Here is a 56,812-nt window from a genome sequence, read left to right on the forward strand (position 1 = left end):
AGACGCCTCAATCGCATAATGCATTGTAAAAGCCGCTGAAAAGCGGCTTTTTTGTACCTGTCGATTATTTTCGTGTCGGCTTCTCATATTCCCATTCTATTTTCTGTCTTAAATACACGGATACTCCGATATACTTTTGTTTAATTTTTAATACCTATTGACCCCGACTCAAATAGGGTTATATATTATTCAAATAATAATAAACGGTATACATAGAAGTAATGTCAGCCGGCGATGAACAAGCAATAATAAAACAGTACCAGCCGCTCATTCGCGCGTTAATCCCGTACGAACAACAGAATAGGTTGTTGGAAGGGATTAATAAGTTTTCGAAGCGTTTGCCTAGTAGTGTTCGCAAGGTCGTGAAAGAAGAGGTTGTTCGGTTAACGTCGTTGACTGATGCACCTGCCGACAATTCTGCTTTTGCCCAGTTCCCAGTCATGAAATTTAAGCACTTCGGTGTGCAAATGCGCCTTGATAAGGTGGGGGCGCAAATTCTCAAAAACGAAACTTCACTCTATCAAGATAGATATACCGTTGGTGTGTTTGAGTCGGTAATGAACTCAGACTTCTACCAAAACCAGATAAAAAAAGAGCAGTTTAAAAAGATCGTTGATGCGTTCAACGTTGAGAGCCAGTCGTTCACCGATATCGACTTTGGCGATGACATTGCCATTCGCCCAAACTTTACTTTATCTTCCCCAGAGTTTGAAAAAGGTCGGCATTGCTCTATAAGTTCTATGTCGCATAGAGGCATTGCACTAGAGACCAAAAGACCCCCCAATGCTTCTACTGGCGATATGATTACTTTCACTATCCCAGAAGTTAAAGGCCTGACCAAAGAGCCCACTGAAATTACACTCGAATTAGAGTCTGTGAAATACAATAAGCATTTGGGAAAGTACGAAACGACCTTTAACTTTCAAAGCAACGTGGATAATAGCTTTCTTGCAACACTACAACGCTATGTAGCAGTAACTTCATACAAGCAACCACTGCAACGGGATTTAGAGATAGAGCGCGCCATGCAAGAACTTGAGCGCGACCGCATTTTAGAAAATAGCCCATGGCTTCCTGTTTATCTGGCACCTGACAAGCAATCACTCAAACCGATTATTGCACTTTTTACTAAGGCGAATGTTGAACATAATAATGCAGAAAAACTACTAGCTAGCTTACAAGACAAGCCTATATTCGCCGCGTTAGTTGATGAATTGCGAAAGTACAACGAAGCCTATGTTTTCCACGGCAACATTAAAACTAAAAATGGTGACGTACAAATAACCGCTACGCATAGGCAGCTTCTCGGGCTCAAGCAACTAAATGCGCTCGTATATTTGCTCGCTAAAAGTGGCGATTTTATATGTACACACTGCCGCCTTGATAGTGTGACTCGTGAAGATAAGCAAAAGGCATTCGCTATTCATGATATTTCGAGTAAGGAGTTCGAGCAGCTTGGCCAGATATCTCACGTTTTATACTGCAAAGATGTTTCTTCCTACCTTACGAACTTAACGCTTTCTGCAAAATGTGACTTCAAGCCATTGTCGAAAACGTTGAAAGCCAGCGGTAATAATTGGCGCATAGATTATGTCATGGAAGAAGACTTAGATAGGCGGAGTGAAACCCGCTATGTTATCGATAAACCTGCTTCCATTAAAGTCGGCTTACTCACCTCCCTCAATGCTCGAGTCGCTGATTTAAGTTGTAGTGGTATGAAGTTAAGAGTTGAGCCGCACAGCGATCTGCAAAAAGAAATACGTGTTTCCGTGCCGGAACTGAAAATTAAGGGCGAAAAATATAAGGTTGTACATTACCAGGTCGAAACTGGTGTGGTTAGGCTGTGCCTTGTGGAAGATACGCGCAAAGCTAAAGTGAGCTCTAATGTTGATCATATGGTTGAAGAAAATACGGCTTATTTTAAAGTGAGAGATATTGCTCGTATTCAGCGCTCCACACACCGTTATATTTGGGAACTCGCCGTTAGGCACATGCCGTCGTTATCGGTGCTTTGCGTAATGAATCGTTTTACCCTCGACCGATTAAAAACCGTTTATCAAAGCGATGCATCTGACGACCTTTACCCGTTCTCACGTACACAAAATATCATTCCGCTTCATGGCTTCTTCGCAGATAAAGGGCAGGCTAAACCCAAATCCAAAATATTAGAAGCTATGTTCAAAGAAACCTCTGAGCAAGCCTTAGTGGTTCATTGCGTGAGAAAAAGCGATAACCGTTTAGTATATATTAAAGAACGTGACTTCTTGTTCTCTAAACTTCGTACGCAAATTAAAACTCAGTTAGATGAAGAAAAAATTCAGCTCAGCGCAACAGACGTGACAGCCGTACGCTGCTATGGCGCGATTACGCCGTTGACCAAAAAGCGTCTGGCACAGCTTTCAAAACTCGATAAAGCCATGTATGACAAGCTTGAAACCATGCAGGCCGGTTACACACACTGCATTTTTATAACGAATATGTCGGCATTGCATCATGACTTAGTGGTGGAAAACCTCATAGCTAAACCTCAGCGTCATGAGCTTGAAAGTGAGGGCGCTGCCTAAAATCCAACATTCTTTTAGTGTTATCTCTTTTAGCATTTTGCTATTCTTGCAAATAAATCAATAAAAAAGGGTTGAGTGTTGAAAGGGATCCTAGCGTTTCTCATTATTTTGGTGCTTCTTGCCATTGCGTTTGTTATTGGCTCTCAAAATGAATCGCAAGTTACAGTTAATTATTTAATTGCTCAGGCGAATCTGCGTTTATCAACATTAATAGCGATAACGCTCTCGATAGGCGTGGGTATCGGTATTCTAGTAATGCTTATGAGCTGGTTAAAATTACGCGTTCAGTTAATGTCTGCTAAATCTAAAATACAGAGTTTGGAACAAGACCACTAATGCTCGAACTGCTGTTTCTCCTTTTACCTGTTGCGGCAGGGTATGGTTGGATAATGGGGCGCAATAGTGTCCGGCAAGCGCAGCGAAAACAATCAAGTATCCTATCTAAGCATTATTATAAAGGCCTTAACTTTCTTCTATCTGACCAGCCTGATAAGGCCGTTGATACGTTAATCAAAATGATCAACGTGAATAGCGACACGGTTGAAACCCATATTGCAATGGGTAGCTTTTTCCGCCATCGCGGCGAAATAGATCGCGCCATTAAAGTACACCAAAATTTAGTGAGTCGCGATGAACTGCAACCAGCACAACGAGAAAACGCGCTAAGGGAGCTTGGTCACGACTATACGCAAGCCGGTTTTTTAGAGCGCGCGGAAAATGCGTTTCTTCAGCTTTTAAACAGTGAAAAACATTACCTAATTGCTCAGCAGCAGCTATTTAGTATCTATCAAACCACAAAAGAATGGGAGAGAGCGATAGAGTTAGCGGAGCGCATGGTGCAATGTCATGGTGATAATGACGACCTGTGCGAACGTCTTGCTCACTTTTATTGTGAACAAGCATCTGTTGAATTAAAGAATGAAAGTCAGGGCGCCGCACTAACGCTGTTACAGAAGGCGGTTAACGCAGATGAACATGCCGTAAGACCCTGGCTAATGTTGGGGGATATTGCGCTTAATCAAAAACGATTCACTGACGCGAATGCCTATTTTACTCAAGTTGCAGAACGCGATATTAATTGGTTCAGCGAAGCGGTGCCGAGCCTTGAAAAAATTGCAGAAGAAACCGATGACTGGGACAGCTTCCAGAAAAATTTAGAAGCACATTGGCAAGAGTGCGCCACATCTTACTTGGCCATGGTTGATGTTTTACTGAAGCGCGGTGAGACGACCCAAGCCGCAGAATATCTTCTAGAACAGCTTCGTAAACGTCCGACTATGCGTGGTTTCAAAACCCTAATGGGGCTTTATATTGACCAGCTTTCGGATAAAACCACGGCTGATAGCTTACGTTTACTTAAAGAGTTAGTGGAAAAGCAAATGTTGCAGCGCCCGAAATATCGTTGTGGTAGCTGTGGCTTTTCAGGTCGAAAATTATATTGGCTGTGCCCAAGCTGTAAAAAGTGGGGCGTAGTAAAACCTATCAAAGGGCTAGACGGAGAATAAAAGAACATGCATGACCCACGCGTTATTGTTGCATTAGACTATGACAATAAAGACACTGCATTGGCGTTTGTTGATAAATTAGATTCAAGCTTATGCAAGCTAAAAGTGGGCAAGGAGATGTTCACCTTATTTGGACCGGAATTCGTAAAAGCGCTGATAGCTAAAGGCTTTGACGTTTTCTTGGATTTAAAATTCCATGACATTCCAAATACGGTTGCAAAAGCTTGCAAAGCAGCGGCGGAACTGGGTGTTTGGATGGTAAACGTACATGCTTCGGGCGGCCTACCTATGATGCAAGCGGCTAAAGATGCGATTGCTTCAAGTACAAACCCTCAAACTAAGCTTATTGCGGTTACCGTGCTTACCAGTATGGACGAAGCGCAGCTTGCTGATGTGGTAAGCGGTGTAACGCCTGAACAACAAGTATTGCGTTTAGCCGCGTTAACGGAAAAAGCAGGGCTAGACGGCATAGTTTGTTCAGCGCAGGAGGCCAGCGCGTTACGCGAAAAACATAGCGATGATTTTTTATTAGTTACGCCGGGTATTCGCCCTGTAGGTGCAGACGCCGGTGATCAAAAACGTGTTATGACTCCCCCTGATGCTATAAAAGCGGGAGTGAGCTATTTAGTGATGGGGCGACCTATCACAAAAGCAGAGGACCCAATTGCCGTACTGAAAGCAGTAAACGCATCAATAAACGGTTAGACTTATTTCGAATACAAAAAAGCTCGGATGTGATGTTCACATACCGAGCTTTTTTATTCCGATTTTCTTATTCAAGGGCATGGCCACAGGCCCACCCGAGACTAATCTTTAGAAGTTATTCGCCTTTAAGCGCTACTTCAGCTGGCGTATAAGTTAAGCCAAGTTCTTCACCTAGTGCATCAACTACCGCTTTATAGGTTACTTTACCTTCGTGAACGTTCAAGCCGTTTAGCAAGTGCTTGTCTTCTAACATTGCTTTGGCTGGGCCTTTGTTTGCCAAAGCCAAACCGAATGGCAAGGTCGCATTGTTAAGCGCCATAGTAGAAGTACGCGCAACACCGCCTGGCATGTTTGCCACACAGTAGTGAACCACGTCATCAACAACGTAAACTGGGTCTTGGTGCGTAGTGGCTTTAGATGTTTCAAAACAGCCACCTTGGTCAATAGCAACATCTACAAGCACAGAGCCAGGCTTCATCGCTTTAATTTGCTCACGAGTAAGTAGTTTAGGTGCTGCTGCGCCAGGAATAAGTACTGCGCCAACAACAAGGTCCGCTTTAGAAGAGTAATGCTCGATAGCATCGACCGTAGAGTAAACCGTTTTAACTTGACCGTTAAAGATATCATCTAGCTGGCGAAGGCGTGGAAGCGAACGGTCTAGAATGGTGACATCAGCGCCAAGACCTAGTGCCATTTTCGCAGCGTTAGTGCCTACGACACCACCACCAATAACTAATACTTTGCCTGGCGCTACGCCTGGTACGCCACCAAGAAGTGTTCCGCTGCCGCCGTGTGCTTTTTCCAAATAATGCGCACCAGCTTGTACCGACATACGGCCTGCCACTTCACTCATTGGTGCCAGCAACGGAAGACCACCGCGGTCGTCAGTGACTGTTTCATAAGCAATACAGGTAGCGCCTGACTCTACAAGTAGCTTAGTTTGTGTAGGATCGGGGGCCAAGTGCAGGTAAGTGTAAAGTGTTTGCCCTTTACGAAGCATTTTACATTCGTTTGGTTGGGGCTCTTTTACTTTTACAATCATTTCTGCTTCAGCAAACACTTGCTCAGCAGTTGAAGCGATAGCAGCACCGGCATCTACATACATTTCGTCAGTGAAACCTATAGCATCACCGGCATTAGTTTCAACAAGAACACTGTGACCGTGAGTAACAAATTCTTTTACTGCTGCTGGCGTCAAGCCAACACGATATTCGTGGTTTTTAATTTCTTTTGGTACACCAACTAACATGTATCGTCCTCAATTTTACAATGAGCTTCTATGTGGCTCTGGTTGAACTTCGTTTGGCAGCTATCAGTATCGAAAGCCTGTAATAATATTTTGCGAGTATACGTCATAAAAAAACGAACTATCTGCTGAAGAATCCGCATTTGTGGCATATAATTCTTCTAAAAGTAGACTGTGAGGTATTTTATATGTTGGTAAAGACGCCAAAACACCTAGACCGAATAGACAGGAATATACTGGTGCAGCTGCAGAAAAACGGGCGTATATCTAATGTTGAACTCGCTAAAGAGGTTGGCTTAAGCCCAAGCCCTTGCTTGGAAAGAGTTAAGAGGCTAGAGGCTCAGGGCTATATAAAAGGCTATCATGCTGTCGTTGATCCGGAAAAACTAGGCGCAGCTATGCTCGTATTCGTTGAGATTACACTAACCAAAACATCGGTGGATATCTTTGCAGAATTTTCTGCTGCGGTAAAACTGCACGACGATATACAAGAGTGTCACTTAGTATCGGGAGATTTCGACTTCTTACTAAAAGCGCGAGTTGCAGATATGGGCAGCTATAGAAAATTATTGGGAGATACATTATTGCGTTTGCCGGGTGTAAGTGAGTCTCGCACCTATGTAGTGATGGAAGAAGTAAAAAGCACATCGTCATTGCGCATTAATTTGAAGTAATGAAAGCATGGCTCAATTGTGTGTTTTTATGGTAGGCTGTGCAAAAATACAGTATTTGTGTGAAACCAAGGGATTGTTGCGGTTCACATACAAAAGGGTAGGGGAGCATTTTAATAGTTTTTTATTAGGTTCAGCTACTTACCAAAATTACTCAAATAATAATTATGTAGGGATTGCAAAGAGTTCGCTAAGCTCTTTGTAGCGTTTAGCGCAAAGATAGTTCGTATGGACTAAGACCATTAGTCGATATAAAACTACATGCGATAGAAATTGAAGGTTCTTTAGGGTTATGGCGCGATTAACAGGGGTTCAGCGAGTGTGGGAAGCAGGCATGATTATAGCCTGTGTTTTCGCCTTTTTCTTATTGCTGGCACTAGTATCTTTTCATCCGGGCGACCCAGGTTGGAGTCAGGCTGGATTACAATTAGACATTCACAACTGGGTTGGCGCAACTGGGGCATGGGTTGCAGATTTATTACTATTTTCGTTTGGTTTTCTTGCTTATTTGCTCCCATTTGGATCTGCATTCTTAGGTTGGTTTCTTTTCCAGCATATTAAAGAACTGGACGAATTCGACTACCTTACCATTGGGTTGAGAATTATCGGTGGGTTATTAATGGCCCTCGGCGCAACGGGCATCGCCAGTATCAATTTTGATGATATTTACAACTTTTCAGCCGGCGGCTTTGTTGGAGATGTGATTAGTTCAGCGCTTATACCGTATTTTAATACCGCCGGTACTATCTTATTGCTACTTTGCTTTTTTTGTACGGGCTTCACGCTTTTAACGGGTATAAGCTGGCTTACTATTATCGACAGATTGGGGGAAGGTACGCTGTGGTTGGGGCGCAAAACCCTGTCTGCACCACAACGACTATTGACACTTGAAATGCCACGTTTGGCGCTGGCCAACAAATCTTCAAACCAAGAAAGCACCGACACAGCAGAGCTGGATATTACCAGTATGCGAGCAGAGCCCTTAGCTGCTTCCGCACAAGCTCAGGAACAGCCACAGCAAACGCCTACGCAGAGAGTTACACCGACTCGCAATGAACCATCTTTCAGTATTGATGAACTTGACAATGAACCACCGCTTTATACTTATGATGGCGGCGAGAGCGCGCAAACTGAAGGTAAGTCGACGCAAGATAGCGAAAACTTGCAAAGCGATGAAGCGCTTTCAAACGCGGGCGAAAGAGAACCTGAGACCAAGAAGTCAGCATTTTCACTATCAGGTATGCGCAATGCGGTAACGGGTAGCTTTAAAGATAAATCAGGGTTAGGTAAATCTAACCAAGATGAGCCAGTGTCGTCAGAAAGTGAAGATACCCGAAGTGAGCCTCAGGCTCAGCAAAGCCCCCATATTAACTTTGACGAGCTAGAAGAATTTGACGAAGACTTGCCTTATGAAACGGGAAGTAAGCCTGCGCCTTCGGTAAGTGTTAGCGACTCATCAGTGCCTGCAGCACAGGCACAAACGGCGCACTCACAAACAGAACAGGCACAAACAGCGAGCCAAGAAAGCACCCAAGCATTCGCGCCTGCAGCACTAGGTGCTAAACCGGTTAAACCGAAATCGGGTGAGGTTGACCCTGATTTGCCACCTATGCCGTCATTTGATTTGCTTGAACGTGCTGACAAACATGAAAACCCATTAACACCAGAAGAAATTGAAGGTATTTCTCGCTTGGTTGAAGAGAAGTTGGCGGACTTTAATATTGAAGCCACTGTAGTGGGTGTGTACCCGGGGCCAGTAATTACGCGCTTTGAGCTTGATCTTGCGCCTGGCGTTAAAGTGAGCAAAATTACAGGGTTGTCAAAAGACTTAGCCCGTGCCATGTCAGCTATTTCAGTTCGGGTGGTAGAAGTTATCCCAGGTAAGTCGGTGATTGGGCTAGAACTCCCTAACAAAAAACGTGAAATGGTGCGTTTAAGCGAAGTAATTAGTTGCGATACGTTCCAGGCTAATAAATCGCCTTTAACCATGGTGTTAGGTGCAGATATTTCTGGACAGCCAGTAGTGGTTGATTTAGCTAAAATGCCTCACCTTCTAGTTGCTGGTACTACAGGTTCAGGTAAATCTGTGGGTGTGAACGTAATGATCTTGAGTTTACTTTATAAGAGCACGCCAGAAGACGTTCGCATGATCATGATAGACCCTAAAATGCTTGAGCTTTCGGTGTATGAAGGTATACCCCACTTGCTTTCTGAGGTTGTAACCGACATGAAAGAGGCTGCCAATGCACTTCGCTGGTGTGTTGGTGAAATGGAACGTCGTTATCGCTTAATGAGTGCCCTTGGTGTGCGTAACCTCAAAGGTTATAACGCTAAGGTAGAAGAAGCCATTGCTAACGGCACGCCAATTAAAGATCCGCTTTGGAAGAATGAAGAGAGTATGGATGCCGAAGCGCCAGACTTAGAAAAACTTCCAGCTATTGTTGTGGTAGTGGATGAATTTGCCGACATGATGATGATTGTGGGCAAGAAAGTGGAAGAACTTATTGCGCGTATTGCTCAAAAAGCCCGTGCGGCAGGCATACACCTTATTCTAGCTACCCAGCGTCCGTCTGTAGATGTTATTACTGGTTTGATCAAAGCGAATATTCCAACCCGATGTGCATTCCAGGTTTCAAGCAAAATAGACTCAAGAACTATTCTCGACCAACAGGGCGCTGAAACTTTGTTAGGTATGGGGGATATGCTTTATCTACCACCTGGAAGCCCAGTACCCACCCGTGTTCACGGCGCGTTTGTAGACGATCACGAAGTACATGCGGTAGTGGCCGACTGGCAGAAGCGCGGTGAGCCAGAGTACATTGACGAAATTCTTAACGGAGAAGCTACCGCAGAAGTATTATTGCCAGGTGAGCAGCCCGAGGGCGAGGACCAAGAATTCGATGCATTCTACGATGAAGCCGTTGCATTTGTTACCGAAACGCGTCGTGCGAGTGTTTCAAGCGTGCAGCGTAAATTTAGAATTGGTTACAACCGTGCAGCACGCTTAGTTGAACAAATGGAAATGAGTGGTGTCGTAAGTGCACAGGGGCATAACGGAAACCGTGAGGTGCTTGCACCGCCGCCCCACAAAGAATAACGAATGGATTGAATAAATGAATAAAGCAGTTTCGGTTTATTTTATTAACACATTTTTTGTAGGTGCACTATCGGCAGCGAGTGTAGCAATTACTTCTGCCAATGCGTCTGTAGAGCTTAACGCAGCAAACATAGCAATAGCAGATAGTGCTAGTGAAGACTCCGTTAGTGCTGACGCTACAGGCAGCAAGAATGACGATATCAGTTCGTCGCTGCAAGCTTTGTTAAGCGGTATGAAACAGTTTCGTGCTGGCTTCAACCAAACAGTGGTAGACGCCCAGCAGAACCTAGTGCACGAGGCCCAGGGTACGTTAACCATGACTCGCCCTAGTAAATTGCGCTGGGAAACCACGTTTCCTGATGAAACCCTGTTGGTGGCAGATGGCGAATCAGTGTGGAATGTAGATACTTTCGTAGAACAAGTAACCGTGCTATCACAAGCCAACGCGATTAAAGACAACCCTATCGTTTTGCTTACCTCTACGGATGAAGCAACGTGGTCTAAATTTTCTATCAGCCAGATGAGTAGTGGCATAACTACCGACAATTCGGCCACTGACATCAACAATGATAATGCCTTGCAAAGTTTTCAGATAACACCAAAAGAAGAAGGCGGTCAGATCGTTACGCTTACTTTAACCTTCAATCAAGATAATGAACTCGCTTCTCTTAATATGCTTGATGCACAACAGCAAATCAGCACGTTAGTGTTCAATAATATTGAAACTCGCTTTCCCGTGCCAGCCGACACCTTTTCAGTTGATATTCCTGATAGCTTCATAGTTGATGACCAGCGTTAATCAAGATTTCGCGCCGCTGGCGGCGCGCATGCGTCCAGTTACCATAGACGAGTACAGCGGTCAGGAACATTTACTTGGTGAGGGCAAACCGCTTCGTAAAATGTTAGAGGCGGGGCACTGCCATTCTATGATCTTATGGGGGCCGCCAGGTACAGGAAAAACAACCCTCGCTGAACTTATCGCACAGTACACTAATGCGTCTGTATTGCGTATTTCTGCGGTTACCTCTGGGGTAAAAGACATCAGAGCCGCTATGGACACGGCTGAAGATAACGCCCGTTATAATCAGCGAACGCTACTCTTTGTAGACGAAGTGCATAGGTTCAATAAAAGCCAGCAAGATGCGTTTTTACCATTTGTTGAGTCTGGCGTGGTTACCTTTATTGGCGCAACGACAGAGAACCCGTCGTTTGAATTAAACAAAGCCCTGTTATCTCGTGTACGGGTTTATGTGCTAAAGACACTTGAACACGAAGCTCTATCTGAATTGATTGATAGAGCGCTGGGCGATTTTGAAAAAGGTCTGGGGGACAGGGCCCTTGGTATTGACGAAACAGCCAGAAACGCGCTCATCGATTTAAGTGGCGGCGACGCACGCCGTCTTCTCACGTATTTGGAACTAGCTGCGGACTTTACCGGAGAAAACGATATTACCGTTAGCGATGTTGAGCATGCGGTAGGCGAGAAAGTTGCGAGCTACGACAATAAAGGCGATACCTTCTACGATCTGATATCAGCCTTTCATAAATCTGTTAGAGGCTCAGATCCAGACGCAGCCCTTTACTGGTACGCAAGGATCCTTGATGGAGGCGGAGACGCTCTATACGTGGGAAGACGGCTTCTTGCCATCGCATCAGAAGACATTGGCAACGCCGATCCAAGAGCTATGCAGCTATGTATAAACGCATGGGATACCTTTCATCGCGTAGGACCAGCAGAGGGTGAGCGGGCTATTGCGCAAGCTGCCGTATACTGTGCGTTGGCTGCAAAAAGTAATGCGGTCTATATGGCATTTAACGAAGCAAAAGCATTGGCGCGAAAAACCTCTGATGCACCGGTTCCTATGCATTTACGCAATGCGCCTACGTCGCTCATGAAAGAGCTCGGTCATGGCGACGGCTATCGCTATGCCCACAACGAGCCGAATGCATTTGCCGCAGGAGAGTCATACTTGCCAGAAAGTCTTACCGGAACTCGCTTGTATAACCCTAATGAGCGCGGTTTAGAAAAAGCGCTTAAAGCCAAGCGTGATTTTCTCGATTCACTTAATGCGAGAAGCAACAATAAAAGGTAGAGTTGTACACATGCACCTCAACTAATCCAAACACTTTGGATTAGTTCATAATAAGAACGCGCTAGGGAGTTTTTCGTGCCTCAAGGGTTAGCTTTGTACTGTTTCATTGCCGCTGGCGGGGCGACCGGCGCCTGTTTACGCTATTTTGTTACCACAAGTGTTGATTCCTTATTTGGAAAACACATGCCGTTTGGTACACTAACGGTGAATGTGGTCGGGTCGTTTGCACTCGCGTTGCTATACGGCATTATCGAACGTCACGATTTAAGCGATTCTCCTTACCGTGCGCTCATCGGTGTAGGCTTATTAGGTGCCTTTACTACATTCTCAACATTTTCTGTTGAAACCTTAACTTTATTAGAAAACGGGTTGTGGCTTAAAGCCGCAGCAAATGTATTTCTTAACGTTGGCGCTTGCCTAATAGCAGGTTGGCTAGCCATTCAATTAATGAAAGGATAATTAGAAACACATGTTAGATCCAAAGTGTTTGCGAAGCGATATAGAACAAACAGCTAAGCGATTAGCTGCCCGTGGTTTTGACCTCGATGTAGCAGCTTTCAGTTCGCTTGAAGAAAAAAGAAAAACACTTCAGTCCAGAACACAGGATCTGCAAAACGAGCGTAACGTACGAAGTAAGTCCATTGGTAAAGCAAAAGCACAGGGCGAAGATATTGCACCGCTATTGGCTGAAGTGGGAAAACTGGGTGACGAGCTTGATGCCGCTAAAGCGGAACTTAGCGAACTGCTGGAAGAAATAAATACCCTTACGCAAGGCATTCCTAATTTGCCTCATGAATCTGTTCCTGAGGGTGAGAACGAAAACGATAACGTGGAAATTTCCCGTTGGGGTGAGCCTCGTACGTTTGATTTTGAAGTAAAAGATCACGTTGATGTTGCAGAAGGCTTAAACAATGGCCTTGATTTCGCAACGGCAAGTAAGCTTACTGGAAGCCGTTTCGTAGTGATGCGCGGCGATATTGCTCGCCTAAACCGTGCCATAGCTCAGTTCATGCTAGATACCCATACCCAAGAGCATGGTTATCAAGAAATGTATGTGCCTTATTTAGTTAACGCTGATAGCTTATACGGCACCGGCCAGTTGCCTAAATTTGGCGAGGACCTATTTCACACTAAGCCAGCCACTGAAGAAGGGCAGGGACTAAGCCTAATTCCAACGGCGGAAGTTCCGCTAACAAATATTGCACGCGATGAAATATTAGATGCGAAAACGCTGCCTGTGAAAATGACAGCGCATACGCCTTGCTTCCGCTCAGAAGCCGGTTCGTACGGTCGTGATACTCGCGGCCTTATTCGTCAGCATCAGTTCGACAAAGTTGAACTTGTACAGTTAGTTAAGCCGGAAGAGAGCTTTGACGCGCTAGAAGCACTGACAGGGCATGCTGAAGTTATTCTTCAAAAGCTAGAATTGCCGTATCGTAAAGTGCTGCTATGTACCGGTGACATGGGCTTTGGTGCATGTAAAACCTACGATCTTGAAGTATGGCTACCTGCACAGAATACTTATCGTGAAATTTCATCATGCTCTAACATGTTGGACTTCCAAGCGCGACGCATGCAGGCTCGGTTCCGTAACCCTGAAACGAATAAAACTGAACTGCTTCACACATTGAACGGTTCTGGTTTGGCGGTAGGGCGCACGCTTGTTGCTATTTTAGAGAACAATCAGCAAGCAGACGGAAGCGTTACTATTCCTAAAGCGCTTGTGCCTTATATGGCTGGCCAGGAAATTATTAAAGCAAGCAAGTAACCCACTTTGAAGTGGCGAATCATTTCCGCCAGTAATAATATGAAATCCGATATGAGTATTCGTATCGGATTTTTTGTATATTACTGATGGATATTCTTTATGTGCGGATTTATACAACGTATTACTGACTCACCAGACGTTATAGCGCTACTTGAAGAAGTCGGGCTTACACAAACTATTCCGCTTTTTGTCAACGAATCTTCCTCAAGCAATGTCATTAACTTTTATCCAGCATTTGGAAAAGCGCCTGAACGCCAAATTACCAATTTAATTGTGTCTGATGATAGCACCATAGGTGCGACATGGTGGTTTGATGCTAAGCCCGTTGGCAACACGCTAGAGGTTGGGAACAGAACAACATTTAACGCGCGAAACTTAGATAGCCCTTATTGGGGAAAGTTTATTCGTGAACGGCGGGCTATAGTTGTAGCAACGGCAGTAGGCGAGTCTAACCCGGTTGGAAAAGGCAAATCACATTATTTAATGAAGCCCACAAGCGGCGCCTTACTTATTGGCGCGGTATACCGGCGGTTTAGTAATGGGTTGTTTTCCTGTGCGGTGGTGACACGTCCGCCCATAGATGGTTTTAGTCAGTATCATGAAAAATCTATTCCATGCTTTCTTCCTCACGATAGTCACGCTATTAATGCATGGCTAACCGCTGACAAACATGGCTCGTTAAATGATGAGGTAGAGTATATTTTGAATAACCCTCGCATTTATACCGACCTTGAAGTAACGCGAGTAAAAACGTTTAAAAGCGCTCAGGCAATGGGGGAAGTCAATATATTAATGGCTGACGAAAACTATTGATTTAAACTAGCAAGGGAACAAATAAAGGCGGCTATAACAACAGCCGCCTTTGACAACCTCTGTGCTAAAAAACATTTTATTTAAGGTAGGAAAGCAAGGTTTCCTCGTCCGCGCTTAAAACATTCTTTTTCACTTCTTTATCGACCACGTCTGAACATTGAGATGACATTCCGTTTCTCAATTTTCCAAGAAACCCTGGCCCGCTAATAATATCTATTGAGCCTAGCGCACCTCGTTTACGCTCGCCATCCAGCCAGTCAGCAATGTCACTAGCAAATCGTTCATCTTCGAGTTCAGCGGCATCTTTTCGGTTCATGCTATCAACGCCCGGTACCTGCGAAGCGGGAGCCGATTGCCTGCCGGGTTTATCTGTATAAATGTCTTGGTCACTCGCGCCACTAAACTCATTGTGCCATTTCTTTACTTCAACAAGCGCACTTCCGTGGTTGGTATAGGTGTAAGCTGTGGCGTTGTCGTGGTTGGCCACAATTACGTAGTGTTTCTGAACTGTCATACAGCCTCCTATGTCCATTTATGTAAAACATTCACGTTTATGGTGTTCGGTGAAAGGCAAGTATGAAAAATGTGCCTAAAACCTCAGTTAAAACGCTAATGTAAAAGAGGTGTTGCAATATCAACACCAAAGCCAAGAAAGATAACAATAGGGTGGCGCTTCTTATAGCTATCTCGAATTAAGCTTCAACCCGAGCAGCAACTTAACGAGTGCTTTTAGTAGAAGGCTAGTAGGTGAGGTTAAGCCCGTCGATACACAACAATCGATACTGCGATATGACGAGTAAATAATCTCGAGGAATATGCGAAAGGGAAAAAGGCTAGCAGAGGGGCGCTAGCGCTTTATATAAAATGCGTAATCGCCTTTACAAGCACTTCGCAGGTTTTGGTAATCCAGCTAGTTTGGTGGCTTGCTTAGCCGGGCCTTTTTTAAAGAGTCGCTGCAGGTAGCGGCTATTACCTTTTTCTGGCCCAAACTTATTGGCCATAGCTTTCACCAAAGCACGAATCGCTGGGCTGGTTTCGTACTCTTCATAGAATGCGCGTACGAAGCGCACCACTTCCCAGTGGGCTTCGGTTAATTTAATGTTCTCTTCTTGCGCCAGCAACTCAACCATACCTTCTTCCCAAAGGGTATAGTCGAGTAAATACCCGGCTTTGTCTGTAGGGATCGCTTGCCCTTTATAATTGAAGCTATAGGTTTCTTGTGTCATGAAAGGGGTATCCAGTGCTGATTTTTTGCTGATATTGCAGCAAATTCTTTGTGGGAAATTGGATTAATATGTTCGGGCAGATTTGCGCCCCTAGCAGCCGCATCTGTACTCAAGAACGACAGGCTAAGCGTTGGTTTGTCTTTTGCCGTGCTTTCTACCGTACTTTTTTCCGTATTTCCTACCATATTGGCCAGCTGCTCAAAAAATGCGGTGTTTAATGCAGGGGCATAAACGCCATCACCGACAAATACAATATGAGTAGAAGTCGATTGCTCAAAAGTGGCTTCAATAAGCTGTTTGTATTCAGTGCTCAAATTTGGCGTTGAAATAGTAATAAGCATTAGAAGGTCACCACTTGATCTACGCTTTTGATAAGCGCGACTTTTTCTTTTGGGGTTATCCACTCACAGTCTAACCCATCAACTAAACTGTTATTAGCAAGAACCTGTTCAATGTCGTAGGTATCTGCACTTGCTTTACACACAAAGCATTCTTCGATATCGAAAAACGGCATGCTAGCCAAACGCTTAGTGTGATTTTTTAGCCCTTTGGTAGATGCTGCTTTAACAAGCTGCAGCACACCTTGGTTTTCAAAAAGCACTTTAACATCGTGCCCATAGTTTGTTGCAGCAAGCGCAAAATCTAAACCGTCTTGGCTTTTAGCATTGGAAAATGGGCTTTGTGTAAACCTTATAAGTAAGCTTGCCATTAGAACTGCACCAGCCTGTTGCACTCGTGGAGCGCAGTGAAGAATTCGCCCAAGCCTGCTTGCTCGAAAGGCGCGGTTAAATTGGCCTGAGACAGCCCATTTTCTTTCGCCTCTAACTCACTCACAATACCTCGTTTAACGGCGGCGGTAATGCATACAAGTAATTTCACGTTGTTTTCAGACGCTAGAGTCTTCCAGCTATCAAGTACGAACAGATCGTCACCCGTGTTTAGCATTAAGTTATTAGTGTGGTGTACACCTTCGCTATAAAAGAAAACATTGTTTATTACATCACCATTATCAATAACACCTTGCGCAAATGCGAGGGCGCGTAACGCGGTATCGCCTTGAAACGGTGATGATGTGATAAGTATTGAATATTCTGCCATACAAATAAAAACACCCCGGTTAAGGGGTGTTTCTCTTTTCAACCTTTAACGCTAAATTAATCGTCGCCGCCAAATGCACCTAGAAGGTGAAGGATAGACGTGAACAAGTTGTATATGTTCAAGTATAGCGAAACTGTCGCGCGAATGTAGTTTGTTTCGCCACCGTGGATGATACGGCTTGTATCAAACAAGATGAAACCTGACATAATAAATACAATCGCTGCGCTAATTGCTAAGCTTACCGCTGGAACTGCGAAAAAGATGTTCGCAATCGCAGCTACAAGCACTACAACTAGACCTACTACCAAGAATCCGCCCATAAACGAGAAGTCTTTCTTAGTGGTAAGTGCGTAGCCAGAAAGCGCGAAGAACACTAGTGCTGTCGCACCCAATGCTTCCATGATTAGACCAGGACCGGCTACACCTAAATAGAAATTAAGCGTGTAACCAAGTGATGCACCCATTAAACCTGTGAATGCAAACACCCAGTAGATACCAGATGCCGAGTCAGCTTTTTTCTGAACTACAAAAAGAGTAATAAAAGCGCCGATAGTCATAACAAGAGACATCATAGGAGAAATGCCTACTGCCATTGCTATACCAGCACAAACCGCACTAAACGCCAGTGTCATCGCAAGCAGCATATAGGTGTTGCGTAGAACCTTGTTCGTCTGCAATACCGATGGTTGAGATGCACTTGAATACATCGAACGTTGATCCATTGTTTCCTCCAAAAGGACTTATGATATGACCAAAATGGTACACAATTGTTTAGTGTATGTTGTATGGGTTTTAGTTCCCATTTTCAAGTAGTTTCAGATGAAAATGGTGTCAGGTGAATATAAAAACATCTCTTATACGTGCTAAACAGTCTATTTGATTGAAATCTCGACACTTAGACAACTTTTTTAATTTTTCGCTTTACAGCCATAAAAATATCATTAAGATACGCAGCACTTCAGGAGAGTTGGCAGAGCCCGGTTTAATGCACCTGACTTGAAATCAGACGTGGGGTCAAACCCACCGGGGGTTCGAATCCCTCACTCTCCGCCAAATACAAGAAACCCGCACATGTTGCGGGTTTTTTTATGCCCGTCTACCACGTTAGACTTTCGTATAAGACCACAGTCGCATTGTTACATCTTGTTCACATGTTTAGGCTTGCGCTTTTCTTCGCGCAATCTAAAGGTGTTATGTGTCACAAGAAAGGTCTTCTTATCAAAATCTTCACAAACCAAGTAGTAGCTTTGAATCACGAGACGATTATTTAAACCACGAATTACAAATACTTTCTCCTAAACGTTGGCGGTTAAATCTACCCGGTAAAGACTACCGCGTTGAGTGGGAAGACTTTGTGCCAGGCATGGCGGCGACGATAGGAAAAATCGTTATGGTTGCAGCCGTAGTAGGTGCATTCGCGGCGCCACTCGGTCTATCTCCTGAGTTCGTTATTGAAAACGTGCGATTCGAGCTGCTTATTGCCGCCGTATTGTTCGTTATTTTGATTTCTGGTTTTCTCAACCCATCTGCCAATTTAGCTGGTACACACGGGCCACTTTTGCCACTAGTGCCTCTAATAGTCGCATCTGGTGGTCACCCCATGGCGCTTGGCCTGCTTATCGGTTTGTTTGGTTTCATATTAGGCATCACAAAGGGCGGTAGCATACTGGCAAAACTCACCAGTAACGGTGTGTGCGGTGGACTATTATTATACTTGGGCTTTATAGGCATTACAGGTCAGGTTAAAAAGCTATTTGCGTGGGCAGAGAGCTTTGATATGGCCTATTTAGCATTTGTAGTGCTGATTGCCACTATTCTTATGTACGCATGGCTAGAGCATATTAAAAAACGCTGGTTAGCCATTCCGCTCGGTGCGGTGATGGCAGCAGCAATAGCTTTTGCTTTCGGCGCGCCGTTCGAGTTCACTACCTCGCCGGGTGTGCCTAATCTAAACCCCGCGTACTGGTGGGGAGAAGACACAGGTTGGAAGCTAGGGTTACCAGATTGGTCGCATTTCATTGCTGTGTTGCCTTTTGCTGTGCTTGCGGTATCTATGTGGTCGCCAGACTTTTTAGGGCACCAGGTCTTCCAAAAGCTTAGCTACCCGAAGAAGAGTGCAAGAGCACACATGAACATCGATGATACTATGATCGCTGCTTCTAGCCGTCAGGCGGTAGGAAGCTTATTAGGCGGGGGCAATATCTCGTCATCGTGGGGAACCTATATTATCCCTGCGTCTATTGCGCGTAGACCTATTCCCGGAGGAGCATTAGTTACAGGCCTATTGTGCATTGTCGCTGCGCTATGGGGATACCCTATGGACTTAGCCATTTGGCCTCCGGTGCTATGCGTGGCTTTAATAGTTGGCGTGTTTCTTCCGTTAATGGAAGCGGGTATGCAAATGACACGAGAAGGTAAGACAACTCAATCTGCGGCATTGGTCGTCATTTCATCTGTACTGGTTAATCCAGTATTTGGATGGTCTTTTACCATGCTGTTAGATAATTTGGGTGTAGTTGGATGCAAAGACAGGGCAGGTGACTTAGGCAAAGCAGGGCGCTGGGTTATTCCTGGCATCACTTTCTTAGTATTGTGCACGGTTATGGCGTTAATCGGTATGTTTCCCGGTGTGCCGGCAATTATGGAAAGCTTCAGAATGTAGTGTTGTAAATATACGGCGTGGTTTTTTTACACGCCGTTTTAGCTCCTTGAATTTGTCGCTTGGCTTATTTGCTTGGTGTTTCTCTTATCTCTTCTTTTGTTTTGGTCCTTCGCGCGGGCTAGATAACTTAACCTCACGGGGGGGGGGGTAAGGTTACGCGTAACTGTTTTTCGCTTGCTGCCTTACTCGTCCCAATGCGGGATATCGCCAAAGTAGTCTGACAGGAAGTCTATGAAAACCCGTAGCTTATTGGATATAAGCTTTCTGTGTGGGTAAACGGCGTACAACGAAATTGCTTGCGGTATGAATTCGTTAAGTATGGCTACCAATTCACCGTTTTTAAGCGCTTCACCTACGATAAAAGTAGGCTGAAGTACGTATCCTTCCCCCTGTTTCGCAACATTGGAAAGAACCTCGCCGTTGTTTGCTGTTAGTTTAGGCGTTACCTTCTGAGTATTCGATTTTAGCGCTGAAAAAAGTGCCGACTCATCGTTATCGTAGCTCACATAAGAATATTCAAGATAGTGCTCAGGCCTTAAATCTTTGGGGTGTAATGGGATACCGTATTTTTCCAGATATGCGGGAGAAGCGCACAAAGCAAGCTTAATAGTTGTTATCTTTTTAGCCACCAGCGTTGAGTTGGCAAGGTGACCTGCACGTATTGCGACATCAAACCCTTCTTCTACAACATCAATTTTTCGATCATTAAGCTGCAAGTTTATCGATACGTTAGGGTGTGCTTGTTGAAAGGCGCTGAGAGCGTCGGCTAAGTGAAGTGTCGAAAACGTCACAGGAGCACTTACGTATAAAACTCCCTTTGCTTGTGTACTTAGCAATCCTAGCTGACTTTCCATGTCGCTTACACTTTCAAGAATATGATTTGCATGTTGCAAACACTGTTGACCGGCTTCGGTTAAATGGATCTTTCTTGTAGTGCGGTTAAACAAGCGTGTATCAAGTTGCTTTTCTAGCTCTGCAATGTATTTACTCACCAGTTGGTTTGACGTGTCGAGCCTTTCGGCAGCTTTGGTGAAACTGCCCTCATTTGCAACAACGCTGAATGTTTTCAATAGCGATAATTTATCCATTCTTAATCCGAGTTGATTGACAATATCATGTTGGTAATCATTCAATATTTTTCGTCTTTATTCAATGGGTGTTGATAACTATTCTATGCTCATACGGTTAACGCAGTCGCTACTCAGAAAATGTAAGCAGCGCGCTTTAACGTTTTAAGTTACGACACTTTTAAATTTGACACTTTCTATCACAAAATATGTTGAGGATAAGGCAATGAATAAACAATTTTTGAAAAGCATTTTTACATCTAACAATAGTTTCTCTGGCTTGGTTTTGCGCGTTCCAGTTGGCATCATCTTGAGTGCCCACGGTGCCCAGAAACTTTTTGCGTGGTTTGGCGGTTATGGCTTAGAAGGTACGGGGCAATGGATGGAGAGCATAGGCTTAGCACCCGGTTTCTTAATGGCACTGCTAGCTGGAAGCGCTGAATTTTTTGGTGGCCTAGCACTTATCTTGGGTTTACTTACACGTCCAGCTGCTTTGGTAAGCGCCTTCACTATGGTCATTGCTATTTTTAGCGTACATGCTGCGAACGGGTTATTTATGAGCAACAACGGCTATGAATTTGCGCTCGCGCTCCTAGCTGCGACAAGTGCACTGACTATTCAAGGTGGTGGAAAACTCTCTATCGACGCTCTTATTAGCAATAAGCTAAATAAGTAGAGTGGCGGGAGTAGGTTATCGGAGCCAGCTAGGGTTAGCTGGCTGTCCTTGAAACCAAACCCTTAATTGCAGCTAATAATGAGTGATGCTATGCAACAGCAAATCCAGTCGAATATTTACCAACTAGCTCGGATCACGACAGCCTATATTTCCCATGGCGGAGGCCCGCTTCCACTTCTTGAAATGCGAGCAACAAATGATGTGCCGACTAAAGCTTATCACACGGAAATGATTAGTGTGCTGAAAGACCTATCACTAGATCTTCCAAAGCCAGATTTAATCATTGTAATAAGTGCGCACTGGGAAGAAGTAGAAGTGTGTGTGACCACACATCCGCGCCCTTCATTGATTTACGATTATTACGGCTTCCCACAACTGGCGTACTCAATTAAATATCCTGCAGAAGGGAGCAAAGCGTTCGCAACTTCATTAGTTAAAGGTTTGAAAGAGCGGGGCATAACGGCGCACGAAGATAGTGAACGCGGCTTTGATCACGGTATGTTTATCCCGCTAAGTATAATGTATCCCAAGGCTGATGTGCCTTGTATTCAAATGTCGATAACATCTGATTTAAGTGCAGATAAGCATATTAAATTGGGAAAAGCGTTAAGAAAAGCGGTCGAAACTGCTACCAAGGCTAATTCACCGCAAAAACAAATACTAATTTTGGGCTCGGGGTCTTCTTTTCATAACATGCAGGGCTTTTTCGATAACACCAGCGATACAATGCGAAAAGCCACCCGATTTAATAATTGGCTACAAACGACGATGCAAAGCAAGGCATACAGCGAAAATGAGCGCAGCGCTAGATTGGTCGATTGGTTCGAAGCCCCGGACGCACGCTATGCCCATCCCAGAGAAGAACATCTTTTACCACTGCAGGTGTGTTACGGCGCAAACGGTAAAGCAGCTGACAAAGCCATTTCGTTAACACTGCTCAATAAACCCGCAAGTATGTTTGTGTGGCACGATTAATTTTATATCTGCACCTATTTTGGCTGGGGCTTGCACTTCCAAGTGCCGCATAAAAAGAAGATATATTGTGTGTGCTGTTGCCAATTATTGAGCACTTTGATTATCAATTGTTCGCTTAGGCTCAAATGTTACAATTAGTACTTTACAGGCCCACAGAAATCATTAGGATACGCAGCACTTCAGGAGAGTTGGCAGAGCCCGGTTTAATGCACCTGACTTGAAATCAGACGTGGGGTCAAACCCACCGGGGGTTCGAATCCCTCACTCTCCGCCAAATTTGAGAAACCCGCACACAGTTGCGGGTTTTTTTATGGCTGTAATAAATGTTCTGTTGAGTGAGAGGCGACGCAGCGCAGTTCGAGCAGTGTTCGGGAAATATTAGTGCCTTTAAAAGGGCTTTTATATAACTACCGTTGTATTAGCCAGTAAAAATCAGCGCATTAGCAATGAAAATTGATTGTGTTTTAATCTAAGTTGATTAAGCTTCTTGCAAAAAGATGAATATTTCACCAGTTGTTTGATTTAATTGAAATTAGTGCTTTACAGCGTCATGTAAATCATTAAGATAAGCGTCACTTCAGGAGAGTTGGCAGAGCCCGGTTTAATGCACCTGACTTGAAATCAGACGTGGGGTCAAACCCACCGGGGGTTCGAATCCCTCACTCTCCGCCATATTATGAAAACCCGCACATTGTTGCGGGTTTTTTTATGGGTGAAATATTTTCTGATCTCATCCTGTCTGTATCTTGTAACTACAAAACACTTCATAAAAACCAAGTTATGTCGCGCTTTATTCACAAAAGCTTGATATATATAAAAAGGTTTACAATCAACTGAAATCATTACGGCATACAAAAGCGGTACACGTGTATCGCTGGTCCTACGCAGTTGGTAGTAATAACAAGAATTCAAGAGGACATTATGCAGGCAATGCCCACACTTAATCTTCGGGAAGGCACGGTTGAACAAAAAAGACGGGAAATAAAGGCGTATTTCCTCGATTCTTTTGATACCTACGAATCACTTTTCTCTTGCCTAGCGAATGACGAGGTCTTTTACGAGCGACCTGAAAAGCTGCGTCATCCGTTAATTTTTTATTTCGGGCACACCGCTACGTTTTTTATTAACAAGCTAGTGCTTTCAAAGGCTATCAATGAGCGTATCAACCCAAAATTCGAATCGCTCTTTGCTATTGGCGTGGATGAAATGAGTTGGGATGATCTCAACGATGAAAACTACGATTGGCCGCAGGTTGAAGAGGTGCGTCAATATCGTAATCAAGTTCGCACCTTAGTATGCGACCTTATAGATACCATGTCTTTTAGTATGCCTATCGATTGGAACAGCCCAATGTGGCCTGTAGTAATGGGAATAGAGCATGAACGCATTCATTTAGAAACCTCTTCTGTCCTTATTAGGCAATTACCCATTTCGTCTGTACGAACCAGCACAGAATGGCCTGTTTGCCCTACGGTGCTTACACAGTGCGAAAAACTTGCCGCCAACGCTTTAATTACGGTGCCAGAGCAAACGGTAATAAATAATAAAACTTGGGATAGTGCTTATTACGGCTGGGACAACGAATATGGAACTCAACAAGAATCTGTAAGCGAGTTTAGTGCTTCTAAGTTTCTTGTTAGTAATGGCGAGTATTTAGCCTTCGTTAAAGAAGGCGGCTATCACAATGCGAAGTACTGGGAAGCTGAAGGTAATAAGTGGCGAGAATATACCCGAGCCCAGCACCCTGTGTTTTGGGTAAAAAAGGGCGAAGACTATGCCTATCGCAGCATGCTTGAAGAACATCCACTTCCTTTAGATTGGCCAGTAGACGTGAATTATCACGAAGCAAAAGCCTTTTGTAATTACCTAAGTGAGAAGATGGATTCGCTTATTCGCCTGCCCACTGAAAATGAATGGCAAGCGCTACGTAAGCATAGCGGTGTAACGCAACCCATTTATGCCGATGGTTTCAATATTGCGCTGCAAAAATATGCATCGAGTGAACCTGTTAATGTAAATCAGTCAGGCGAGTTTTTTGATGTAGTAGGGAATGTATGGCAGTGGACTGAAACACCAATTTATCCATTTGAAGGTTTTAAAGTTCATCCTCTGTACGACGACTTTACTACGCCAACGTATGATAACAAGCATAACCTCATTAAAGGTGGTAGCTGGGTATCTACTGGCAACGAGGCTATGAAAGACAGCCGTTACGCATTTAGGCGCCATTTCTTTCAGCATGCCGGGTTCAGATATGTTCAAGGAAAGCGAGTTATAGCAGTGAACGATTTTGATTATGAAAGCGATACGCAAGTGTCACAATATAGCGAGTTTCACTATGGTGACGAATATTATGGTGTGCCCAACTTCGCTAAAGCGAGCGCACAATTTTGTATAGACAATATGCAGGGGCGTCAACATAGCAAAGCATTAGATTTAGGCTGTGCTGTGGGCCGTTCAACCTTCGAACTTGCTAAGCACTTCGAACACGTTGATGGTATTGATTTTTCTGCGCGCTTTATAAAAACTGCATTTGATATGCAAGAGCGTGGTGAGATCCGTTATAACCTGATAGAAGAAGGCGAGCTAACCTCATTCAAGGCAAGAAAGCTTTCTGCTTTGGGTTTAGAAAAAAGTGCGGAAAAAGTCGCCTTTGCTCAGGGCGATGCGTGTAACTTAAAACCTCAGTATACGGGCTACGATCTTATCTTTATGGGCAATTTAATCGATAGAGTCTACAGCCCTAGAAAAGTGCTCGCCGATATGGCGAAACGTTTGAACACTGGCGGTTTGCTGATTGTTGCAAGCCCATTTACATGGCTTGAAGAATACACAGAGAGAAGCGAGTGGTTAGGGGGTTATAAAGATGAGAATGGTGAAACACTGAGCTCTACGCAAGCGCTAGAGGATGCGCTAGGCAGCAGCTTTAAGCGCGTTGGCGAGCCCACAGAGCTGCCGTTTGTTATTCGAGAAACCAAACGTAAATATCAGCACACGCTTTCCGAGTTCAACGTGTTTGAAAAGGTAAGCGAGTAAAAGCTAAATGGAAGGGGTAGTGCCACGCTTTAAAATTCAATACGTGGCATTGCGTAGCCTGATATTTATACCTCAATTTATACGGTGTAAACGGTGCTTAAGCCATGCGTTGTGCTTGTTACCTTATGAATAAAACCAGTGATACAAATTAACAGAGAGAGTAAAAGGTAAAAAACATTGTTTGAAAGGGGATGTCGAGGGTGAGCGAAGCGCAAAGTTCACTTCCAGTGTTAAATGCATTTCAACACGAGTTTATGCCTCACAAAGATGTGTGGCAGGCGCCGGCTCATCTTAAACTTGATCAAACTCGGCTTAAGTATTCAGCAATGTTTAGCCGCTTCTATGGCGCAGGAACTTACCAAAAATCGGCCATAGCCTCACAACAAGAGCCTATCGCTATGTGGATAGCCGACATGGATGTACCCCCTTGCGATGAGATAATTAGTGCAGTTACAAAAAATCTTCGTTCAACATACGGTTATCAGTCGCTTGATATTGGTGAAGCGGTGGCTAAACGATTTGAACGCAGTGCACCGAAATACAGCTGGTTCGAGGTTAGCAGCAGTGATGTGGTTGATGTAGCCAGCGTAATAGGCGCAATCGATGTTGCGCTACGTACATTCTGTAAATCTGGACAGAAGGTGATGGTTTTAACACCTACCTATTCGCCCATAACCGAAACAGTGAAGAACAACGATCTAGAACCTGTATATATACCGATAGGGCAGCCACATTGCACGGATGAAGAAAAATATAGTGAAGTAGCGTCGTTACACACCGGTAAATATCAAGGTATTAACGATTCGTCTATCGGCATAGACCTCAACGCATTAGACAAATCAGCAGCGGCATTTGTTATCTGCCACCCAAACAATCCTACTGGCACCGTATTATGCGCAAAAGCACAGCGCGAGATTGTGGGTTTTTGTACGGATCACAATATCTTATTGATTACTGATGAAGTACACAGTGAATTTGCCTTTAACTCACATAACGAGCCGACTCTTATTCCTATCTTTGGATCTGAAATTGACAACGATGGTCTAAATAAAGCTGAGATAAAACAGCATGGAAAACCAGAGGGTACGAGCAATGGGATTACGCCACAGATAATACACGTCAACAGTGCTTCCAAAGCGTTTAACCTAGCCAGTATCCCCGGTGCGTCGTATGCAATTATAAAAGACAAAAAGACGAGAGAAAGGTTTGTCCAAGCCATTAACGAGCGGCACCTTAATGCAAGCAACTTAGGAAAAGTTGCCCTTATTGCTGCCTACGAGAATGGCAGCAACTGGCTTGACAAGGTAAAAAGTGCGTTATCTTTCAATAGAAAGCTTGTTGTGCGCTTTTTTAAGCACTACGGCATTAATGCAAGGTACACAATGGGAAGCGCTGGCTACTTCCTCTGGCTAGATCTCGCCTCATTTCCCTTAAGTATATCTCAACCGATTGTTTCGGATGTTGCCGAAAAAAAGTCGTTAGGCAATGAACCTGATCAAGTTCTCCATTATTCACCTGCTACAAGTGTAGAACAGTGTATAGAGCGGGGAGTCGTTGGTAACGACGGCGCATCCTTTGGCTCTCCGAACTATATTAGACTTAATCTGGCCTGCCATCCTGCTGCTATTGAGGCTGCACTGCTACGCTTGTGCTTTATATCTTAGCTGGTCGCATACGCCCACTCTGACTCACACGCCCATTGGTTTGTTATCGAACCCTCATTGTCATTCTAAATAACAGAATGAAAGGCTCGGTATTCTCGCATTTTATTTCTATTAAAAAGAATTAAACTAGCTTTATTACATGTTGGCTCATACAACATCACGGTGCCAGTCTTCGTTGCGCGGCCCGTTAAGAGGTGTTGTATGAGATTTAAGTTTTAAGGATTTAGGATGATGTATTTAAGAAAATCAAACGAAAGAGGAAAAGTTAATTTTGGCTGGCTAGAAAGCCGACACAGTTTTTCATTTGGGCACTACTATGATGCGAAGCACATGGGCTTTTCAGCGTTAAGGGTAATCAATGATGATATTGTTCAGGCAGGTAGAGGCTTTGAGACTCACGGTCATAGAGATATGGAAATCATTTCATATGTAGTGAGCGGTGCATTGAAGCATAAGGACAACACGGGCAACGAGTACATAGTCCCTGCGGGTGATATACAAGTAATGAGCGCAGGTCGTGGCATCATGCACTCAGAGTTTAACCCTTCTAGTGAAGAACCTGTGAACTTTCTGCAAATTTGGATTGTGCCAAATGAAAAAGGTGGCACACCTGGTTACATGCAAAAAGCTTTTGGCAAAGTCGCGGGTGGGGATGAAAACGCTAAGCTTGAATTACTTGTCAGTGAAGATGGTAGAGATGAGTCGTTAAAAATTAAGCAGAATGCATCAATTAGTCGTTTGACCTTAAAGTCTGGCGAAGCTTGGAAGCGAAGTATAAAAGGGCACAAAGGTTATCTTCATATCGTTTCTGGTAAGGCTAACGCTTTGGTAAAAAGTGAACGTGAAGGCGTTGAAATAGAGTCTGGAGATGCTATTGGAATTTACGAAGACGATAGTATTTCGCTTAACGCTTCAGAAGATTTGGTTGCTCTTTGGTTTGATTTACCCGCTTAATTGACTAAAAGTAATTTAGATCAACAATTTAGTTTCAAATTGTGTATCTCTACTTCACGAATCTATATCTCATGGTATGATGGATGTGATAAGGTTTTAGGCTGTTAATAGTTATCATTAATGAAACTAAACGGCCTTTAACCTAGTGGTTAATAAAACTGAAGTCAGTGAGATACTAGAGTGATAAAAATAATCCTAGCAGATGACCACGATTTGGTCAGAAGAGGGATACGCCGAATTCTGGAAGACGTAGACGAATTCAAAGTTCTCGGAGAAGCGAGTAACGGCGAAGAGGCGGTACAGATGTGCCGAAAAAACGCGCCAGATGTGGTACTCATGGACGTTAACATGCCCGGTATTGGTGGACTAGAAGCGACAAAGCGAATTGCCCGCATGTCTGAAAATACGCGGGTGATATGCGTTTCAATGCATAAAGAAAGTCCAATACCTATGCAGGTTATGGAAGCCGGCGCCTTTGGCTTTCTTACCAAGGACGCAGAGCCTGACGAAGTCATTCTTGCTATTCACAAAGTGTCAGCAGGACAAAAATATCTTAATCATGAAATGGCCAACAGCATCGCTATAAGCAAGTTATTGCCAAGTTCGGATAATCCGTTTGATGAGCTATCGAGTAGAGAACTTACAATAGCCATGAGATTAACTGAAGGTCATAAAGTGCCAGATATCGCTCGAGAACTTAGCATCAATTCAAAAACGGTTAATACCTACCGTTATCGTATGTTCCAAAAGTTAGGCGTGACGTCTGACGTAGAGTTAACACATTTAGCCTACCGTCATAAGCTAATCAGTCCTAATACCTTTTAAGCGTCACTAGACGCATAACGTCAAAGTGATTATGCCTGCATTCGATTCAGCAGCATTTCTTAAGAATTTAACCTCTCAACCTGGCGTGTACCGTATGTACAACAGCCAGGAAGAGGTTATTTACGTAGGAAAAGCCAAAAACCTTAAAAAGCGAGTATCAAGTTATTTCCGTTCTAACCTTGATAACGCTAAAACCCGTTCGCTAGTCAGTCAGATTGCGAATATGGACGTCACCGTTGTAAATAGTGAAACCGAAGCGTTTCTGCTTGAGAACAACTTCATCAAGAAATACAAACCGCGTTACAACGTGGTAATGCGTGACGACAAATCTTACCCTTTCATCTTTTTATCAGCCCACGAACATCCGCGGCTTTCTTTCCATCGCGGCCCTCAAAAGAAAAAGGGCGAATATTTCGGGCCATACCCTAGTGCATGGTCGGTTCGAGAAAGCTTGCGTTCTATGCAGCGTATTTTCCCCGTACGTCAGTGCGAAGACAGCTACTACCGTGCGCGAAGCAGACCTTGCCTTCAGTATCAGATGCAGCGGTGCAGCGCGCCTTGTGTTGAAGGCTATGTGAGCGACGAGGAATATAAAGAGCAGGTTAATTTTGCTCGCTTATTCTTGAAAGGTAAAAACCAGCAAGTCATTGGCGGGCTGGTGGAAAAAATGGAAAAAGCTAGCGAAGCATTAAACTTCGAGGCTGCCGCGCGCTATCGCGACCAGATAAACGCATTAAGGAAAGTACAAGAGCGACAATGGGTTGCCGGTACCCAAGACGAAATGGATGTGTTTGGGTTTGCGTTCAAAGGCAATATGGCCTGTATCCAGGTAATGTTTATCCGTGAAGGGCAGTTATTAGGCAGTAAAGCGTATTTCCCTAAAGTACCCAATACGGCAGACGAGCAAGAAGTTTTCGAATCTTTCTTCCTACAATTTTATTTAGCTGGCAACAAAGTCATTCCTAAACAAATTGTGTTAAGCAACACGCTTAGTGACGAAGATGCTATTGCAGATGTACTCGCCAGTGAAGCAGGGCATAAGGTGCATTTCTTTAAAGGGGCGAGGGAAGAGAAGCGTAAGTACCTGCAGCTTGCCCAATCAAATGCACAAACCGCGCTAGATGCCCAATATAGCCAGCAAAAGTCTGTATTTGCTCGTTATCTTGACTTAGAAGCTGCCCTTGAAGTAGACACTCCCATTCAGCGCATGGAATGTTTTGATATTTCTCACACCTCTGGTCAACAAACAGTGGCGTCTTGCGTAGTATTTAATCGCGAAGGGCCACATAAAAGTGATTACCGTCGCTACAACATTGAAGGAATTACGCCTGGAGATGACTATGCGGCTATGGCGCAAGCATTAAAGCGTCGCTATAAATCCGTCAAAGAAGTACAAAAAATTCCTGATCTTCTATTAATTGATGGTGGTAAAGGTCAACTTGCTCAGGCTGAAGCTTTTTTTGAAGACTGGCCTCATGACAAAAAGCCCATGCTTTTAGGTGTAGCAAAGGGCACTACCCGAAAGCCAGGCTTAGAAACACTGATCCTTGCGGGCAGTCATCAGGTGCTTCCTATGGATAGCCATTCGCCCGGACTTCACCTTATTCAGCATATTCGCGATGAATCTCACCGATTTGCTATCACTGGGCACCGCAATCGTCGTCAGAAAGTGAAAACGACATCGAGTCTCGAAAGCATTCCTGGTATTGGCGCTAAACGCAGACAAACGTTGTTAAAGTTTATGGGCGGGTTACAAGGTCTTAAAAAGGCCAGTAAAGATGAAATTGCAAGTGTACCAGGCATAAGCCCAGAACTGGCGGATACTATTTACGACCACCTTCATCAATAAATGACTGAGTAACAAGCAATACATTGCAAATTGAGGTAATGTGTTGTGAGAATGATACAAGCTGAGCCAAAAGCTACTGCGCTAAAACGCCCGTAGAGGCATAACACCGAGATGTAATTTTTATGTGGACTGTTCCAAACTGTATTACTTTATTTAGAGTAATCCTAATACCCGTTTTTGTGGTTGTTTATTTTCTTGATTGGCGCTGGGCGCACGAGGCAGGGGCCTTTATTTTTTGGCTGGCAGCCATTACTGACTGGTTTGACGGGTATTTAGCTAGAAAACTTCAGCAATCTACGCCTTTTGGGGCTTTCTTAGACCCAGTCGCTGACAAACTTATCGTTGGTGCCGCGCTTCTTATGATCACACATAGTTATGCAAACCTTTGGATCACATTACCATCCATTGCGCTTTTAGTACGTGAAATTTATGTGTCGGCGCTTCGCGAATGGATGGGGTCAAATGGCGTAAGAGACGCTGTTAAAGTGTCTTTTATAGGTAAAGCTAAAACAACTGCTCAAATGTTAGCCTTAATTGGGTTACTTTCAGGGTTAGAAACTTTTATGGGCGTAACAATTTATTGGGTTTCTTTAGGTTATATCCTTTTATATTTCTCTGCAGTGCTGTCAATTTGGTCAATGTTTGTTTATACAAAAGCGGCGTGGCCACACCTTCGAAGTGGCGCAGCAAAGTAGAATTGATCGCGGTTTAATCAAAGTGAATAAAAAAATAGCAAACGATCATAAAAAACCGCATTTATCTCAATTTAAACGCTTTTTTGTGTTGACAGTTTTGAATGGGTAGGTAGAATGCACCCCACATTTCGAGAGGACATCAACCAAACGAAATGGTCGATTAAGACATGCGGGAATAGCTCAGTTGGTAGAGCACGACCTTGCCAAGGTCGGGGTCGCGAGTTCGAATCTCGTTTCCCGCTCCAATATCTTAGAGATAAGTTTTAATCACGCGCCAGACGCATCTGGCGGAATGGCAGAATGGCTATGCAGCGGATTGCAAATCCGTCTATCTCGGTTCGACTCCGGGTTCCGCCTCCAAACGCTGCAACGCAGCATCAGGTTCTACGCCTGACACCTTTGCTGAAAAGCAACCCGATGCCCGGGTGGTGAAATTGGTAGACACAAGGGATTTAAAATCCCTCGCTGGTAACAGCGTGCCGGTTCAAGTCCGGCCCCGGGCACCAATTACTTCCCGATTTCTATTAAATACAAAACTTTGCTAATCACGCTCTTTTACTCTGTTTTACTATGGTAAAATCCGTAAAAATTTTGGCAAAGACGTACTATCTTGAATTCTGTTATGTCACTTCGTTTAGACGAGCTAGCTCGTGCTGAACGTCCATTCCACGCTCGTGGGAGTAAAGTAATTCGCTGTGATGAGTGTTTGCTTCCAACGCAAAACTGTATTTGTGAATTTAAGCCTGAAGCTGGCACAGATGTGGCGGTTTTGTTTTTAATGTACAAAGGCGAATACTATAAACCTACCAATACGGGCCGTTTGATAGCGGATGTGGTTAAAGACAACCACGCGTTTTTGTGGAAACGAACCGAACCTGATGAAGCGTTATTAAAACTGCTATGCGACGACAAATATTTTCCTATTGTGGTATTTCCCCACGAATATGCTGCAGCTGAACGCTGTATCGACGCGCCACCATTGAATACTGGTAAAACGTTACTATTTATTTTCTTGGATGGAACTTGGCGTGAAGCGAAGAAGATGTTTGTAAAAAGCCCTTACTTACATAGTTTTCCTGTGTTGGGCGTTAGCATGGAAGTGGCTTCAGACTATTTACTCAGAGAGTCTACCCATGATTTCCAACATTGTACTGCAGAGGTAGGTATTAGCGTTTTGGCACTTGCTGAACAAAAGCAAGGGGCACAAACGTTAGCGCATTATTTTAGCGTGTTCAGGCGCGAATACTTAAAAGGTAAGCCCCATTTACAACATAAGCTTGCGTTTGCTGAGTCGCAGGTTAAAGATAACATCTAAAAAGTGTCACTTTTATTTGCGAAAGTATTGTTTTACATCCACTATTTTATATTAATGAAAAACGGAGAAAGCGAATGGCATCAGTTACTTTTCAAGGCAACACAGTAACAACCAAGGGGCAACTACCTGAAGTAGGTACAGCTGCACCAGACTTTACCTTAGTAAAGGCAGATTTGGGCGAAGTAACGCTGTCTGAGTTAGCTGGGAAAAACGTTGTATTGAATATTTTCCCCTCAATTGACACAGGTACTTGCGCAATGTCAGTGCGTAAATTTAACGAAGAAGCTGCAAAATTAGATAATACAACTGTTATCTGTGTGTCTGAAGACTTACCGTTTGCAGCGGGCCGTTTCTGTGGCGCAGAAGGTATCGAAAATGTTCTTACAGGCTCTACTTTCCGTTCAAGTTTTGGCGATGATTACGGTGTGACTTTTGAATCAGCACCGCTAACAGGTTTACTGTCGCGTTCGGTTGTCGTTATCGATACTGAAGGTAAAGTGGTTTACACAGAGCAGGTAGCAGAAACCACTGAAGAACCAAATTACGACGCTGCTATTTCTGCATTAAGCTAAGAAGACCACTTAAGTAATAAGTGAAGTAGTACATAGTTAATGTGAATCAATATCAACCGTTTCGATTTTTCGCGGTATTCAAGGCGCTCGCTTATGTGGGCGCTTTCTAGGAGGATGTAATGGCATCAGTATTGTTGTCAGTCGGCGAATTAGCCAATGTAATGCAACAAAAACCAGTCACGCTTGTAAGAGCGTTAATGGATGATCCCGTTTCAAAAACGCCCGATACGCGAACGGCAATGGTATTGCCCGCATCAGTAGATTTTGATCTAGACAGCGAAGGTAGCGATCACACTACAGGTTTACCGCACAGTATGCCCTCAGCTGATGACCTAGCTATTTATCTAGGAAATCAGGGGGTTACGGCAAATACGCCCATAGCAGTTTACGACACCCGGGGTATTTATTCTGCGCCTAGAGTGTGGTGGATGCTTAAAGCACTTGGGCATAAAGATGTATATATATTAAATGGTGGCCAACCTGCGTGGGGGGGAGCTGGGCTTCCCGTTTCAGAACAACAGCAGTATGGCAAACTAACCTACCAAGCCACACCTCGACCTGGGTGGTTTGCAAACTCTAGCGCAGTGCTTCAGGCTATAAATACCGAAGCACAATTGCTTGATGCGCGAAGTGGCCCGCGATTCAAAGGCGAAGTTTCAGAGCCCCGCGAGGACGTGCGCTCAGGACATATGCCTGGCGCTTACAATATTCCTTTCGATACATTACTTGAAGACGGGCACTTTTTATCTGTGGAAGAGCTTAATGCTGTATTTGCACAAGCAAAGGTGGATTTGCGCAAACCTATTATCTGCACGTGCGGTTCAGGTGTAACCGCTTGTATCATTGGTGTTGCAGCTCTTATGTGCGGTGCTACGCAAGTTTCGGTATATGATGGTTCTTGGTCTGAGTGGGGCGCAAATACTCAGTATCCAGTAGTCAAAGACGTGTAAAAGAATAGAAATGTTTAACGCTGAAATCACTGATGTTCGCATTAGCTCCGCGTCATCATCATCTGCAAAATAAACTGAATAACTTGCCTTACACCAACAGAGTAAAAATAATCCGATGTCAGCTAATCAATCATTACCCAATATTGTTATTCTCACCGGTGCGGGCATCTCCGCTGAATCTGGGTTAAAAACGTTTCGAGATAATGACGGCCTTTGGGAAAATCACAGTGTTGAAGAAGTCGCTACGCCCGAAGCTTTTGAGCAAAACCCAAGCTTGGTTTATCGCTTTTATAATGCGCGACGAGCGCAGCTTCAAGAAGATGATGTCGTACCAAACGCAGCGCATTTGGCGCTGGCTAAACTCGAGAAAGCCTTTGGTCACAAGATGATGCTAGTGACGCAAAATGTTGATGACTTACATGAACGTGGTGGCAGTGAATCGGTTTATCATATGCATGGCAAGCTACTGTCGGCGCGCTGTGCTATTAGCCAGCAAACTTTTGATTGGCGTGAAAGCTTTGATCACACCACTCAATGTCCGTGCTGCAAAAGAGTAACCCTTCGACCGGATATCGTTTGGTTTGGTGAAATTCCCATGTATATGGAAGAGATTTACGATGCGCTTTCACAGGCCGATATGTTTATAGCTATTGGTACATCGGGTAATGTGTATCCCGCTGCTGGCTTTGTTCAGATTGCTAAAGAAAATGGCGCTCACACAATAGAAGCGAATTTAGAGCCAGGTGTATCCAATGCCTTGTTCGACGAATCATTTACAGGTCCTGCCTCGCGCATAGTTCCGCAGTGGGTTGATGAATTGATTTCAAAGTATGCGCTGTAGGAGGCGCAAAACATGCAGTATATGAATGAATTTCTCACCATTGCACTGGTACATCTTGTGGCTGTTGCCAGCCCAGGTCCTGACTTTGCAGTGGTGGTTCGAAACAGCGTGGCTTATGGCAGACGTATAGCCATGTACACTAGCGTTGGTATTGGGCTAGCAATCTTATTGCATGTTGCTTACTCGCTAGTAGGGCTAAGTGTGGTAATTGCTACTACGCCGTGGCTATTCACCACTTTTAGCTACGCTGCGGCTGCCTATTTACTTTATCTTGCTTTCGGAGCGCTTAGAAGCGGCCCTGTTAAGCAGGAGCAACACGTAAATGCGGAAAAAAAGATGTCACAAATCTCGGCAAAACGTGCCGTTTGGATGGGTTTTCTGACAAACGGACTTAATCCTAAAGCGACGCTGTTTTTCCTTTCACTTTTTACCGCTATCATCAGCATTGATACGCCATTTAGCGTAAAGCTTGGTTACGGTATCTACTTAGCGTTTGCCACGGGGTTATGGTTTTGTTTCCTTTCTTACCTTTTAAGTACAAGTAAAGTCGCTGAGCTTATCGGGAAAAAGGGCTATTGGTTGGATAGGGCTATGGGCGTGCTTTTAGTCGGGTTAGCAGCTAAGTTGGTCCTAGGGTAATTTTTGTTTAATACACAAACAGGCAATTATTTTCGTGAATTGATATAATCGCGCCGATTTTCCTAAAAATATAAGAGAGTTGTGTGAAAGACGTAAACCCAGACCGCCTCAACAGTACGTTGTCCAAACAGTATCAATTCGATACTAAGGGTCTCTTGCGCCGTGCTGCCGGTTTAACCAAAGCTAATTTTTCATCATTACTGCAAGCTAGTCTGGTTCTATTTTTGACCTTTGTGGTGTTAGGGGTATTCGCGCAACAGTATATAACCATCAATGAAGACGGTAGCTATGTTTTCGAGCACCAGTCTATTATCGAGATTGTAGCAATCTGTATCGTTGCTCCGTTACTGACTGGTTTATATATGATGGGGGTTTTTGTAGCGCGTGGTGTAAAAACATCGGTATTTACAGTATTTCAGTTTTTCCCCTTAATATTTTTGGTAGCGTTAACCCAGCTAGTCAACAGTATCCTTGTCCAGTTAGGCATGATGCTGCTCATCATTCCAGGTGTGTACTTCTATTTAGCGTCTTCTTTTTCTCTAATGTTAGTGGCCGACAGAAAGTTAACGCCAATAAGCGCAATTATTCTTTCCTGCCGAGTATTTAATGCGTACTGGGCTCAAATAGCCAGTATTTTCGGCGTTCTCTTCTTATTGTTCGTGTCGGTACCGCTAACGTTCGGGGTTTCCCTAATTTGGGTGTTACCCTTTTATTTTAGTATGATGGGGTTGCTCTATCAGGAATTAATTGGCGAGCAAGGAGTAAGCACGGAAGCATCTGAAAACGATGTGAATGAGTCGAGCTTCGATGCATAAACGAGAAACCTTTAAAATTGTCCTTATAACGTTGGGTGTTCTGGCGGTTATCGTCATTAACGCCATTATTTTTACCGAGGACGAGCCTGATATTCTAGATATACCTCAAACGGTAAAGGCGAAAAAGCCGGTGCCTGATTTCTCTGGTTATAGTGACGTAAAAGAGAAAAAAGAGGCGTTTTTTAATTATCTACGCCCCGAGGTAGAGAAACAAAACGCTTACCTGCTTACTCTAAGGCACTATATACAAACCCTTTACAGAAAGACGTTAGCTAATGAGTCACTGTCTGAAGACGACATGACTAGGCTTGAGTGGCTTGAAGAGGAATATCGGGTAAAACCCACACAGCCTTTAAAGACTAAACTATTGGCCTTACTGCAGAAAATTGATGTTTTACCTGAGGAGCTGGTACTTGTTCAGGCTGCGAATGAATCTGCATGGGGAACAAGCCGATTTGCAAGGAAGGGCTACAACTTCTTCGGTTTGTGGTGTTTTTCAAAAGGGTGCGGTTTCGTCCCAAGCCGTCGAAACGATGGTGCATCTCACGAAGTGGCCAAGTTTGATAGTCTTTCGCGAGCTACGTACACCTATATGCGTAACCTCAACAGACACGATGCCTATGCTGACTTAAGAGAGATCCGCAGCCGACTAAGAGCTAACCAATTACCCATTACTGGTGTTGCATTGGCAGAAGGGCTAATGAATTATTCCGAGCGAGGAGCCGCTTATGTTGAAGAGCTTCAAACAATGATCCTATTTAACGAGGAGTTTTTATCCGAATGATACGCGCTGCATTATTTCTTGCTTCATCTCTGTTTGTCGGTTTTGCTAGTACATCCGTATCTGCTGAAACGATAGATGTAGAGTACAGCCGTTTCTACAGCCATGTTAAAAAGCTAGATAACGAAGATACCCAAGCGCTTCAGTTTGCCTTTGGTTTTGTCCGGGTAGGTGAAGGGCGTTTATGCGAGGTTAACGGTGCATCTATCGTTACCGATAAAAAAACAATGCCTCTAGACGTTACTGATGAAGGACGGTTTACCGTACCCACTGAAAAAGCACTGAAACTGGCTAATGCACTGGTACGTATCGACTTAAACGAACGTGCGAACGTTTGTGATATGTCGGTGCAGCTTGAAACCAAGCCCGAGTACCTAAAACAGTATTACAAAAAAGAAGAGCTCACTTTCTTGTATGAACAGTATGAAGCCTTTTTCAATGAAATGGGAAGCTTTTTGTCTTTTATGATGCCGTCGGTGAAGGGCTTAATGATTCAGTTTGAAGACAAAAATTTAGATTTCGTTACGCCGCAGGGTGTACAAATCAACAATGGTGTTCTGCATTTAGAACAAGAGTGGATCAACGACGCGAAAGGCTTAACGCTGCCACACGCGCCGCTGCGTGTTACCGCCATGGCTTCTAGTTAACCCACCTACTGATAAATTAGGTATCAGGTTAGCAACTGATACCTAATCTGCTCTGCAATACGGGCGATGGTTTCTTCGCCCTTCGCGCATAACTCTTCTGCTCTATGAAACTCCATAATACCCACATCGGTAAGTTGAGGTTCGATAAGTATATCCGGCGGATCGCCGGCTAAGCGCGAGCGGGTAACGCGGGCTTGAAGTATCTCAAGTGAACTGCTCATTACGCTCATAATCCCAGGAGGGGTTCCCTTATTCACCTTTGCCGGCACTTCGGCAAATTCTTCTTCGACCTTTTCAATAACGTCAGACGCAATACTTTCTTCGGTATTCACACCGTCAGAAGCGTTTACTTCAAGCTGTTCTTTATTGACTTCTGAAGCTTTGTCTTCCTTGCTATCAGGCGAAAACCATTGACGTAATACGTTTTGGCTTTTAGTAAAAAAGTCTTCTGTTTTGCGTTGGTTTTCTTCGTGGTCTTGCCTTAGCTTTTCCAAACGAAGGGGGCGAAAATCGGCGTTAAGATTAACCGCTATAACAAAATCCGCACCCAACTGGCGGCATAAGTTAACCGGTACAGGGTTAACCACTGCGCCATCTACCAGCCAGCGATCACCATGCGCGACGGGTGCAAAAAGTGCGGGAATAGCGCAAGATGCTTGGATAGTATCGCCAATTGGGCCTGAATTGAACACTACTTCTCGACCTGTATATAGGTCAGTAGCAACTGTTGCGAAAGGTTTAAGCATGTCTTCATAGGAGGAGACACAAAACTCGCTAGCAAGCTTGTCGAAAACTTTTTGGCCGCTAGCGATGCCACCGCGCCTAAGCCCAACTCCCATAAGCGCAAGTACCTGCCAGTCGCTAAGAGAGCAGGCCCATTCTTTTAAACCTTCTAGTTTGCCACTCGCGTAGGCAGCACCAACATAAGCGCCAATAGAGCAACCAGCAACAACGTCAATTTTAACGCCAAGTTTTTCCAATGCTTCAATTATGCCAATGTGAGTCCAGCCCCTTGCGGCACCGGCACCTAACGCAAGTCCAATTTTCATTTACTTTGGTTCCATAATGTTTATTACTTCAATAGCGTTATCTTCATCATTGAGATCTACACTACTTTCAGCAGTAAAAGAAGGCTCATCAAATCCTATATCACCATCTTCAACGGGACCGTCTTGAGTGGCAATCGATTTAAAGTCATAAAGGTTACTGTCTACAAGGTGTGAAGGGGCCACGTTTTGAAGCGCTCTAAACATGGATTCAATGCGGCCTGGGAAACGACGATTCCAATCTTGTAGCATCGCTTTTATGTTCTGGCGCTGTAGGTTTTCCTGTGAACCACAAAGGTTGCAAGGAATAATCGGGAACTCAGCAGCTTGAGAGTATTTTTCAATGTCTTTCTCTGTGCAGTAAGCCAAAGGACGAATTACAATATGTTCGCCGTTATCGCTAACCAGTTTTGGCGGCATAGATTTAAGCTTGCCCCCGTGAAACATATTTAGGAAAAACGTTTCAAGCATATCGTCGCGGTGGTGACCTAATGCAATTTTAGTGGCGCCTAATTCTTTCGCAGTGCGGTATAAAATACCACGACGCAAACGAGAGCAAAGCGAACAAGTCGTTTTGCCTTCAGGAATTTTGTCTTTAACAATAGAGTAGGTGTCTTCTTCTACAATCTTGTAGTCAACGCCAATGCTGTCTAAGTACTCGGGCAAAATATGTTCAGGAAAACCAGGCTGCTTCTGGTCAAGATTTACCGCAACAATATCAAAATGAATAGGCGCAATCTTCTTTAAAAACAATAAAATATCTAGCATGGTATAGCTGTCTTTACCGCCAGATAAACACACCATGACCTTGTCGTTGTTTTCAATCATACCGAAATCGCCAATGGCTTTACCCACATTGCGACGAAGTCGTTTCTGAAGTTTGTTGAAGTTGTACTTTTGCTTACTTTTCGCGGCGTTTAACGTCGGCGCGTCAGCACTGCTTGTGCCTAAACTCATAATTAACTAGCTTGGTTTGTGATAAAGACGTCATTATACATTAAAGCGCCTTTTCGCGACTACGGCTGTGAGCTTAAATTTATCGAGCGAGATTAAAAATTGGTTTGAGCGTAAATCATCGTCCCCCGCGATTATGTACTGAAAATATCACTTTTGTGAAGAAAACCACGTATCAACCCGTTAGGGATTGATACGTTGTATCGCTAAGTTTTAGCAAAGCTAGCGGGTGTTCTACACGGTTAACGGTGATTCAAACCCATCCGGCTTGATAGCAAGCACGTCACAATTTAGTTCGTCGATAACGTGTTCTGCAGTATTGCCAATAAGCGCTGCCGAAATACCCACACGGCCAACGGTGCCAATAACTACAAGCTCTGCATCTAACTTTTCTGCGACCTGCGGAATGACTTTTTCAGGTAAGCCTTCCTTCACCACACACTTATCTTCAGGAATACCGTACTTCAGTGCGTGACTGCGCATTTCTTTAGCATGATGGTTTTTTACCGCATCGTGATACGTGTCAGGGTCAAACTCTGGGACTTCAATGGCAATGTTTAGGGGAGTTGAAGGGTAGCTGTTTACTAAATTAACCTTACCTTTGAGTAAAGAAGCGTAGTCGTTAGCGATTATCGTAAGCTTGTCGTTCAGTGCAGCGTGTTCATCATCTTCAGTCCCTACATTTACCGCGGCAATAATTTCACCGCCTTCTGGCCAATCATGTTCTTTTACGAGTAGAACGGGGCGAGGGCATTTTCGCATTAAATGCCAGTCTGTAGGGGTAAAGATCACAGAGGCGAGATCGTCATGTTTTTTAGTGGCTTTTACCACTAAGTCGATTTGGTTGTTAAGGGCGAAATAGATAATGGATTCATAAGCACGGTTGTTCCATTCAACCACAATATCGGTCTCTGAGAAGCCTTGCTCTTTTAGCTGAGCAGATAGCCATTTGGCGTGCTCTTTTGTAACGGCATCTCGCATAGATTCGCGTTCATCAGGGCTCAGCATGGTTGTCATGTCATAAGACAAATCATATACCACCATCATAGCGGTAACCGTGGCGCCTGTTTTTGAAGCAAGTTCATAGGCACGGCTTAGCGCGGGCTGATTATCGCGTTCCGCGTCTATCACGGCAAGAATTCGTTTACATTCAATCATAACGTCTCCTCAACTACAAAGCTTTGTATGGCTGTCGACATCGAAATTGTTTTAAAACAGTTCATATAAACTATTTACATTAACTATAAACGACATTTGGAAAAAAGTGAGTTGTTTTGGATCAAGGCGTAAACAATTCGTTGATAAACAAAAAGGCTACATTGAATACTACGGGGGCTTTTACGCAAAACGAATTGGTATCGCGTAACTCAATGAGGGAATACAGTGAAATTTTAAAGATTAAAACTAAAAAGCGCGCATGTAGCGCGCTTAAGGTAAAAAAAAAGAATAAATTAACTGTTACAGACTACGCTAGGACCATTTAGCGCTTCAAGTTTGGTGTTCAACCGATCAAAATCCAAAATAGAGATCAATTTACCGTCAACCTTGATAATGTTTTCCTTCTGAAAACGGCTCAGTAAACGGCTAATGGTTTCTATCGTTAAGCCTAAGTAGTTGCCGATTTCGTTACGAGTCATTGTAAGGTGAAACTCTCTGTGTGAGAAGCCACGCTCTTCGAAGCGCTGTGAAAGATGCGATATAAAATATAGCAAACGCTCTTCAGCAGTTCGCTTATTTAATAGCATGATCATGTCGTGATCTTGTTTTATCTCCGCGCTCATAAAGCTCATGATTTGATGGCGTAGCTTAGGAAATTGAACCGACATTTCATCAAGGGTTTCATATGGCAGTTCACACACCATGGCAGTTTCTAACGCAGAGGTATAGCTTTGGTGTTTGTTCTCTCTTAATGCATCGAAACCGATAATGTCACCAGGAAAGTGGAAGCCGGTAATCTGTTCTTCACCTTCTTGATTAGTTACAAACGACTTAAAAGACCCCGTTCTTACTGCAAAAAGAGAACGAAATTTATCGCCAGTTTGAATGAGCGTATCACCTTTATGAAGCGGTTTCTTGCGCTCAATGATATCGTCAAGAGACTCGATTTCTGTTTTGTTCAGCGCCACGGGTAAGCACAAGTGACTGAAGCTACAGTTTTGACAGTGTATAGAAAATTGGCTTCCTTTGCTCATAATGCATGCTCTCTTAAAGAATACTCGCTCATAATACACATATTTTTAAACGATTGCGCCATGAATAAGATAAGCCGCATATATGGCCATTATTACTGCAATGACTTGTCTCACGTTATTGTTTTGAAAACTTCGAACAATATATTGGCTACCAGCGCTTGCGGCGAGCAAGGTGGGTAATGTACCCAAACCGAAGAAGAACATAATAGCAGCGCCTTCTAGCGCATTACCCGCCGCGAGAGACCAGGTAAGCGTGGAATACACCAAACCGCAAGGAAGCCAACCCCAAATAAAACCATAAGGCAACGCACTTAAAGGGGTCTTAAATGGCAAAAAGCGTTTTGAAAGCGGCTGGACTTTGGAAAATAGGCCTTTACCCGCATTTTCTAGCACCGTTAAACCTGTCCACCACTTACCCAAATAACACGCCAGTAGAAGCAACATGATTCCGCTAAGTAGGGAAAGGGCATAGTTGGCAAGCGGTATATAGTCTGCTGCAATTTTTCCAAGTGCCGCGGTTATTGCTCCGGCGATGGTGTAGCTCACTATACGTCCGATGTTATAGGCAAGGGTATAAGGTAGTGCTGAAGCGCCTTTAGGGGATACCATCCTTAGCGCAGCAACAATTCCACCGCACATTCCCACACAGTGAACTCCGCCGGCTAAGCCGATAAGAAAGGCAGAGAAGTAGTTAATCCCTTCCATGTGGCGCTTGGCTTTTGTCTACTTTACTGTCTTGAAGTTGCTTGCGTTGCTCAGCTAGCTTTTTTTCTTCTGGCGGCAGATCATCGTCAAACAGTATGCTATAACCTTGGCGATCTAAATCTTCAAACTGATTGGTTTTCACCGCCCAGAAGAATATCACAATAGCTACAGCTACTATGATTATGGCGATTGGAATTAATACGTAAATAATGCTCATACTATTTGCCTAAAAGTCGCGTAGAGTTTGAAACTACTATGATGCTGCTTAATGACATACCAACAACCGCCATCCAAGGCGAAAGAAGACCTGACACGGCGAAAGGCAGAATCAAGATATTATAACCCACTGACCACCCAATATTTTGTCTTATTTTTTGCTTCACCTGATGAGATGTGCGAATAAGTTCTGGTACAGAAAGCAGCTGATAGCCAAGCAGTATAACGTCGGCGGCAGTTTTAGCCACGTCTGTGGCATTACCCACTGCAATCGCCACATCAGCGCTGGCAAGAACAGGCGCGTCATTTATACCATCACCCATCATCATTACCTTGGAGCCTGTTTGCTGCATGGCTTGTACCGCTTCGTATTTCTGCTCTGGTGTAAGTCCACCTTTAGCAGTGGAAATTGGTAAAGGCTCGGTGAGAGAGTCAACGTTTTTCTGTGTATCGCCGCTTAGTACAGCAAGGGTATGACTTTTTGCCAATATATCGAGGGTTTCTTGGGTATCGTCACGCAGCGAGTCACGAACTTCAAACGCTGCCATGATACGCCCTTTTACAGTAAGAAACACATTAGCCGTGGGGCAACCCTCTATAAATGATTGCTGTGACTCGTGAACACTGAATGCTGCAGAGCCCATGGAAAATAGCGTATCGTTAATTTCACCGCTAATTCCGCCTCCTGGTGTGACTGTAAAATTAGACACTTTGTGTAGGGTGTTGCCGCTAGGCGTTTTACCACCGTTAAAGGCTTTAGCAATAGGGTGCTCAGAGCGAGATTCAAGTGCGCGGGCAATGGAAAACGCGCTGTCGCTGTCTACGCCGTCAGCATACCAAGCGTTTGAAATAGTGAACTTACCTTGTGTGAGGGTACCGGTTTTATCAAGCGCAATGGTGTCAATATCAGTTATTTGCTCTAGGGCGTCGGCGCGTTTTAGCAAAATACCCTGTTTGTTTAATTTCGCCATAGCGCAGGTTAGCGCCGATGGTGTAGCCAAACCTAATGCACAAGGACAGGTTGCAACCAGTACCGAAATGGTTATCCAAAATGCATCATCACTGCCGTTATAGGCCCAAAAGGTGTAGGTTAACGCTGAAATCAACAGTACCGCAGTTACAAAATATCGAGAAAAATTATCGGCTAACTGTGCTGCTTTGGGCTTGCTTGCCATGGCGCTTGCCTGAAGCCTTACAATTTGATTTACCAATGCATTTTTGAGAGTTTGCGTAACCGTAATGGTCAAGCTACCATCTTGGCAGACTGTACCACCGTACACAGGGCTTTTGCTTGTTTTGCGCACAGGATTAAATTCACCGGTAAGCATAGACTCATCAACCGCCGCGTTTCCTTCTGTAACTAGGCCGTCAATGGGAATAGTTTCCCCAGGCTTAACCAATACAACATCGTCGACTTTTAGCTGTTTTGCTAAGCATTCAGCAATACTTCCATCTGGCATCAATTTAGTCGCTGAAACAGGAACGTACTGCATCATATTGGCAGAGATCTGTGCCGCTCTGTGACGACTGCGATGTTCTAAAAATCGGCTAAGTAATAGCAGGAAAATGAACATACAAATGGATTCGAAATACACTTCGCCTTGCTCCAACATGGTAGAGCGAATACCGGCGATATAGGTGCCAAAGATGGCCAGTGTAACGGGGACATCCATATTAACTGTTCGTGCGCTCAGCGCTTTAGCTGCACCAACGTAGAATGTGCTACCAGAATACAGCACAACCGGGGTGGTGAGCGTAAGGGCAACCCAGTAAAAATACTGTCGAGTTTCTAATTCGATAGCGCCAAACCAGTCAAAGTAAAGACCTGTCATCAGCATCATAACCTGCATGGTCATAATGCCTGCTAGGCCAAGCTTTTTTAGAAAAGTCTTTTGTTCGCGTTTATAACTGGCTTCGTGTTCGTCGGGGTGAAATGGTGAGCCAATGTAGCCAATGCGTTTTAGCGTAGACAGAATTTGGCTAAGCTTTATTTGAAACGGTGACCAAGTGACTAAAGCGCGGCGCTCTTGTACATTCACCGCGACTTGCTTTATTCCTTCTACTTTCGACAACTGCTTTTCGATAAGCCAGCCACACGCAGCGCACGTAATACCTTCAAGGGTTAATTGAATCTGCTTGTTTTGACCTTCTTCAAACACGAACTCTTCCTGAAGGGAAGGGTCGTCATAGACTTTTAGCTTATCTAACGTTTCTAAAATACCGTCGTCAGATTTTTGTGCAGGCTCTGTTCTAAACTGGTAATAATCCTCTAGGCCGTTATCGACGATAGCTTCTGCGACTGCTAAACAGCCTGGGCAGCACATATCCCGTTGTTGCCCTAATATGACGGTAGTAAATTTTCCATCATCGGAGTCTGCCACTGGCAGTCCGCAATGGTAACAATCGTGCGCGGCCATTACGGATTAAAAATCATTTTGCCAGAGTGGGGCAGATAGACGGTATTTTGAATTTTCCAGCTATCATCAATAGGTGTGAGTGATATGCGCCACTTACCGTCTAGGTTTTCTTCGATAAAACCGCGATAAATACCATTAGCGTCTCGACTTAGTAAAACGCTGACATCACGTTCTTCAAGCGTGACGTGATAAAAACTTAGTTTAACCGCGTTACCTTCTTGAGGAATGCCCGAATGAAACTGCAGCGCAATGCTGCCATCTTCAATGGTTAAATCAGTAGTGATATTCATGCGACGGGCTATGGCTTCTTTGTCTAAACGCGCATTAATTGCTTTCCCTTCTTTGTAGTAGTCGTCTACTACAAGGCTATCTTCGGTAGAAATAGCAAGGTTTAGCAATACCCCACCCATAATCAGGGTAATGATGGGAACGGCAATTAAAAACCAGGGCCAGAACTCTTTATACCAGGGTCTATTCATCGAAATCTTTTCTCGTATTTACTTCACTAACAACATATTTATTTTTACTGTCCCAACTACACGTTAAGCCGGGAAATAACGATAAATATAGTGTTGGTGAGACATATTAAAAGTGAACAAAAGTTGCTTCCACAGCACTCTCTATATGGCTGTATTTTCTCATAAAAAAAGCCCCGTAGTAACGAGGCTTTTTAAGATATTTAATGATTTAAATCATTAATCATTTGAAAGGCTGTAAACATACGCTGCAACAACGTGAATTTTGTCATCACCCAAGGTTTTCTTGAATGAAGGCATTACACCGTTACGACCGTAAGTAAGCGTTTCTGTTACCGCTCTGTGGCTGCCGCCGTATAGCCAGATATTGTCGGTAAGGTTAGGTGCACCAAGCATTTGGTTACCTTTACCGTCCATGCCGTGACACGCAGCACACGCTGCGAAACGTGCTTTACCTGCTTCAGCAAGCTGAGGGTCCACATCGCGACCGCTTAAACTAAGTACGTAGTTAACCACTTCTTCGATACCGTCTTCACCCATAGCATCTAGCCATGCTGGCATAGCTGCTTTACGACCAAGCGTAAGAGTTTCAACGATTTTCGCACCTGAACCACCGTACAACCAGTCGTTGTCCGTTAGGTTAGGGAAGCCGCCATTTTGACCACGTGCATCAGAACCGTGACACTGAGAGCAGTTTTGTAGGAACAAACGCTGACCTACTTTATTTGCTTCTGGGTCTTTAGCCAGTTCTTCAACAGGAACTTGTGCATACGCTTCGAAGATCGGGTCGAACTTCTCAGCAGCAAAATCAAGTTCACGGTCATACTCCACTAAATAGCCTTGCTCTTTTGCGTCAATACGCGCTTGAACTGACTCTTCTAGCGACTGGATATTTTGGTTAGAGCTCTTCCAACCTAAAATACCTTCATACGCACCTAGGCCAGGATAAAGCGCTAGGTATAAAAAGCCCCAAACGATGGTCATGTAGAACATAATTGTCCACCAGCGAGGAAGTTGATTGTTCAACTCCTCAATACCATCGAATTCGTGGCCCATTGACTCACCTTCAGCTACGCCAGTCTTGTTAGAAAGGCACCAGCGAAGAAGGAAGTAGCAACCAATGATTAACCCTAGGGTTATCACTGAAATCCAAATTGTCCAAAACATACTCATGAGTTCGAGACTCCTGCTAATCTTCTTTTGATTTTTCTTTTTCTTCGTCTGCAAACACTAGGTTTGCAGCTTCATCGAATTTTTTCTTGTTACGGCTGCTAAACGCCCACCATACAACACCGATGAAGCTTACAAAGACGATGACAGTAAAAATGCTGCCTACAATTCCCTGGTCCATATTATTTCAAATGTGTGCCAAGAGATTGTAGATAAGCAATAAGGGCCTGCATTTCCGTTTTACCCTGTACTGCCGCTTTCGCACCCGCGATATCTTCGTCGGTATACGGAACGCCAAATCCACGGAATACTTCCATTTTTTCAGCTGTTAACTCGCCATTGAGCGTGTTTTCCGCAAGCCAAGGGAAACCTGGCATGTTCGACTCTGGTACCACGTTACGAGGATTAAGCAGGTGAACTCGGTGCCATTCGTCGCTGTAACGACCACCAACACGTGCTAGGTCAGGACCAGTACGCTTAGAACCCCAAAGGAAAGGGTGTTCCCATACTGATTCGCCAGCAACGCTGTAGTGACCATAACGCTCTGTTTCAGCGCGGAATGGACGGATCATCTGGCTGTGACAACCTACACAACCTTCACGGATGTAGATATCACGGCCTTCAAGCTCAAGCGCGGTATATGGACGTAAGCCTGTTACCGGTTCCATGGTTTGCTGTTGAAACATCAACGGCGTAATTTGAACCATGGCACCGAAGCTGATAGCGATAAGGATTAATACCGTTAACAGACCGACGTTCTTTTCAATTAACTCATGTGCGTTTTTCATTATTCGTCTCCTTTACTACGCCGGCTGAGTCGCTGGGTCTGCAGCGATACTGCCTTTAGGTGCACGAACGGTTTTCCATGTGTTGTATGCCATAACAAGCATACCTGCTACCACGAAACAACCACCAATGAAACGAACCACATAGAAAGGCTTAGACGCTTCTAATGACTCAACAAAGCTATAGGTTAACGTACCGTCAGCATTTACTGCGCGCCACATTAGACCCTGTAGTACACCAGACATCCACATTGCTACGATGTATAGAACAACACCGATAGTTGCGAACCAGAAGTGTACGTTAACTAGCTTGGTGCTATACATAGCGCGCTGACCGAATAGCACTGGAATTAAGTGGTAAATTGAACCAATTGAAACCATTGCAACCCAACCTAGGGCACCAGAGTGTACGTGACCAATTGTCCAGTCAGTGTAGTGAGACAGTGCATTAACGGTCTTAATTGCCATCATTGGACCTTCAAAGGTAGACATACCGTAGAAAGACAACGAAACAATTAGGAAACGCAATACTGGGTCGGTGCGAAGTTTATGCCACGCGCCAGATAGCGTCATAATACCGTTAATCATACCACCCCAAGATGGAACGAATAGGATAATAGACATCACCATACCTAGGGACTGAGTCCAGTCTGGTAGGGCAGTGTAGTGAAGGTGGTGAGGACCAGCCCAAATATACAGAGAGATAAGTGCCCAAAAGTGAACAATTGAAAGTCTGTATGAATAAACCGGGCGACCAGCTTGCTTAGGTACGAAGTAGTACATCATACCAAGGAAGCCCGCAGTTAGGAAAAAGCCTACCGCGTTATGGCCGTACCACCACTGCATCATGGCGTCTACTGCGCCTGCATACAGTGAATACGATTTAGTGAAAGATACCGGAATAGCCATGCTGTTACCAATATGAAGAATTGCAACAGTTAACATGAACGCGCCTAAGAACCAGTTTGCAACATAAATGTGCGAAACTTTACGGATTACTAGGGTTCCGAAGAAGTTAATGATATAAGCGACCCAAACCAGTGCCAAAAGGATATCAATTGGCCATTCTAGTTCAGCGTATTCTTTTGAGCTGGTTAAACCCATAGGCAGGGTGATAACAGCTAAAACGATAACGGCTTGCCAACCCCAAAAGGTAAATGCGGCAAGTTTGTCACTGAACAGTCTTACCTGGCAGGTACGCTGAACGATGTAGTACGACGTTGCAAATAGCGCACAGCCGCCGAAGGCAAAAATAACGGCGTTAGTGTGCAACGGACGCAAACGTGAGAATGTTAGCCATGGTGTGTCAAAGTTAAGCATAGGTGCAAATAACTGCGCGGCAATAAATACCCCTAGGCCCATACCAATGATACCCCAGACTATGGTCATGATGGTAAATTGCCTAACTACTTTATAATTGTAGTCAGGTTGTGCTTGGCTTATTTCACTCATTTTAATGAATCTTCCACTTCAAATGAACTATGGTCTCCAACTGCCGGAATAGTACGGTCGAGACGTGTATCAGCTAAGGAATAACGCTTCACACCGAGCTCGGAAAGAGTAATAATTATTGTCTCCAAGCCAGTTGGTACGCGGATGATAAGGTTTTTAATTACAAAAAGATACCATAAACTACCTAAGCTTGATCTCCGTCAATGAAGAAATACACAAAATTTAAGAAATGCTAAATAACGATAACAATAAACGATCAAAATTTTTACATTCCCAGCTTCCGCTAGTGGCAATTATCGTCGTAGCCGTATGCGTGTACCTTGCTCATAAATTCCAATCATCGGCATTAAAAGATACAAATGTAGTTAATGGAATAGGAAATAGCTGCAACTTTGTCAATGAAACTTGCGAATTCTTAATTGATGACAAGTTGGCCATTGCCACTTTTTCAACCATGCCTGAAGCCGAAGAGTCAGTAACGGTTAAGCTTTTAGTTTCTGAAGGAGAGGAAATAGAAAGTGCATGGATTGAAGGGGTAAACATGTATATGGGCAAAATTCCCGTGCTTTTAGATAACGACGGGGAAGGAAAATGGTCAGGTTGGTTTATGTTAGGAAGCTGTAGTGAGCCAGTTATGAAATGGCAGCTACGTCTAAATATTAAAGATAAAGACAGTCCCAGCTATTTGTATTTTGTTACGCAGCAGTAATTGTTTAAAATATAATCAGACTCTCTTTAATGAAGGGAGAGTAAACAAAAAAGGCCGCTGTTTTAAAGTGCGGCCTTTTATTAATTAGCTGTAAACTGTAGCGTTAACGCTATTTCTTACATTTGAGATTGAAGGTAGTTTTGAATACCTAGTCGCTTGATAAGACCTAGCTGCTGCTCTAGCCAGTGTGCATGATCCATCTCTGTATCGTCTAGTAGTACAATTAGCATGTCACGAGTTACATAGTCTTTCTCGGTTTCACAAAGCGCAATGACTTCACGTAACTTTGCATCAACTTCATATTCAACACGCAAATCGCTTTCTAGCATCTCAGGTACATCTTTACCCACTTTGAAGCCTGTACGCTTCGTCATGTCAGGCGTACCTTCTAAAAACAGCATGCGTTCAATAAGCTTAGTTGCATGTCCACGCTCATCATCAAATTCGTGGTCGATACGTTCGTATAGCTTGTTCAACCCCCAATCAAGATACATCTGAGAGTGAATGAAATACTGATCCATAGCAGCTAACTCATAAGAGAGTAGTTCGTTTAAGCCATTGATGATTGCTTGGTTACCTTTCATTAGTCATCTCCCATTACTTGCGCTTGTAGGTAGTTTTCTATACCCATAGCATCAATTTGGTATTCTTGCGTTTCAATCCAGTCTAGGTGCTCTTCTTCGTATTCAAGAAGGTCTTCAAGCAAATCACGAGAAACATAATCCTGCTTTTCTTCACATAGCGCGATAGCTTCACGAAGTAGTGGAAGCTGTTCTTTTTGAAAACGCGCATCACACGACAGCATTTCAACGGTATCTTCGCCGATATAAAGTTTGCCTAACGCTTGAAGATTAGGAAGGCCCTCAAGGAATAAAATGCGCTCGATAAGATCGTCTGCTTGCTTCATGTCCTTGATAGACTTTTTATAATTCTTTTCGTTAAGTTCAGAAAAACCCCAGTTTTTGAACATACGAGCGTGCAGAAAGTATTGATTTATCGAAGTAAGTTCACTTGTCAGTACTTCGTTCAATTTTGCAACAACTTGTTTATCACCTTGCATTGTGTAAACCCTATTAACGTATTTGCGTGAAGTTTAGTCTTAAAATGCATGCATGTCAAAAAAACCTTTGTAAAACAGGTGTTTACAAACGATAACGTTTCTCAATTCATCCATTGTTCGCATTTAGAACAGCATTACTGTTGAGCATGCGCATAGGCAAGACTTTCTTCAGCAAAACCAAGCCCTGCCTCGGTAAAGAAGTTAAAGACTTTATCTACACCATTTTCTAATAAATGTGACACTTCATCTTCATAGCGTGCAATGGCTGCAACTTTCCCAACATAGCCCGCGTTTTTAAGCTGACGTGTGATGTTTATTGAGTCCTGTATAGAAGGCAAAGCAAGCAAAACGAGCTGAATCTGTTTAATATCTAAATTATCCCACAAATCTACATCTTCACCGTCGCCGCATATTACGTTTAAGCCTTCGTCTGACAACTCTTTTACTTTTACTCGGTCGGCGTCCATTCCCCATACGCTCACATCACTTAATTTAGATAACGCATTGAAGGCACCGCGACCAACTCGTCCCATCCCCAACACTAAAAACTCCGCGTTGTGAAGAGTAGGATAAATGTCTTCTTTTAAGCGCTCGTTTTTCTCAAAACGTTTAATGGTGTGTTTATGATTGTGATATTGAGAATGAGAATTGCGATAGAGCACGCTGGTAATAACGAATGAGATAGAGACGGCTAAAGCAATCACCACTAACCAAGAGTTTGCCAATAAACCTAATGAAACGGCTAGCGCGCCAACAATAAGCCCAAATTCACTGTAATTTGAAAGCACCAAGCTGCTCAAGTAAGCCGTGCGACCGCGAAGGCGAAGTGACGTAAATAAGCCGAAAAAGAGTGCTGCTTTTAACGGTATAAATAAGCAGAACACGATAGCTAGGACAATCATACTGAGATCGGGAAGGGCGGTAAGACCGATAGTAAGGAAGAAACCGATTAAGAAGAGATCCTTAAAACTAAGCAGCGACTTCGCTAGCTCCGAAGCCTTTTCATGTTGCGCTAACATGATTCCAAAGACTAGAGCGCCTAAATCACCTTTAATGTTAACTAACTCAAACAAGTGATAGCCACCCAAAGCGAGGATAAAGCCAGTAAGCGGAAGCAGTTCACCATGGCCCGACTTATTAATCATTTTGTTTATGATTGGCATTGCTGGGAATAAGGCCAACAACGCAAGCGCCCACACAGAGGGGAGCTTTCCAGTTGCTGCAACAAGGAAGATAACAGCAAAAACGTCCTGCATAACTAAAATGCCTATAGCAAGGCGGCCGTGACGGGTTTTACTTTCACCGCTTTCTTCTAACACCTTAACTACACACACAGTACTGCTGAAACTAAGTGCAAATGCGATAAGCGTAGCGCTTTTCCAAGTAAGGCCGTCAACGAAATTGGCGGCAACAGCACTTATTGCATAAACACAACAAGTAATAACGCCCACCCATATTAAGGTGTGTGAAACACTTCCCGCCCAAACTTCTCGACGACTCAAATCGCGAATATTAAGTTTCAAGCCAATGGTAAAGAGCATAATAGTAATACCCAAATTGGCTATCTGGGTTAAGTCTTCAGTGAGTGTGTAACCTGCAAAGTTTAATAAAAAGCCAGCTACCAAATAGCCGACAAGAGGAGGGATGCCAATTAGTTTTACTGATAAGCCGCATATAAATGCGAAAAGAAGGAATGCATACTCCATGAATTACCTTTCAAAAATGTTGAACGTAAAATCCGTTGCCCTTTGCAGGTCACATTATTTTCAACCCAACATAAAAACACTGGGTGAACTTTATAAGCTAATGCTTGTAGACTAGCATGCAATAGCCTGTTTTCGCAGCTAAAAAAGTATCAATAAGTTAGTTTTTGGTAACGCGTAACCTTTGCGTTATTAAATATGGCTTAGTAGATTTAATCGCTTAATCAGTTGTTTATCGTTAAAGTGAACCTAGTTCTCGTTTTAAGGTGTATTGAACAGGGTTATAGGCATATTATCTGATTTTGATATGGCCGAACTTAAGAAGGACTTTGAATGCGTTTAACAATTTTAAGCATACTCATCTTGCTGGTCGCCCTTAATGTGGTGATTGGCATGTTGTGGGCGCCCGTGTGGTGGTTTTTACTTTTATCAGTCACGCTACTCATTTTTGGTCTATATGATGCCTTCCAAACAAAACATGCCATTTTAAAGAACTTTCCATTAATTGGCAGGGTACGATGGACCGTCGAGGGACTTAGGCCCTACATCCAGCAATACATTATAGAAACCGATACTGGCGGAGCACCTATTTCCCGCATGTTTCGTTCGATTGTTTATCAACGTGCGAAAAACAGTAGAGAAACAGTCCCTTTCGGTACACAACTTGATACTTATAAAGATGGCTATGAGTGGATTGGCCATTCTTTATCTGCTCGCGAAGTGGAAGACATGGATGAAGATCCCCGAGTGACGGTAGGTGGTCCTCATTGCAAAAAGCCGTATCGTGCAAGCATACTTAACATAAGCGCAATGAGCTTTGGAAGCTTGTCAAAAAATGCCATTTTGGCGCTAAATAAAGGTGCCGCAAAAGGCGGGTTTTACCATAACACAGGTGAGGGTGGTTTAACCCCATATCACCTCGAAAACGGTGGCGATATCGTCTGGCAAATTGGTACGGGATACTTTGGTTGTAGAAGCAAAGATGGCGGTTTCGATCCTGTTCTTTTTGAAGAAAAAGCTAAACTCGACAATGTAAAAATGATAGAAATAAAGCTAAGCCAAGGCGCTAAGCCGGGGCACGGCGGTATTCTTCCAGCGTATAAAAACACGCCCGAAATAGCGGAAATTCGTGGCGTTGAGCCTGGCACTCAAGTTGACTCTCCACCTAGACACAAAGCTTTTTCAACGCCGTTAGAAATGATTGATTTTATAAGCCAGTTACGAGAATTAAGTGGGTCTAAACCGGTTGGAATTAAACTTGCGCTCGGCCGAAAAAGTGAGTTTATTGCTATGTGTAGGGCCATGGTTAAAAAGGAGATTACGCCAGACTTTATAACGGTTGATGGCGGCGAAGGCGGTACAGGAGCGGCGCCACTCGAATACACCAACTCTATTGGATTTCCACTTCGTGAAGCACTAGCTTTTGTGGACGATTGCCTGACGGGTTTTGGCCTGCGCGACAAAATCAAAATAATTGCATCGGGTAAAATCATTACCGCTTTTCAGTTGGCTAAAAACCTGAGCTTGGGAGCAGATCTGTGCAACAGCGCTAGGGGAATGATGTTGGCACTTGGTTGTGTGCAATCGTTATCTTGCAATACAAATAAATGCCCCACCGGTGTGGCGACCCAAGACCCTAAATTAGCAAAAGGTTTAAACGTAGAAGATAAGTATGAGCGAGTCTACCGTTTTCATAAAAAGACAATTCATGCGCTGATGGATATCCTCTCGTCAACGGGCCATATTAAAACGAGTGAATTAAATCGTACTCACATATTTAGACGGGTTGATCAATGTAACGTCGCCCGTTATGACGAAATATTCCCGCTGGTTAAAACGGGCAGCTTTCTCAATGATGAGGTGCCGGATAGATTCAAACTACATTTTAAAGAAGCGAACGCGCAGAGCTTCATGCCGTGTAGCTTGTTAGCTGAAATAGAAAAAGAAACGAAGGACGTATCTTAATGCACAACTAAGATTAAGCTAGATGGAGTACGCCACCAAGCCATTCTACGGATAGTTAGCAAATCGTAGGTAAGGCTTAGTGGCCAAGTTTCACTAGAAATTGCGATGCTACTCGTTGGACTTTTCTGGGATACGTAATTGGTACAAGCGGTAGTCACTTGTTCTATAGGGTGTAACTTTATACTTGGGCTGTAGGTATGCAACTAAATCGATAAGTTCAGATACCGTCAACTCGTCATTTACAACCCGCATTAATGAAACTCCATCTTCACTCGTAAAGCTTGCAGGCTGACGAGGCGTGAGCTTGTGTGAAGGATTGATGATGCTAGTAACTAATTCCGCGTATGTTTTAATTCGGCCGCTACTTCCTCCAAGTGGAATTGGTTTTGCTACCAAATATTGAGTGTCTTCTGGCGCTTTTTCCCCAGCTATCCTATGACAGTCTTGGCACTGATACTTTTTAAATACCTGATAACCTTGCTCCATGTCACCCTCGGGTAGGCTAAAGCCGCGTGGCGACTTTGGCCCTTGGTCACAGGCAAAAAGTAAAAGCGTTGCTAAAAATATTATGGTTTTTTTCATATCATTTCCCCCACACGTGTAACGTTTGTAAAAAGCGATAAGCATGGGATTAAGTATGAACGAGTTTGAAGACTAAACATTGATTTAGCGCAAAGAACATATAGTTGTATGGTTCTACTATATTGGTGTATTGAATTCTGTAATGATCTTCATAAAAAAGCTGAGGAGAGCGAAAGTGCAGAGCTATGAAACTGTCCTAGTACCCATCGACGTATATTCTGATTACGAACTTGTGGTAGAAAAAGCAATTACTATTGCAGGTAACAGCCATAAAGTTCATTTACTATATGTTGCTTATCCACAAACTAACGTAGAGCCTTATGGGCTGTTTTTAGAAAGAGACTTTACCGAAGAGGTGAGAGAGCAAGCAGAGAGACAGTTAAAGGATGTTGCCGCAAAACACGATATACCTTACAGCCATATAAACGTAGAAATAGGCTCGCCGGCGGATGAAATTCATCACATGGCCGAAAAGATTAATGCGGACCTGATTGTAGTGGGTACCCATGGTCAAAGTGGGCTTCGTTTACTGCTAGGCTCAACAGCAAATGCGGTTTTGCATGGTGTGAAAACTGATGTACTAGCCGTAAAAGTGTAAATTAATAATAAGGTTGGTTAGCTTTAAAACCCTTTAATAATCAAAATACATGGCGTCATTTAAATGTAATGAATTTCGTTTAGCGTTCTAGCATGCAGTAAGTCATTTTGTAATTAATTAATATGATAACAAAGCGTACTGGAATCTTACGTGTAGTTTATGCCACTTATTTTTCTATGAAAGGGCTTCGTGCAGCGTTTTTGAGTGAAGCTGCCTTTAGGCAAGAGGTATTAGTACTTGTAATCCTAATCCCCATAGCATTTTGTGTAGATGTAACCAGTATTGAGAGGATCTTGCTGGTCATGTCTTTACTCATTGTTTTGATCACGGAGCTACTCAACACGGCTATCGAAAAACTATGTGATCATGTGAGTACTGACATTCATTTATTAATAGGACGTGCCAAAGATATTGGCTCGGCAGCCGTATTCATCAGTCTGATGTTGGCAGTGTTCACTTGGCTTAGTATTCTTTTCTAGTGCGTATTCTTGTCGATTGGCAAAGAAAAAAGCCCTTCTAAAGGGCTTTAATTTTTTGGACACAACACTCCAAAACCAAGGTGCGAATGGTGCTATCTAAATTCTTAATATGGGAGTAGTGCAGTGAAGTTTCGCCGCCTTTGTTAATATCTTTGATTGTAAATACCACATCGTCGTCACGAGAAGTAACACAAATGCGAACATAATCCTCTGACTGTGCCAGAGGAACATGAAGATATAAAGGCTCGTTGTTAGATTTTAAATAATCAATCGCAGCTTCTTGTGACTTAAAGGGGTCTTGCTTCTCTGGTTGAACTTTCCATGAAGAGGAAGGAACGACCAATTCTGCGAGTAATTTTCCATGCTTAGTATCAATACCGCTACTCATATATAACTCCTTTACTTTGGTGTTCTACCTATTTTTGTTAAACGCAATGTAGGAAAACTGCACCATAAATAAGCGTTAACAACTTAACTGTGTAATATAAATACGCACGTTTTACGAATTCAGATTGGTAGAGTAGCAAAGAGATTATGTGATTAAAAAATTATTA

58 protein-coding genes and 6 tRNA genes (1 of these 64 running past the window's edge) are annotated in these 56,812 nt (G+C 43.7%); 39 read left to right on the top strand and 25 right to left on the bottom strand.

The features are described from left to right. From ihfB to pyrF, 5 genes are all read left to right on the top strand, one after another. Positions 1-19, top strand: the final stretch of a protein-coding gene (gene ihfB, locus V7R55_RS16710; RefSeq protein ID WP_014949641.1) for an integration host factor subunit beta. Its footprint begins 269 nt before the window's first position; the window shows 19 of its 288 coding nt (coding positions 270-288); its start codon lies beyond the left edge, outside the window; the stop codon is at positions 17-19. 202 nt (positions 20-221) lie between these two features. Continuing rightward, positions 222-2,564, top strand: coding sequence for a PilZ domain-containing protein (locus V7R55_RS16715; RefSeq protein WP_334060402.1), 2,343 nt, complete (start codon positions 222-224; stop codon positions 2,562-2,564). Positions 2,565-2,639: 75 nt separating this feature from the next. After that, positions 2,640-2,900 (top strand): LapA family protein, encoded by a 261-nt coding sequence (locus V7R55_RS16720; RefSeq protein ID WP_438823603.1) that lies wholly within the window; start codon positions 2,640-2,642, stop codon positions 2,898-2,900. Then, on the top strand, positions 2,900-4,069 hold the full coding sequence (gene lapB, locus V7R55_RS16725; RefSeq protein ID WP_334060404.1) for a lipopolysaccharide assembly protein LapB: 1,170 nt from the start codon (positions 2,900-2,902) through the stop codon (positions 4,067-4,069). Before V7R55_RS16720 ends, lapB begins: the two co-directional genes overlap by 1 nt. 6 nt (positions 4,070-4,075) lie before the next feature. Further along, entirely contained in the window at positions 4,076-4,774 is a 699-nt protein-coding gene (pyrF, locus tag V7R55_RS16730; protein ID WP_334060405.1) for an orotidine-5'-phosphate decarboxylase, read from the top strand. Between the two features lie 115 nt (positions 4,775-4,889). On the opposite strand, the gene ald is transcribed toward pyrF, so the two are convergent. After that, on the bottom strand, positions 4,890-6,023 hold the full coding sequence (gene ald / locus V7R55_RS16735) for an alanine dehydrogenase (RefSeq protein ID WP_334060406.1): 1,134 nt from the start codon (positions 6,021-6,023) through the stop codon (positions 4,890-4,892). Positions 6,024-6,208: 185 nt separating this feature from the next. On the opposite strand from ald, the gene lrp reads away from it, so the two are divergent. From lrp to V7R55_RS16770, 7 genes are all read left to right on the top strand, one after another. Further along, positions 6,209-6,694: a leucine-responsive transcriptional regulator Lrp gene (gene lrp, locus V7R55_RS16740; RefSeq protein WP_014949635.1), complete on the top strand. Its 486-nt coding sequence runs from the start codon at positions 6,209-6,211 to the stop codon at positions 6,692-6,694. 289 nt (positions 6,695-6,983) lie between these two features. Next, complete coding sequence (locus V7R55_RS16745; RefSeq protein ID WP_334060407.1) at positions 6,984-9,788, top strand: DNA translocase FtsK; 2,805 nt, start codon at positions 6,984-6,986, stop codon at positions 9,786-9,788. 16 nt (positions 9,789-9,804) lie between these two features. Further along, a complete protein-coding gene (lolA, locus tag V7R55_RS16750; RefSeq protein WP_334060408.1) occupies positions 9,805-10,587 on the top strand; it encodes an outer membrane lipoprotein chaperone LolA in 783 nt (260 codons plus the stop codon). After that, positions 10,574-11,881: a replication-associated recombination protein A gene (locus V7R55_RS16755; protein WP_334060409.1), complete on the top strand. Its 1,308-nt coding sequence runs from the start codon at positions 10,574-10,576 to the stop codon at positions 11,879-11,881. The genes lolA and V7R55_RS16755 overlap by 14 nt, the downstream gene beginning before the upstream one ends. Before the next feature lie 75 nt (positions 11,882-11,956). Then, complete coding sequence (gene crcB, locus V7R55_RS16760) at positions 11,957-12,340, top strand: fluoride efflux transporter CrcB (protein WP_334060410.1); 384 nt, start codon at positions 11,957-11,959, stop codon at positions 12,338-12,340. A gap of 10 nt (positions 12,341-12,350) precedes the next feature. Then, positions 12,351-13,649: a serine--tRNA ligase gene (gene serS / locus V7R55_RS16765; protein WP_334060411.1), complete on the top strand. Its 1,299-nt coding sequence runs from the start codon at positions 12,351-12,353 to the stop codon at positions 13,647-13,649. A 99-nt stretch (positions 13,650-13,748) separates the two neighbouring features. Continuing rightward, on the top strand, positions 13,749-14,462 hold the full coding sequence (locus V7R55_RS16770; RefSeq protein WP_334060412.1) for an SOS response-associated peptidase family protein: 714 nt from the start codon (positions 13,749-13,751) through the stop codon (positions 14,460-14,462). A gap of 76 nt (positions 14,463-14,538) precedes the next feature. On the opposite strand, the gene V7R55_RS16775 is transcribed toward V7R55_RS16770, so the two are convergent. The 6 genes from V7R55_RS16775 to V7R55_RS16800 form a co-directional block, all read right to left on the bottom strand. Further along, a complete protein-coding gene (locus V7R55_RS16775; protein ID WP_334060413.1) occupies positions 14,539-14,976 on the bottom strand; it encodes a host attachment protein in 438 nt (145 codons plus the stop codon). Positions 14,977-15,340: 364 nt separating this feature from the next. Next, entirely contained in the window at positions 15,341-15,688 is a 348-nt protein-coding gene (locus V7R55_RS16780; RefSeq protein ID WP_334060414.1) for a TusE/DsrC/DsvC family sulfur relay protein, read from the bottom strand. Next, positions 15,685-16,029 (bottom strand): hypothetical protein, encoded by a 345-nt coding sequence (locus V7R55_RS16785; RefSeq protein WP_334060415.1) that lies wholly within the window; start codon positions 16,027-16,029, stop codon positions 15,685-15,687. The genes V7R55_RS16780 and V7R55_RS16785 overlap by 4 nt, the downstream gene beginning before the upstream one ends. Then, on the bottom strand, positions 16,029-16,397 hold the full coding sequence (locus V7R55_RS16790) for a DsrE family protein (protein ID WP_334060416.1): 369 nt from the start codon (positions 16,395-16,397) through the stop codon (positions 16,029-16,031). The genes V7R55_RS16785 and V7R55_RS16790 overlap by 1 nt, the downstream gene beginning before the upstream one ends. Next, on the bottom strand, positions 16,397-16,786 hold the full coding sequence (gene tusD / locus V7R55_RS16795) for a sulfurtransferase complex subunit TusD (RefSeq protein ID WP_334060417.1): 390 nt from the start codon (positions 16,784-16,786) through the stop codon (positions 16,397-16,399). Before tusD ends, V7R55_RS16790 begins: the two co-directional genes overlap by 1 nt. A 56-nt stretch (positions 16,787-16,842) precedes the next feature. After that, entirely contained in the window at positions 16,843-17,508 is a 666-nt protein-coding gene (locus tag V7R55_RS16800; RefSeq protein ID WP_014949619.1) for a Bax inhibitor-1/YccA family protein, read from the bottom strand. A gap of 239 nt (positions 17,509-17,747) precedes the next feature. Here V7R55_RS16800 and V7R55_RS16805 point away from each other — a divergent pair. Beyond that, positions 17,748-17,839 (top strand) — tRNA-Ser (locus V7R55_RS16805). Positions 17,840-17,981: 142 nt separating this feature from the next. Further along, positions 17,982-19,448, top strand: coding sequence for a DUF3360 family protein (locus V7R55_RS16810; protein ID WP_334060418.1), 1,467 nt, complete (start codon positions 17,982-17,984; stop codon positions 19,446-19,448). A 182-nt stretch (positions 19,449-19,630) separates the two neighbouring features. On the opposite strand, the gene V7R55_RS16815 is transcribed toward V7R55_RS16810, so the two are convergent. Continuing rightward, entirely contained in the window at positions 19,631-20,536 is a 906-nt protein-coding gene (locus V7R55_RS16815) for a LysR family transcriptional regulator (protein WP_334060419.1), read from the bottom strand. Positions 20,537-20,741: 205 nt separating this feature from the next. On the opposite strand from V7R55_RS16815, the gene V7R55_RS16820 reads away from it, so the two are divergent. From V7R55_RS16820 to V7R55_RS16920, 21 genes are all read left to right on the top strand, one after another. After that, on the top strand, positions 20,742-21,191 hold the full coding sequence (locus V7R55_RS16820; protein WP_334060420.1) for a DoxX family protein: 450 nt from the start codon (positions 20,742-20,744) through the stop codon (positions 21,189-21,191). Positions 21,192-21,281: 90 nt separating this feature from the next. Beyond that, positions 21,282-22,166, top strand: a complete 885-nt coding sequence (locus V7R55_RS16825) for a DODA-type extradiol aromatic ring-opening family dioxygenase (protein ID WP_334060421.1) — start codon at positions 21,282-21,284, stop codon at positions 22,164-22,166. A gap of 182 nt (positions 22,167-22,348) precedes the next feature. Next, positions 22,349-22,440: transfer RNA gene (locus V7R55_RS16830), tRNA-Ser, on the top strand. 306 nt (positions 22,441-22,746) lie between these two features. Beyond that, positions 22,747-22,838 (top strand) — tRNA-Ser (locus tag V7R55_RS16835). Positions 22,839-23,087: 249 nt separating this feature from the next. Further along, complete coding sequence (ovoA, locus tag V7R55_RS16840) at positions 23,088-25,202, top strand: 5-histidylcysteine sulfoxide synthase (RefSeq protein ID WP_334060422.1); 2,115 nt, start codon at positions 23,088-23,090, stop codon at positions 25,200-25,202. Positions 25,203-25,402: 200 nt separating this feature from the next. Then, positions 25,403-26,866: an aminotransferase class I/II-fold pyridoxal phosphate-dependent enzyme gene (locus V7R55_RS16845; RefSeq protein WP_438823604.1), complete on the top strand. Its 1,464-nt coding sequence runs from the start codon at positions 25,403-25,405 to the stop codon at positions 26,864-26,866. Between the two features lie 228 nt (positions 26,867-27,094). Beyond that, positions 27,095-27,820, top strand: coding sequence for a pirin family protein (locus V7R55_RS16850; protein WP_334060424.1), 726 nt, complete (start codon positions 27,095-27,097; stop codon positions 27,818-27,820). Positions 27,821-28,000: 180 nt separating this feature from the next. Continuing rightward, positions 28,001-28,645, top strand: a complete 645-nt coding sequence (gene uvrY, locus V7R55_RS16855) for a UvrY/SirA/GacA family response regulator transcription factor (RefSeq protein WP_334060425.1) — start codon at positions 28,001-28,003, stop codon at positions 28,643-28,645. 31 nt (positions 28,646-28,676) lie between these two features. Further along, positions 28,677-30,494 carry an excinuclease ABC subunit UvrC gene (gene uvrC / locus V7R55_RS16860; RefSeq protein ID WP_334060426.1) on the top strand — a complete coding sequence of 606 codons (1,818 nt, stop codon included), beginning with the start codon at positions 28,677-28,679 and terminating at the stop codon, positions 30,492-30,494. A 122-nt stretch (positions 30,495-30,616) separates the two neighbouring features. Continuing rightward, on the top strand, positions 30,617-31,189 hold the full coding sequence (pgsA, locus tag V7R55_RS16865; protein WP_179983518.1) for a CDP-diacylglycerol--glycerol-3-phosphate 3-phosphatidyltransferase: 573 nt from the start codon (positions 30,617-30,619) through the stop codon (positions 31,187-31,189). Between the two features lie 169 nt (positions 31,190-31,358). Next, positions 31,359-31,434, top strand: a tRNA-Gly gene (locus tag V7R55_RS16870). Positions 31,435-31,475: 41 nt separating this feature from the next. After that, positions 31,476-31,549: transfer RNA gene (locus V7R55_RS16875), tRNA-Cys, on the top strand. Positions 31,550-31,608: 59 nt separating this feature from the next. Continuing rightward, positions 31,609-31,695: transfer RNA gene (locus V7R55_RS16880), tRNA-Leu, on the top strand. A gap of 116 nt (positions 31,696-31,811) precedes the next feature. Further along, positions 31,812-32,504: a tRNA-uridine aminocarboxypropyltransferase gene (locus V7R55_RS16885; protein ID WP_334060427.1), complete on the top strand. Its 693-nt coding sequence runs from the start codon at positions 31,812-31,814 to the stop codon at positions 32,502-32,504. A 74-nt stretch (positions 32,505-32,578) separates the two neighbouring features. Continuing rightward, entirely contained in the window at positions 32,579-33,076 is a 498-nt protein-coding gene (tpx, locus tag V7R55_RS16890; protein WP_334060428.1) for a thiol peroxidase, read from the top strand. Between the two features lie 119 nt (positions 33,077-33,195). Beyond that, the gene (locus tag V7R55_RS16895; protein ID WP_334060429.1) at positions 33,196-34,026 is read left to right on the top strand and encodes a sulfurtransferase; all 831 of its coding nucleotides are present in this window, start codon (positions 33,196-33,198) and stop codon (positions 34,024-34,026) included. A gap of 115 nt (positions 34,027-34,141) precedes the next feature. After that, positions 34,142-34,867: a Sir2 family NAD+-dependent deacetylase gene (gene cobB, locus V7R55_RS16900; protein WP_334060430.1), complete on the top strand. Its 726-nt coding sequence runs from the start codon at positions 34,142-34,144 to the stop codon at positions 34,865-34,867. Positions 34,868-34,879: 12 nt separating this feature from the next. Beyond that, positions 34,880-35,506, top strand: coding sequence for a LysE family translocator (locus V7R55_RS16905; RefSeq protein WP_334060431.1), 627 nt, complete (start codon positions 34,880-34,882; stop codon positions 35,504-35,506). Between the two features lie 83 nt (positions 35,507-35,589). After that, positions 35,590-36,321, top strand: a complete 732-nt coding sequence (locus V7R55_RS16910) for a stress protein (protein WP_334060432.1) — start codon at positions 35,590-35,592, stop codon at positions 36,319-36,321. Continuing rightward, a complete protein-coding gene (locus V7R55_RS16915) occupies positions 36,314-37,105 on the top strand; it encodes a glucosaminidase domain-containing protein (RefSeq protein WP_334060433.1) in 792 nt (263 codons plus the stop codon). The genes V7R55_RS16910 and V7R55_RS16915 overlap by 8 nt, the downstream gene beginning before the upstream one ends. Then, positions 37,102-37,749, top strand: coding sequence for a DUF2987 domain-containing protein (locus tag V7R55_RS16920; RefSeq protein WP_334060434.1), 648 nt, complete (start codon positions 37,102-37,104; stop codon positions 37,747-37,749). Before V7R55_RS16915 ends, V7R55_RS16920 begins: the two co-directional genes overlap by 4 nt. Positions 37,750-37,772: 23 nt before the next feature. On the opposite strand, the gene V7R55_RS16925 is transcribed toward V7R55_RS16920, so the two are convergent. From V7R55_RS16925 to ccoN, 12 genes are all read right to left on the bottom strand, one after another. Continuing rightward, the gene (locus V7R55_RS16925) at positions 37,773-38,798 is read right to left on the bottom strand and encodes a patatin-like phospholipase family protein (protein WP_334060435.1); all 1,026 of its coding nucleotides are present in this window, start codon (positions 38,796-38,798) and stop codon (positions 37,773-37,775) included. Further along, positions 38,799-39,752, bottom strand: coding sequence for a tRNA 2-thiocytidine(32) synthetase TtcA (gene ttcA, locus V7R55_RS16930; protein ID WP_334060436.1), 954 nt, complete (start codon positions 39,750-39,752; stop codon positions 38,799-38,801). Between the two features lie 231 nt (positions 39,753-39,983). Next, on the bottom strand, positions 39,984-40,907 hold the full coding sequence (uspE, locus tag V7R55_RS16935) for a universal stress protein UspE (RefSeq protein ID WP_334060437.1): 924 nt from the start codon (positions 40,905-40,907) through the stop codon (positions 39,984-39,986). Positions 40,908-41,200: 293 nt separating this feature from the next. Beyond that, positions 41,201-41,941 (bottom strand): fumarate/nitrate reduction transcriptional regulator Fnr, encoded by a 741-nt coding sequence (fnr, locus tag V7R55_RS16940; RefSeq protein ID WP_334060438.1) that lies wholly within the window; start codon positions 41,939-41,941, stop codon positions 41,201-41,203. A 45-nt stretch (positions 41,942-41,986) separates the two neighbouring features. Then, positions 41,987-42,646: a sulfite exporter TauE/SafE family protein gene (locus V7R55_RS16945; protein WP_334060439.1), complete on the bottom strand. Its 660-nt coding sequence runs from the start codon at positions 42,644-42,646 to the stop codon at positions 41,987-41,989. Continuing rightward, positions 42,633-42,863: a cbb3-type cytochrome oxidase assembly protein CcoS gene (gene ccoS, locus V7R55_RS16950; protein WP_014949594.1), complete on the bottom strand. Its 231-nt coding sequence runs from the start codon at positions 42,861-42,863 to the stop codon at positions 42,633-42,635. Before ccoS ends, V7R55_RS16945 begins: the two co-directional genes overlap by 14 nt. 1 nt (position 42,864) lies before the next feature. Further along, a complete protein-coding gene (locus V7R55_RS16955; RefSeq protein ID WP_334060440.1) occupies positions 42,865-45,279 on the bottom strand; it encodes a heavy metal translocating P-type ATPase in 2,415 nt (804 codons plus the stop codon). After that, entirely contained in the window at positions 45,279-45,758 is a 480-nt protein-coding gene (locus V7R55_RS16960) for a FixH family protein (RefSeq protein ID WP_334060441.1), read from the bottom strand. Before V7R55_RS16960 ends, V7R55_RS16955 begins: the two co-directional genes overlap by 1 nt. A 216-nt stretch (positions 45,759-45,974) precedes the next feature. Further along, positions 45,975-46,928 (bottom strand): cytochrome-c oxidase, cbb3-type subunit III, encoded by a 954-nt coding sequence (ccoP, locus tag V7R55_RS16965; RefSeq protein WP_334060442.1) that lies wholly within the window; start codon positions 46,926-46,928, stop codon positions 45,975-45,977. A 16-nt stretch (positions 46,929-46,944) separates the two neighbouring features. Next, positions 46,945-47,106 carry a cbb3-type cytochrome oxidase subunit 3 gene (locus V7R55_RS16970; RefSeq protein ID WP_014949591.1) on the bottom strand — a complete coding sequence of 54 codons (162 nt, stop codon included), beginning with the start codon at positions 47,104-47,106 and terminating at the stop codon, positions 46,945-46,947. 1 nt (position 47,107) lies between these two features. Further along, a complete protein-coding gene (gene ccoO / locus V7R55_RS16975) occupies positions 47,108-47,713 on the bottom strand; it encodes a cytochrome-c oxidase, cbb3-type subunit II (protein ID WP_014949590.1) in 606 nt (201 codons plus the stop codon). Between the two features lie 15 nt (positions 47,714-47,728). Next, the gene (ccoN, locus tag V7R55_RS16980; protein WP_014949589.1) at positions 47,729-49,162 is read right to left on the bottom strand and encodes a cytochrome-c oxidase, cbb3-type subunit I; all 1,434 of its coding nucleotides are present in this window, start codon (positions 49,160-49,162) and stop codon (positions 47,729-47,731) included. A gap of 229 nt (positions 49,163-49,391) precedes the next feature. On the opposite strand from ccoN, the gene V7R55_RS16985 reads away from it, so the two are divergent. Then, a complete protein-coding gene (locus tag V7R55_RS16985; protein ID WP_334060443.1) occupies positions 49,392-49,871 on the top strand; it encodes a hypothetical protein in 480 nt (159 codons plus the stop codon). Between the two features lie 116 nt (positions 49,872-49,987). Here V7R55_RS16985 and bfr (V7R55_RS16990) read toward each other — a convergent pair whose 3' ends face one another. From bfr (V7R55_RS16990) to V7R55_RS17000, 3 genes are all read right to left on the bottom strand, one after another. Further along, positions 49,988-50,455, bottom strand: a complete 468-nt coding sequence (gene bfr, locus V7R55_RS16990) for a bacterioferritin (protein WP_014949587.1) — start codon at positions 50,453-50,455, stop codon at positions 49,988-49,990. Next, the gene (bfr, locus tag V7R55_RS16995; protein ID WP_014949586.1) at positions 50,455-50,931 is read right to left on the bottom strand and encodes a bacterioferritin; all 477 of its coding nucleotides are present in this window, start codon (positions 50,929-50,931) and stop codon (positions 50,455-50,457) included. The genes bfr (V7R55_RS16990) and bfr (V7R55_RS16995) overlap by 1 nt, the downstream gene beginning before the upstream one ends. A 134-nt stretch (positions 50,932-51,065) precedes the next feature. Next, the gene (locus V7R55_RS17000; protein ID WP_334060444.1) at positions 51,066-52,637 is read right to left on the bottom strand and encodes a cation:proton antiporter family protein; all 1,572 of its coding nucleotides are present in this window, start codon (positions 52,635-52,637) and stop codon (positions 51,066-51,068) included. A gap of 330 nt (positions 52,638-52,967) precedes the next feature. Here V7R55_RS17000 and V7R55_RS17005 point away from each other — a divergent pair, with 330 nt between their 5' ends. Beyond that, positions 52,968-54,599: an FMN-binding glutamate synthase family protein gene (locus V7R55_RS17005; protein ID WP_334060445.1), complete on the top strand. Its 1,632-nt coding sequence runs from the start codon at positions 52,968-52,970 to the stop codon at positions 54,597-54,599. 108 nt (positions 54,600-54,707) lie between these two features. Here the strand turns inward: V7R55_RS17005 and V7R55_RS17010 are convergent, their stop codons facing one another. After that, on the bottom strand, positions 54,708-55,181 hold the full coding sequence (locus tag V7R55_RS17010; protein ID WP_334060446.1) for a c-type cytochrome: 474 nt from the start codon (positions 55,179-55,181) through the stop codon (positions 54,708-54,710). A gap of 175 nt (positions 55,182-55,356) precedes the next feature. Here V7R55_RS17010 and V7R55_RS17015 point away from each other — a divergent pair, with 175 nt between their 5' ends. Next, a complete protein-coding gene (locus tag V7R55_RS17015; RefSeq protein WP_334060447.1) occupies positions 55,357-55,779 on the top strand; it encodes a universal stress protein in 423 nt (140 codons plus the stop codon). Between the two features lie 122 nt (positions 55,780-55,901). Further along, the gene (locus V7R55_RS17020) at positions 55,902-56,258 is read left to right on the top strand and encodes a diacylglycerol kinase (protein WP_334060448.1); all 357 of its coding nucleotides are present in this window, start codon (positions 55,902-55,904) and stop codon (positions 56,256-56,258) included. Positions 56,259-56,295: 37 nt separating this feature from the next. Here V7R55_RS17020 and V7R55_RS17025 read toward each other — a convergent pair whose 3' ends face one another. After that, entirely contained in the window at positions 56,296-56,646 is a 351-nt protein-coding gene (locus V7R55_RS17025) for a hypothetical protein (RefSeq protein ID WP_334060449.1), read from the bottom strand. Between the last annotated feature and the right edge of the window lie 166 nt (positions 56,647-56,812).

The organism is Alteromonas sp. S005, from assembly GCF_036864475.1.
Taxonomy (GTDB): domain Bacteria; phylum Pseudomonadota; class Gammaproteobacteria; order Enterobacterales; family Alteromonadaceae; genus Alteromonas.

Excerpts from the sequence above, each read along its gene's own strand:
- V7R55_RS16790 (WP_334060416.1), bottom strand. The coding sequence starts at position 16,397 with ATGGCAAGCTTACTTATAAGGTTTACACAAAGCCCATTTTCCAATGCT.
- V7R55_RS16715 (WP_334060402.1), top strand. The coding sequence starts at position 222 with ATGTCAGCCGGCGATGAACAAGCAATAATAAAACAGTACCAGCCGCTC.
- V7R55_RS16905 (WP_334060431.1), top strand. The coding sequence starts at position 34,880 with ATGCAGTATATGAATGAATTTCTCACCATTGCACTGGTACATCTTGTG.
- V7R55_RS16925 (WP_334060435.1), bottom strand. The coding sequence starts at position 38,798 with ATGAAAATTGGACTTGCGTTAGGTGCCGGTGCCGCAAGGGGCTGGACT.
- tusD (WP_334060417.1), bottom strand. The coding sequence starts at position 16,786 with ATGGCAGAATATTCAATACTTATCACATCATCACCGTTTCAAGGCGAT.
- uvrC (WP_334060426.1), top strand. The coding sequence starts at position 28,677 with ATGCCTGCATTCGATTCAGCAGCATTTCTTAAGAATTTAACCTCTCAA.
- lolA (WP_334060408.1), top strand. The coding sequence starts at position 9,805 with ATGAATAAAGCAGTTTCGGTTTATTTTATTAACACATTTTTTGTAGGT.
- V7R55_RS16885 (WP_334060427.1), top strand. The coding sequence starts at position 31,812 with ATGTCACTTCGTTTAGACGAGCTAGCTCGTGCTGAACGTCCATTCCAC.
- V7R55_RS16985 (WP_334060443.1), top strand. The coding sequence starts at position 49,392 with ATGCTAAATAACGATAACAATAAACGATCAAAATTTTTACATTCCCAG.
- lapB (WP_334060404.1), top strand. The coding sequence starts at position 2,900 with ATGCTCGAACTGCTGTTTCTCCTTTTACCTGTTGCGGCAGGGTATGGT.
- ccoS (WP_014949594.1), bottom strand. The coding sequence starts at position 42,863 with ATGAGCATTATTTACGTATTAATTCCAATCGCCATAATCATAGTAGCT.
- V7R55_RS16920 (WP_334060434.1), top strand. The coding sequence starts at position 37,102 with ATGATACGCGCTGCATTATTTCTTGCTTCATCTCTGTTTGTCGGTTTT.
- V7R55_RS16780 (WP_334060414.1), bottom strand. The coding sequence starts at position 15,688 with ATGACACAAGAAACCTATAGCTTCAATTATAAAGGGCAAGCGATCCCT.
- serS (WP_334060411.1), top strand. The coding sequence starts at position 12,351 with ATGTTAGATCCAAAGTGTTTGCGAAGCGATATAGAACAAACAGCTAAG.
- uspE (WP_334060437.1), bottom strand. The coding sequence starts at position 40,907 with ATGATTGAATGTAAACGAATTCTTGCCGTGATAGACGCGGAACGCGAT.
- V7R55_RS17000 (WP_334060444.1), bottom strand. The coding sequence starts at position 52,637 with ATGGAGTATGCATTCCTTCTTTTCGCATTTATATGCGGCTTATCAGTA.
- V7R55_RS16850 (WP_334060424.1), top strand. The coding sequence starts at position 27,095 with ATGATGTATTTAAGAAAATCAAACGAAAGAGGAAAAGTTAATTTTGGC.
- lrp (WP_014949635.1), top strand. The coding sequence starts at position 6,209 with ATGTTGGTAAAGACGCCAAAACACCTAGACCGAATAGACAGGAATATA.
- V7R55_RS16915 (WP_334060433.1), top strand. The coding sequence starts at position 36,314 with ATGCATAAACGAGAAACCTTTAAAATTGTCCTTATAACGTTGGGTGTT.
- ovoA (WP_334060422.1), top strand. The coding sequence starts at position 23,088 with ATGCAGGCAATGCCCACACTTAATCTTCGGGAAGGCACGGTTGAACAA.
- ccoN (WP_014949589.1), bottom strand. The coding sequence starts at position 49,162 with ATGAGTGAAATAAGCCAAGCACAACCTGACTACAATTATAAAGTAGTT.
- pyrF (WP_334060405.1), top strand. The coding sequence starts at position 4,076 with ATGCATGACCCACGCGTTATTGTTGCATTAGACTATGACAATAAAGAC.
- V7R55_RS17020 (WP_334060448.1), top strand. The coding sequence starts at position 55,902 with ATGATAACAAAGCGTACTGGAATCTTACGTGTAGTTTATGCCACTTAT.
- V7R55_RS16770 (WP_334060412.1), top strand. The coding sequence starts at position 13,749 with ATGTGCGGATTTATACAACGTATTACTGACTCACCAGACGTTATAGCG.
- ccoP (WP_334060442.1), bottom strand. The coding sequence starts at position 46,928 with ATGAGTATGTTTTGGACAATTTGGATTTCAGTGATAACCCTAGGGTTA.
- ttcA (WP_334060436.1), bottom strand. The coding sequence starts at position 39,752 with ATGAGTTTAGGCACAAGCAGTGCTGACGCGCCGACGTTAAACGCCGCG.
- cobB (WP_334060430.1), top strand. The coding sequence starts at position 34,142 with ATGTCAGCTAATCAATCATTACCCAATATTGTTATTCTCACCGGTGCG.
- V7R55_RS16945 (WP_334060439.1), bottom strand. The coding sequence starts at position 42,646 with ATGGAAGGGATTAACTACTTCTCTGCCTTTCTTATCGGCTTAGCCGGC.
- V7R55_RS17010 (WP_334060446.1), bottom strand. The coding sequence starts at position 55,181 with ATGAAAAAAACCATAATATTTTTAGCAACGCTTTTACTTTTTGCCTGT.
- V7R55_RS16775 (WP_334060413.1), bottom strand. The coding sequence starts at position 14,976 with ATGACAGTTCAGAAACACTACGTAATTGTGGCCAACCACGACAACGCC.
- V7R55_RS17025 (WP_334060449.1), bottom strand. The coding sequence starts at position 56,646 with ATGAGTAGCGGTATTGATACTAAGCATGGAAAATTACTCGCAGAATTG.
- fnr (WP_334060438.1), bottom strand. The coding sequence starts at position 41,941 with ATGAGCAAAGGAAGCCAATTTTCTATACACTGTCAAAACTGTAGCTTC.
- pgsA (WP_179983518.1), top strand. The coding sequence starts at position 30,617 with ATGTGGACTGTTCCAAACTGTATTACTTTATTTAGAGTAATCCTAATA.
- ccoO (WP_014949590.1), bottom strand. The coding sequence starts at position 47,713 with ATGAAAAACGCACATGAGTTAATTGAAAAGAACGTCGGTCTGTTAACG.
- bfr (WP_014949586.1), bottom strand. The coding sequence starts at position 50,931 with ATGCAAGGTGATAAACAAGTTGTTGCAAAATTGAACGAAGTACTGACA.
- ald (WP_334060406.1), bottom strand. The coding sequence starts at position 6,023 with ATGTTAGTTGGTGTACCAAAAGAAATTAAAAACCACGAATATCGTGTT.
- V7R55_RS16955 (WP_334060440.1), bottom strand. The coding sequence starts at position 45,279 with ATGGCCGCGCACGATTGTTACCATTGCGGACTGCCAGTGGCAGACTCC.
- tpx (WP_334060428.1), top strand. The coding sequence starts at position 32,579 with ATGGCATCAGTTACTTTTCAAGGCAACACAGTAACAACCAAGGGGCAA.
- V7R55_RS16895 (WP_334060429.1), top strand. The coding sequence starts at position 33,196 with ATGGCATCAGTATTGTTGTCAGTCGGCGAATTAGCCAATGTAATGCAA.
- V7R55_RS16970 (WP_014949591.1), bottom strand. The coding sequence starts at position 47,106 with ATGGACCAGGGAATTGTAGGCAGCATTTTTACTGTCATCGTCTTTGTA.
- V7R55_RS16745 (WP_334060407.1), top strand. The coding sequence starts at position 6,984 with ATGGCGCGATTAACAGGGGTTCAGCGAGTGTGGGAAGCAGGCATGATT.
- V7R55_RS17005 (WP_334060445.1), top strand. The coding sequence starts at position 52,968 with ATGCGTTTAACAATTTTAAGCATACTCATCTTGCTGGTCGCCCTTAAT.
- V7R55_RS16825 (WP_334060421.1), top strand. The coding sequence starts at position 21,282 with ATGCAACAGCAAATCCAGTCGAATATTTACCAACTAGCTCGGATCACG.
- V7R55_RS16960 (WP_334060441.1), bottom strand. The coding sequence starts at position 45,758 with ATGAATAGACCCTGGTATAAAGAGTTCTGGCCCTGGTTTTTAATTGCC.
- V7R55_RS16800 (WP_014949619.1), bottom strand. The coding sequence starts at position 17,508 with ATGGATCAACGTTCGATGTATTCAAGTGCATCTCAACCATCGGTATTG.
- V7R55_RS16755 (WP_334060409.1), top strand. The coding sequence starts at position 10,574 with ATGACCAGCGTTAATCAAGATTTCGCGCCGCTGGCGGCGCGCATGCGT.
- V7R55_RS16815 (WP_334060419.1), bottom strand. The coding sequence starts at position 20,536 with ATGGATAAATTATCGCTATTGAAAACATTCAGCGTTGTTGCAAATGAG.
- V7R55_RS16785 (WP_334060415.1), bottom strand. The coding sequence starts at position 16,029 with ATGCTTATTACTATTTCAACGCCAAATTTGAGCACTGAATACAAACAG.
- V7R55_RS16820 (WP_334060420.1), top strand. The coding sequence starts at position 20,742 with ATGAATAAACAATTTTTGAAAAGCATTTTTACATCTAACAATAGTTTC.
- bfr (WP_014949587.1), bottom strand. The coding sequence starts at position 50,455 with ATGAAAGGTAACCAAGCAATCATCAATGGCTTAAACGAACTACTCTCT.